Source organism: Pseudomonas sp. AM4(2022) (assembly GCF_036346515.1).
Taxonomy (GTDB): domain Bacteria; phylum Pseudomonadota; class Gammaproteobacteria; order Pseudomonadales; family Pseudomonadaceae; genus Aquipseudomonas; species Aquipseudomonas paracarnis.
Window position 1 is genome coordinate 1 of record NZ_JAOTNW010000030.1, and the last position, 54,475, is coordinate 54,475.

Consider the following 54,475-nt stretch of genomic DNA (forward strand, 5'->3'; position numbering starts at 1 on the left):
AACGCCAACTTACAAAGCCTGCACAGCGTTCCATTGAAGCCTTTTGTACAGATACCCGAATACCAGTCGAACCTTGCGTGTTATCAAGGTTCACAGGTGGTGCGCCGTGTATTTATCTCCACGGTTATGTACCTCACAGACACCCACGTAGCGTCTGAGCTGTGAAACAAAATAATCCCCTGGAACAGGCCCTGCCGCCTGTCCGGATTCAACCGCCCCGGACTATCATGCAGATAGCCCTACCCCTCACCGCAAGGAGCCGCTCGGAACGCCGATGCGCCAGATCTGGAAATCTTTTCGAGCCCTTTATTTCGCCTCCTTGATGATGCTGATCGGCTCCGGCCTGCTTAGTACTTATCTGGCTTTGCGTCTGGCAGCAGACAATGTCGACAGCCTGTGGGTCGGTGCGCTGATGGCTGCCAACTATTTTGGCTTGGTGCTGGGCGGCAAGCTCGGGCACCGTCTCATTGCCCGGGTCGGGCATATTCGCGCCTACGCCACCTGCGCGGGCATCGTCGGTGCAGCGGTGCTGGGTCACGGTTTGATTGATTGGCTGCCAGCCTGGATTGTGCTGCGGATGATCGTGGGCCTGGGAATGATGTGCCAGTACATGGTCATCGAGAGTTGGCTCAATGAGCAGGCGGACGCCAAGCAGCGCGGCGTAGTGTTCAGCGGCTACATGATTGCGTCCTACCTTGGGTTGGTGCTGGGCCAACTGATCCTGGTCATGCACCCACATCTTGGGCTTGAGCTGTTGATGCTCGTGGCGCTGTGCTTTGCGCTGTGCCTGGTCCCGGTGGCAATGACCCGGCGCATTCACCCGGCCCCACTGCACCCGGCCCCGATGGAGCCACGCTTCTTTATCAAGCGCGTGCCACAGTCGCTCAGCACCGTGTTGGGCGCTGGGTTGATCGTCGGTTCGTTCTACGGCTTGGCACCGCTCTACGCCTCTCAGCAGGGCCTGACGACTGAGCAAGTCGGTCTGTTCATGGGTAGCTGCATTTTTGCTGGATTGGTCGTGCAGTGGCCGCTGGGCTGGTTATCGGACCGCTATGACCGCGCGCTGCTGATTCGCTGCTTTGCCTTGTGCCTGGCGATAACGGCCTTGCCGTTGGCGATCATGACCCAGGTACCGCTGGAAGTGCTGTTCGTGGCAGGCTTCTTCTGTTCGCTGGTGCAGTTCTGCCTTTACCCCCTGGCGGTGGCCTTTTCCAACGACCATGTGGAAGGCGATCGTCGGGTATCACTGACGGCCATGTTGCTGGTGACCTACGGGATCGGCGCCAGCGTGGGGCCGTTGTTGGCCGGTGTGGTAATGAAGCTATTCGGCAGCCAGATGCTCTACGCGTTTTTCAGCCTGTGTGCGCTGATCCTGGTGTGGCGTATTCGACCCAAGGCGGTAACCAACCTGCATCAGGTCGACGACGCACCACTGCATCATGTGGCGATGCCCGATAGCATGTCCAGTTCGCCTTTGGTGGCTGCCCTTGACCCGCGGGTGGATGAGCAGGTGGTGCAGGAGCAGATGCAAGTCACTGTACCTGATCCAGAGCCCGTCCCTGAAACCGAGGAGTCAACGAGCGAAGAACCGCACGAGCCACCAGACCCGGACGAACATCCCCATGACTTAAGCAGGGCGCGCCCCTGAACGAAAAAACGGGCAGATCCCATCAGGATCTGCCCGTTTTTTATCTCAGCGTCTAACGCTTAAAGATCGTCGTCTTTATCGAAGCGCCGAGCTTCACGCTGCAATTGGTAGACAAAGCGTTCCACCTGTCGCTGCACCAAACCACTCATGTTGTGAAAGCGCACGCCGGCAAAGGTGGTGTTGATCTTGTCTTCGAAGTGCAGGTAGCGCAGTTCCACGGAGGTGGTCATGCTGCCAAAGGGCAGGGCAGCAATAAAGCGATCATAAACCTGGCCCAACTGCAGGCGCTCGGAGATATCGCCTTCAAAGCGCAATTTGCAGCCGGTTGCCGAGATGTCCAGCAGCTTACCGCTGATAGGTGCCTTGAGCTTCTCGCCACCCAACTGAATGTCCACCAACTGCGCAAGCTTGAGTGCGGCGCGGAAGGCATTGCGTCGTTGATGGTAAACCACTTCGTCGGGCAGGCTGCCGCTGTAGATGCGGTGGCCGCCTTTCTCGCTGATGGTCAAGGTGCCATTGCTTTCCCAGGCAACCCGCACGCCCTCATGGAAACCTTCGATACGGAAGGCTTCGCCATTCTCAAGATAGCGTTCACCGTCACGGGGAATCATTTCGTCCAGTACCAGCGTCTTGCTGTCCCGGTCGATGTCCACTAGGTAGCTCTGGAAGCGCTGGCTGCGTTCGTGGAAAGTGATGATCAGCGGGTCATGGCTTTCTTGCAGCATCCGCAACGTGCTGGCGATTTCCAGAGGCGTGGTGAGCACCTTGGGTGGCTGCGGTGCATCTTCCGCATTAAGGGCGTTGAACACGGTTCTTCCATCTCCAGGCAAAATACGACTACACGCAAGAACCGGCATTTTGCCAGTATGTAGCGCGCCTTGGATAGGTCACGCTGTAAACCGGTGTCAGGCTTGGCTGCGGGTGCTTGGCTTGACCAGGCGTGAGGTGGAGCCTTGTGCGTTATACAGGGCCGGAGGCTCTCCGCCATGCAGTATGCGCAGCTGATTGGCGGTCGTGGCTTGCTGAAGCTGGATCGACTGACCGTTGAGCAGGTTGGCTTCCTGGCACTGGGCGAGCAAATGGTTGAGTTCTTTGCTCTGTGCCAGCAGTTGATCGCCGACTGAAGAGTGGCTGGCCAGTTGTGCCAGGCCATCGTGGTCGGCAGGCAGGCCCAGGCTGATCAGAATCTCGCTGCGTTTCTTGCCGTGCTGTTCGAGCAAGACAATCAGCGACTGTTTGCGCGCCAGGATTTCTTCCAGCAAGGGCATATCCCGGCCGTATAAGGCCAGGGATTCTTCCTTCAGCAGCTCGAGCAATTGTTGCGTCGGCGCCAGATCATCAATGATCAGTTGGAGCAAATGTTCGTCGTGGTGCATGGCTGGCCTTGGGTTTTAAGCGTCCAAAAGCCCTGCGCAGGCCTTTGCCTAGCGCTCGGCTTCGAAGTTGAGCAGCTTGCTGGCTACACGGTTGCTGTCGACTTTATAGCTGCCATCGGCGATAGCCTGTTTCAACTCGGCCACGCGGGCTTTATTGACGACGGGTTGGTCGCGCAGCGAGTCAGTGACCTTCTGCAACTGTTGAGCCTCATTGCTCAGGTGTACCGATTCCCCACTCTGGCTAGCGGCGGCCTGCTCTGCTTTGGCAGGCAAGGGCTGCGGCTTGGCTTCTACGCTGTCCTTGGCACCGCCGGTGCGCGTATTGCCGGGCAAGGCCGGGGCGTTATTCAAACGACTGAAATCAATGACCATGTTGAAAAAACCTCTGGGTATTTGGACGCTTGCCATGTTTTCGGCCATACCCGGGCAAACTTTAGGCTCGATTGACAATAAACCTGTTCGGCTCAATATCCAGCACACAGTGTAGGAAAAGCTGGCATTTGATTCCAGTCATCTATAGCGCTACCTCCACCTGGCCTGGCGCCGTGACCCGCGCCTTGATCACGCGATTGGAGTTGAGGTTCTTGACGCGGATCTGTTCGCTCATGCCGCCGTTGGACAACGCCTCGCCCGGCATCCTGACGTTCAGCCCGCCACTGCTCGCGGAAATCACCACCTGGTCACCTTTGCGAATCACCTCGGCCTGTTCCAGATGAACCAGTGTAAGGACTTGGTCGGTGACCACGGGCCGCGTGAGTTTCTGCCCGACGGCCTGGTCCAGTGACGTCAGGTAGCCCTGGTTGATCAGGCTGATGTCCCTCTCGCGCAGCGCCACATCGTCGTAGCCGATGATGCCGGTGCGCTTCAATGGCCGCGCCACTACCACTACGTCGCGAAACAGCTTGACCTGCGCCGGCACAAATACCGTCCAGGGCGAGGCGCCCTCACAGCGCACCTTCACGGTCACACGGCCGATAGGCTGGGCGGGGCTTTCCAGAGTGGCTGTCAATTCCTTGTCGCACATTGGCATGCGCAAGCGTGGGTCCAACTGGTTGACTTGGATTTCATAACGCCCCGGTGTCTGGGTGGTCGCCAGATAATCTTCTACAGTGAACTCAAGAAAGCCTTGGGTGACGCCGATAAGTAGATCAGGCAGGGTAACGTTGTCGGCGCGGGCCGTGACGCCCAGGCCCGAGACAAGCAGCGCCATCGCGGCGCAGAGCAGTCTGCGGTAGCGTGAGCGGCCAGGGTGTCGGGAAACTGTCGTTTTAATATCCATACTCAGTAAATAGCAAAGCTCGTGCCGTTTAGTGTTGGGTACGCGTCGTACCCCTAGGATTTAGGAGTCTGGGCATGGCAGGTGTAATGGATTCAGTAAACCAGCGCACACAGCTGGTAGGGCAGAATCGCCTGGAGTTGTTGCTTTTCCGCCTGGATGGCAATCAGTTGTATGGCATCAACGTGTTTAAAGTGCGTGAAGTGCTGCAATGTCCCAAGTTGACGATCATGCCCAAGTCCAGTCCGGTGGTGTGTGGTGTGGCCAACATCCGGGGCGCGACCATTCCGATTCTTGACCTGGCAATGGCCACGGGGGCCGCGGGTTTGCAAGATCGCCAGAACCCTTTCGTGATCATCACCGAATACAACACCAAGACCCAGGGTTTCCTGGTGCGCTCGGTGGAGCGCATCGTCAATATGAACTGGGAAGAGATCCATCCGCCGCCCAAGGGCACGGGGCGCGATCACTACCTGACGGCGGTGACGCGTGTCGACAACCAGTTGGTAGAAATCATCGACGTGGAGAAGATCCTCGCCGAAGTGGCGCCCACCTCGGAAACTATTTCCGTCGGGGTGGTGGATGCCGAAACGGCACACAAGGCGGTTTCGCTGCGCGTATTGACCGTGGACGACTCTTCCGTGGCGCGCAAGCAGGTTACGCGTTGCCTGCAAACCGTCGGGGTGGAGGTGGTGGCCCTCAATGACGGGCGCCAAGCCCTGGATTACCTGCGCAAGCTGGCGGACGAAGGCAAGAAGCCCGAAGAAGAATTCTTGATGATGATCTCTGACATCGAGATGCCGGAAATGGATGGCTATACGCTCACGGCTGAAATACGTAACGATCCACGCATGCAAAAATTGCATATCATCCTGCATACTTCATTGTCGGGGGTATTCAATCAGGCAATGGTCAAGAAGGTCGGTGCGGATGACTTTCTGGCCAAATTCCGTCCTGATGACCTCGCATCCCGGGTAGTCGACCGGATCAAGGCAGCAGATCACGGCTAGGGGATGTCCCCCGGCGGTCACACGATTTAAGAGGCGGCATCATTGTCTACGGGTAATTTGGATTTCGAACAGTTCCGGGTCTTCCTGGAAAAAGCCTGTGGCATATTGCTCGGTGAAAACAAGCAGTACCTGGTATCCAGCCGTCTCAACAAGCTGATGGAACAGCAGGGCATCAAGTCCCTGGGTGAGTTGGTCCAGCGGATCCAGGGGCAGCCGCGCAGCGGGCTCAAGGAAATGGTGGTCGATGCCATGACCACCAACGAAACCTTATGGTTTCGCGATACCTATCCCTTTGAAGTGCTCAAGAACAAAGTGTTGCCCGAAGCCATCAAGGCCAGCCCGGGCCAGCGCCTGCGTATCTGGTCGGCAGCCTGTTCCTCAGGGCAGGAGCCGTACTCGATCTCGATGTCCATCGATGAGTTCGAGCGGACCAACATGGGCCAGTTGAAAGCCGGTGCGCAAATTGTGGCCACGGACCTGTCCGGCACCATGCTCACCAACTGCAAGACCGGTGAGTACGACAGCCTGGCCCTGGGCCGAGGTTTGTCCCAAGAACGCCTGCAACGCTACTTCGACCCCAAAGGGGCGGGGCGTTGGGCGATCAAGGCGCCGATCAAGAACCGCGTCGAATTTCGCTCGTTCAACCTGCTCGACAGCTACGCCAGCCTAGGCAAGTTCGACATGGTGTTCTGCCGCAACGTGCTGATCTATTTCTCGGCTGAAGTGAAGAAAGACATCCTGTTGCGTATCCATGGCACGCTCAAGCGTGGAGGTTATCTGTTCCTCGGTGCTTCCGAGGCATTGAACGGCCTGCCGGATCACTTCCAGATGGTGCAATGCAGCCCGGGGATCATCTACCAGGCCAAGTAGTCCGCACGCGATCAAAAATGTGGGAGCGGGCTTGCTCGCGAATGCGTTCTGTCAGCCAGAGATAAATTGGCAGACCCACCGCATTCGCGAGCAAGCCCGCTCCCACATTTGTTATGTGCCAGTCCTACTGAAAGCGGCAAGCCCCATTGCCGCTTTAATGGCACTACGCGGAAATCGCTTGCCGCTTTTCTGGCATAGCCGCTGGCAACTCCCCTCTAATCCCTTGATATACGGGCTCCCGCAAGATTGGCATGCACCTTGCTATAACCCTGCTAACGAACAGCAGGTCAGCCTAAAGGTTTCCGCCATGAGCATCAGTTTCGATAAAGCGCTCGGTATCCACGAACAAGCCCTGGGCTTCCGCGCCCAGCGTGCCGAAGTCCTGGCCAACAATATTGCCAACGCCGACACCCCGAACTACAAGGCTCGGGACCTGGACTTCTCCGCCGTGCTCGCCGCACAGCAGGACAAGACCAAGAACGGCACCTTCGCCTTGAACATGACCAACAGCCGTCATATCGAAGCGCAAGGCTTGAGCAAGGGTGACGAGTCGCTGCTGTATCGCACGCCGATGCAGCCGTCGATCGACCAGAACACCGTCGACGCCCAGCTGGAGCAATCGAACTACGCCGAAAACTCGGTGAACTTCCAGGCTAGCTTCACCCTGCTCAACAGCAAATTCAAAGGGCTGATGTCAGCCCTGCGTGGAGAGTAAGCCATGTCCCTGTCCAGTGTTTTCAATATTGCCGGCAGTGGCATGAGCGCGCAGACCACGCGTTTGAACACCGTCGCCAGTAACATCGCCAACGCCGAGACCGTCTCGTCGAGCATTGACCAAACGTACCGCGCCCGCCACCCGGTGTTCGCCACCATGTTCCAGGGTGGTCAGGCGAGCGGCAGCGATTCGTTGTTCCAGAACCAGGACGCCGCCGGCTCCGGCGTGCAGGTGTTGGGCGTGGTCGAAGACCAGAGCAACCTGGAGGCCCGTTACGAGCCCAACCATCCGGCTGCGAACGAAAAGGGTTACGTCTACTACCCCAACGTCAACGTGGTCGAGGAAATGGCTGACATGATCTCCGCCAGTCGCTCGTTCCAGACCAACGCGGAAATGATGAACACCGCCAAAACCATGATGCAGAAGGTCCTGACCCTGGGTCAGTGATAAGGGGCGCCAAATAATGGCCATCGTTGATACGTCAAACAACACGGCAGTCCAGGACCTGTTCAATTCCAAGGTCAAGGACGCTTCGAACAATGTCTCGAATGTTTCCAAAGCGGCCACTGGCAACCAGTCGCTGGGCAAGGACGCATTCCTGCAGTTGCTGGTGACCCAGCTGAAAAACCAGAACCCGCTGTCGCCCCAGGACAACGGCGCGTTCGTGGCCCAACTTGCCCAGTTCAGCAGCCTGGAAGGCATCAACACCCTGAACGACTCGGTGAACAACATCTCCAGCAACTTCAGCTCTTCGCAAGCGCTGCAGGCTTCGTCGCTGGTGGGGCGGTCGATCATTATCCAGACCGACAAAGCCATGGTTGATACCAGCAAGAGCATGAACGGTTCGGTGGCGGTGCCATCGGCGGTGGGCAACGTGTCCGTCAAGATCACCGACAAGGACGGCAACGTCGTGCGCACCGTGGATATGGGCGCGCAGAGTGCCGGCAGCCAGAGCTTTATCTGGGACGGCAAGAACGACAAGGGTGAGGTCGCCCCAGCCGGCACCTACACCTTCAATGCCTCCACCAAGAACGACAAAGGTGACGCGGTGGCCCTGGCCACCTCGCTGCCGGCCACGGTAACCAGCGTGACCTTGAGCAAGACCGGCGGCGAAATGCTGCTCAATCTTGCAGGCGGCATGGGCAGCGTCAAGCTGTCGCAAATTCAGACCATCGGTACATAGAGCCGGCTATATACGGCAGAGGGAGAGAAACATGTCTTTTAATATCGGCCTTAGCGGCCTCTATGCGGCCAACAAACAACTGGACGTGACTGGCAACAACATCGCCAACGTCGCGACCACTGGCTTCAAGTCATCCCGTGCGGAGTTCGCCGATATCTACGCGGCTTCCAAGCTGGGCACCGGCCAGAACAGTATCGGCAACGGTGTGAACCTGGCGGCTGTGTCCCAGCAGTTCACCCAGGGCGACGTCAACGGGAGTGGCGGCATCCTCGACATGGCGATCCAGGGTGGTGGCTTCTTCGTGCAGAAGGGCAGCGACGGCTCGCTGGAATACACCCGTAGCGGTGCCTTCCGTGCGGACAAAGACGGCTATATCACCAACAATACCGGCACCTCGCGCCTGCAAGGCTATGCCGCGGACGAGAATGGCAAAATCACCAAAGGCGGTCTGGTTGACCTGCAGCTGAACCTGGCGAACCTGCCACCGAAGGCGTCTACCAAGGTGGACTCTTCCAGCAACCTGAACTCCTCGTCGCCGGTGATCGATCAGTCCAAGAACCCGTTTGATCCAACCAAGTCCGAAACCTTCACCACGCAATACAGCACCACCTTGTACGACTCCCAGGGCAACGCGCACCCGATGGTGCAGTACCTGGTGAAAACCGATGCCAACCAGTGGCAGGCCTACACCTTGATCGATGGCCGCAATCCTGATGGTTCGGCTCCTACCGGTACCGGTGCTGACGTGAAGGCGCCTGTGCCGTCGACGTTGAGCTTCGATGGTGCTGGTAACCTCAAGAGCATCGTGACCGGCGGAGTTGCCGGTAACACCTTGACCATCAAGGATTGGGTACCTGGCACGGTGACCGATGGCGTATGGAAGGCTAACGATGCGACGGCGAACAAGGACGGCATCGCCATCAACATGGGCACCGTCACCCAGTACAACTCAGCCAGCTACCGTAACCCGCCAGTCACAGATGGTTACGCCACCGGCCAGATCACCGGCCTGAAGATCGATGGCAGTGGTGTGCTTTTCGCCACCTTCAGTAACCAGCAGAGCAAGGCCATCGGCCAGATTTCCCTGGCCAGCTTCAACAACGAGCAGGGCCTGCAGCCCGCCGGCGGTACAACCTGGAAAGAGACCTTCGCGTCGGGCCAGCCGGGCTTCGACGCACCGGAATCTGGCACGCTGGGGTCGATCAAGGCCACCTCCCTGGAGAACTCCAACGTGAACCTGACCAACGAACTGGTGGACCTGATCAAGGCCCAGAGCAACTACCAGGCGAACGCCAAAACCATCTCCACCCAAAGCACCATCATGCAGACCATCATTCAGATGACCTGATACCGCTACTCAAATACCTGCACACAAAAAGCCCCTCAAACGAGGGGCTTTTTTTTGTGCGCGCGTTACTAGTTTACCGCTTGTTTCCTTTCGCCTTTTTGCTGGAACGCCCAACGTCCATTGCGCCACCGACGGGTCACGGGCGCATGTCGCCCATGGACCATTGGGAGAGAGGCATGGCGATATACAAGCAGTGGGAGGGGGCGCCATCAGGTAGCCATTGGTTTGTTCGGAATAACTACAGCGCCGGTCTGTACGGACGCAAAAGTCAGTCGGATGAACCCGGGGGAGGCAAGTCCTCTGATGCTGAATCGGTGAGGCAACTGCTCAATGAGTTGAGGGATGCCGAGAAAACATCCAAGAGCCAGACCGTTCAAGACCTTCGTGACAAGTTGAACGAGAAGCGCGAAGAGCTGGGGGATGAAAAGTTCAAGGAGATCATGCAGGAGTTGATGGAGAAGGCAGACGTCTCCTGGCTGGAGATGCTGCGGCGCCTGATGAATGAATGGTTTCCGGAAACGGACGATACATCACCCACGCCTTCGCCGCCTTCTCCTGGCCCGTCGCCAGGTGGTGGCGGTGGCGGTGGTGGCAGGCCAAGCCCCGGTAATTTCGGGCCCAGCGAGCCCATGAGTAATCTGCCGATTACGGAAGGTTCCAAGCACTTCAACTACAAGCCTGATCAAAGTAACCCAGGGAAAAAACCGGACAACATCTGGAGTGGATTCAGCCAGGGCCCCGATGGCAATTGCGTCACGGTTTCAGCGATAAAGGGCGCAATGATGAAGTTTGGTCAAAAACCCACTGACGTTTTCAAGGAGGTAAAAGAGACGGCAGACGGTTATCACGTGAAGATGCGCGACGGCTTCGAACTTAATCTATCCAAGGATGAATTAAAGCAGGCGGCCAGATATGCGCAGTTCAAGGGTGACAATCCGGGCATGCTGACCGATGCCAACTTCATGTTTGCAGCGAGCGCGAAGCGGGCACAGATGGAAGGTAATGGCCTGGACGACAACCCTAGCCAATCAAAAAGAAGCTTCGCTCATGCGATGCAAAGTTTGAACAACGGCGAAATGCCCCACGAAGCATTGGATAGGCTGGGGTTGAAAGGGCTTTACAGGCAGTCTTCAAGCAGTGAGCTGGCGAGCGGCAAGCTCGGTGTCGTGGCCTACGATCGCCATTCGATGGCGGTCATAGACGGGCGCGTGGAGTTGTGGGGGCGCAGAGGTGGCGCGCCGAAGCAGGGTATTGCGTACGCGTTTCTCTAAGGCGGTCAGCAAAAAGCCCGATAAACCCTATGCAGTCGGGGTCTATCGGGCTTTTTCAAACCAGAGGGGCAATCCCCCTGGACTGGCTCAGCTTATTGGCAAGCTTCGCAATCCGGCTCGTCAATCGCGCAGGCCTTTGGCACAGGTGCCGGGCCGGCGGGTGCTGCGAGTACCGAATCATCACCATGGTTGCCGCTGGAAACAGCGTTCAGCTTACCGGTGTTGATGGTCGACTTCTCGGTGCTGGTCGCGGCCAGGGCACGGAGGTAGTAAGTGGTTTTCAGGCCACGGTACCACGCCATGCGGTAGGTCACGTCCAGCTTCTTGCCCGAGGCGCCGGCGATGTACAGGTTCAGGGACTGGGCCTGGTCGATCCACTTCTGACGACGGCTGGCGGCGTCAACGATCCACTTGGTGTCCACTTCGAAAGCGGTTGCATAGAGCTCTTTGAGTTCTTGCGGGATGCGTTCGATCTGCTGCACGGAACCGTCGTAGTACTTCAGGTCGTTGATCATGACCGAGTCCCACAGGCCGCGAGCCTTCAGGTCGCGAACCAGGTACGGGTTGATCACGGTGAATTCGCCCGACAGGTTCGATTTCACATACAGGTTCTGGTAGGTCGGTTCGATCGACTGCGACACGCCAGTGATGTTGGCGATGGTGGCGGTCGGTGCGATGGCCATGATGTTGGAGTTACGAATACCTTTCTGCACACGGGCACGTACCGGCGCCCAGTCCAGGGTTTCGTTCAGGTCAACGTCGATGTACTTCTGGCCACGGGCCTCGATCAGGATCTGTTGCGAGTCCAGCGGCAGGATGCCCTTGGACCACAGCGAACCCTGGAACGTCTCGTAGGCGCCGCGCTCGTCGGCCAGGTCGCAGGAAGCCTGGATCGCGTAGTAGCTGACCGCTTCCATGGACTTGTCGGCGAACTCGACCGCTGCATCGGAACCGTAAGGGATGTGCTGCAGGTACAAGGCGTCCTGGAAGCCCATGATCCCCAGGCCAACCGGACGGTGCTTGAAGTTGGAGTTCTGCGCCTGTGGCACCGAGTAGTAGTTAATGTCGATCACGTTATCGAGCATGCGTACGGCGGTGTTGACGGTGCGTTCCAGCTTGGCGGTGTCCAGCTTGCCGTTGACGATGTGGTTCGGCAGGTTGATCGAGCCCAGGTTGCAAACGGCGATCTCGTCCTTGTTGGTGTTCAAGGTGATCTCGGTGCACAGGTTCGAGCTGTGGACCACGCCCACGTGCTGCTGCGGGCTGCGCAGGTTGCATGGGTCCTTGAAGGTCAGCCATGGGTGGCCGGTTTCGAACAGCATGGACAGCATTTTGCGCCACAGGTCTTTGGCCTGGATGGTCTTGAACAGCTTGACCTTGCCTGGGTACTCGGTGAGGGCTTCGTAGTACTCGTAGCGCTCTTCGAAGGCCTTGCCGGTCAGGTCGTGCAGGTCTGGCACTTCGGATGGCGAGAACAGGGTCCACTTGCCGTCATCGAAGACGCGCTTCATGAACAGGTCAGGGATCCAGTTGGCGGTGTTCATGTCGTGGGTACGACGACGGTCATCACCGGTGTTCTTGCGCAGCTCGATGAACTCTTCAATGTCCATGTGCCAGGTTTCCAGGTAGGCACATACAGCGCCTTTGCGCTTGCCACCCTGGTTCACGGCAACGGCGGTGTCGTTCACCACTTTCAGGAAGGGTACGACGCCCTGGGACTTGCCGTTGGTGCCCTTGATGTACGAACCCAGTGCCCGCACCGGGGTCCAGTCGTTGCCCAGGCCACCGGCGAATTTGGACAGCATGGCGTTGTCGTGGATCGCGTGGTAGATGCCCGACAGGTCATCCGGCACGGTGGTCAGGTAGCAGCTCGACAACTGAGGACGCAGGGTGCCTGCGTTGAACAGGGTCGGGGTCGACGACATGTAGTCGAAGGACGACAGCAGGTTGTAGAACTCGATGGCACGGTCTTCTTTGTTCTTCTCTTCGATCGCCAGGCCCATGGCCACGCGCATGAAGAACACTTGCGGCAGTTCGAAGCGGATACCGTCCTTGTGGATGAAGTAACGGTCGTACAGGGTTTGCAGGCCCAGGTAGGTGAACTGCTGGTCACGCTCGTGGTTGATCGCCTTGCCGAGTTTTTCCAGGTCGAAGGTGGCCAGGATCGGGTTCAGCAATTCGAATTCGATACCTTTGGCGATATAGGCCGGCAGGGCCTTGGCGTACAGGTCGGCCATCTCGTGGTGAGTGGCGCTGTCGGCGACTTTCAGGAAGCCCAGGCCTTCGGCACGCAGGGTGTCCATCAGCAGGCGGGCGGTTACGAACGAGTAGTTCGGCTCACGCTCTACCAGGGTACGGGCGGTCATCACCAGAGCGGTGTTGACGTCGGTCAGGGCTACGCCGTCGTACAGGTTCTTCAGGGTTTCGCGCTGGATCAGGTCACCGTCGACTTCTTCCAGGCCTTCGCAGGCCTCGGTGATGATGGTGTTCAGGCGGCCCAGGTCCAGCGGTGCGAAGCTGCCGTCGGCCAGGGTGATGCGGATCGACGGGTGCGCTTGTACGGCGGCTTCTTCGGCCGGGGAGCGTACGGCACGTTCCTTGGCGCGCGAATCACGGTAGATCACGTAGTCGCGGGCTACTTTCTGCTCGCCGGCACGCATCAGGGCCAGTTCAACCTGGTCCTGGATTTCTTCGATGTGGATGGTGCCGCCCGATGGCATGCGACGCTTGAACGTCGCGGTGACCTGTTCGGTCAGGCGGGCAACGGTGTCGTGGATGCGCGACGAAGCGGCTGCGGTGCCGCCTTCAACTGCAAGAAACGCTTTGGTGATGGCGACGGTGATTTTGTCATCGGTATAAGGAACGACAGTGCCGTTACGCTTGATCACACGCAGTTGGCCAGGTGCAGTGGCGGACAGATCCAGGTTCGAATCAGCGGCCTGCGGCACGGAGCCTTGCGGGTTCTCGCGAGTTGTGTCGGTTTGCATGAGGGGGTGTCTCCACATTCTATATTTATTTGGGCACCATCACGGTGCCCACCGTTCCGTCCTGAAGCACTTACAGCAGGCCTGGGCCTGGCATAACAACTTCGGGACAGGAGGAAGGGAGCTCATCGCGCCGCTTCCATGCCGAAGTCTTTGGTTCGGGGCCGGGGAGCCCTTAGCCGTATTCCTGGTGGGTGACAGTGGCCCCATTCAAGCCCTGCAACACCCGTACCGTTTTCTGCCAATCGGGCTGGAAAACGGTTGCCATCCGCGTGCGCGGTTTGGGCTTTCAAAAAATGCTTTGGTTCAACCAAGCACGAGCAAGAAAGCGCTTGAGTTTCTTGTCTGATCTGTGTTTGGTCTTTTCGCTGAAAACCCTACATGTAGGGTTTTTTTAGCGCCGAGGTACAAGATAATGCGTTTTCGGGGGCTTAGCAACGCACTACCTGTGGATAACGCTGTGGGTAAAATGTGTATGAATCATGGAACACCCGTGTAGGCCGCATTACTACTGGATTACGCCGTTTGTCACCGAATATTCCCGGGTAGAAACCGCTGGCGGGAATTTTGAGGGCGCGAACCCTACCACAAAAAATCGCCATGACCGAATGGATTTCCCGGCTTGTGTTCAAGGGCCGGTGCATGGCTACAATCGGCCTTGATCTGGGCGATAGCGTGCTTGCTCCATATGACAACTGTAGGAGCGAGCTTGCTCGCGAACATCGTCAACGATAATGCAGCAACCCTGGATAAATGCGGTGCCCTTGCGTTCTTCGCGAGCAAGCTCGCTCCTACAATAGAGAACCGAGGTAGCGCATGGAGCAAGAAGCCTGGCAGATACTGATCGTCGAGGACGACGAGCGACTCGCCGAGTTGACCCGTGAGTACCTGGAAAGCAACGGCCTGCGTGTGTCGGTGGAAGGCGATGGTGCCAAGGCCGCGGCGCGCATCATCGCAGAGCAGCCCGACCTGGTGATCCTCGACCTGATGCTGCCCGGCGAAGACGGCCTGAGCATCTGCCGCAAGGTGCGCGAGCGTTATGACGGCGTGATCCTGATGCTCACCGCGCGCACCGACGACATGGACCAAGTGCTGGGCTTGGACATGGGCGCCGACGACTATGTGTGCAAACCCGTGCGCCCGCGTTTGTTGCTGGCGCGTATCCAGGCGCTGCTGCGTCGCAGCGAACCGGTGTTGCCCGTTGCAGTGGAAAACCAGCGCCGCCTGCAGTTTGGTCCGCTGGTGGTGGACAATGCCTTGCGCGAAGCCTGGTTGCATGAGGGCAGCATCGAACTGACCAGCGCTGAGTTCGACCTGCTGTGGCTGCTGGTTGCGAACGCCGGGCGCATCCTGTCCCGCGAAGAAATCTTCATAGCTCTGCGCGGTATCGGTTATGACGGCCAGGATCGTTCCATTGACGTGCGTATCTCGCGCATTCGGCCAAAGATCGGCGACGATCCGATCCACCCACGCCTGATCAAGACCATTCGCAGCAAAGGCTACCTGTTCGTCCCCGAAGCTGCTGCCGATATGCCGCTGTGAACTCGATCTTCTTGCGCATCTACGGCGGCATGTGCGCGGCGCTGATCCTGGTGGCGTTACTCGGCGCCCTGGCACTGCACCTGCTTAATGACGTGCGCAGCGGCCAGTACCGTGAGCGCCTGGCCCACGGCACCTTTGCGTTGATGGGCGATAACCTGCAACCCATGAGCGCCATTGAACGGCAGCGCGCCTTGGCGGTGTGGGAGCGTTTGCTCGGTATTCCGCTGGAGCTGCGCACATTCACCGAGGCGCAATTGGACCTGGGCCAGCGCAACCGCCTGCAACGCGGCCAGGTCCTGGTGGAACAGACCGGGCCTCATGCGGCGCGGGTGCTGCGGTTGGTCAGCGAGCAAGAGCAATTGGTGCTTACCGGCGAAGTGCAGCAGATCAGCGAGCAATTGGCCCGTGCGACTATTTACCTGCTGGCCGACGAACTGGTGCGTTTCCCGGTGGCCGAACAGCCTCAGCGCCTGGCCGACATCAAGCACGCCAAGGGTTTTGGTTTTGAAATGCACTTGACGGCCCTTGACCAGGCCGACATGGACGACGACCAGCGTCGTCGCGTGGCGGAGGGCGATACGGTGATGGCGCTGGGCAAGGGCGGCGATTCGATTCGCGTGTTTGCCGGCATGGTCGGCACCCCGTGGGTACTGGAGATCGGCCCGCTGTACCAGATGAACCCGTACCCGGCGCAGTGGCTGATCCTGATCACCTTGATTGGCCTGACCCTGATCGGCTTGATCGTCTATCTGCTGGTGCGACAACTTGAGCGCCGGCTCAAAGGCCTGGAGGCGGCGGCCACGCGTATCGCCAAGGGCAATCTGGAAGTGCGCGTGCCTGCCCGCGGTGCCGACTCGGTCGGGCGGCTGGCGGCAGCCTTCAATGGCATGGCCGAACACCTGCAGCAATTGCTGGCGATTCAGCGCGAGCTGGTGCGCGCGGTCTCCCACGAGCTGCGCACGCCAGTCGCGCGCCTGCGTTTTGGCCTGGAGATGATCGGTGACGCCGCCACGCCCGAGGCGCGGCGCAAATACCTGGAGGGTATGGATGGCGATATCCAGGACCTCGATGGCCTGGTGGACGAGATGCTCACTTATGCCCGCTTGGAGCAGGGTGCGCCGGAGCTGAATTTCCAGCGCGTGGACCTTAATGCATTGCTCGACCAGGTGATTGGCGAATTATCGCCATTGCGCCCGCAGGTCACCGTCACCCGGGGTATTTGCCTGTCCTCGGCACATTGGGATGACGCCTGGGTCGACGCTGAACCGCGCTACCTGCACCGCGCCCTGCAAAATCTGGTGAGTAACGCCATGCGCCACGCCAGAGGCCAGGTGCTCATCAGTTATCAGGTAGGGCAGGTGCGCTGTCGCATCGATGTGGAAGACGACGGCCCCGGTGTGCCGGAAAGCGCCTGGGAGCGGATCTTCACGCCGTTCCTGCGCTTGGATGACAGCCGTACCCGCGCCTCTGGCGGGCATGGCCTGGGCTTGTCGATCGTGCGGCGGATTATCTATTGGCACGGCGGGCGGGCGTTGATCAGCAAGAGTAACAACCTGGGCGGGGCATGCTTCAGCCTGAGCTGGCCCAGGGATCAAGATAAGCCCTGACTCCCTAACTGTAGGAGCGAGCTTGCTCGCGAAAAACGTCAACGATAACGAGTGCTTCCTGAATGAACGCAGCGCCTGCGAGTTTTTCGCGAGCAAGCTCGCTCCTACATTGCGATAGCCACCAGGCTCAACAACTGCTCGCTTTGCACCACAAACTGCCCTTCCAGCTCTTTGCCATGCTTCCATTCTTCCGAAAGATCGGTCAGCAACCGCAACCGCACCCCCCCAGCCGCTGACCATTCCAACACCTCGGCATGCTCGAAATAAAAGCGCTTGTGCACGATCGGATAGAGCGCCTTGAACAGGCTTTCCTTCACCGAAAACGTCAGCGTCACCAGCAAGGCGTGTTGCTCACGGGGCAGGGCGGCCATGCGCTGGAGCTCATCGGCCGTCAAAATTTCCCCGGCCAGGCGTTCGGCCCGTTCCACTGCGAGCAGGTTCTCCAGGTCCATGCCCAGCCCGCGCCATTGCGCCTTGTGCCCGACAATCGCCGCAGCATGCCCGGTGCTGTGGGTGATGGAGCCACTGATATGCCCTGGCCAGACCGGGGCGCGGTCTTCACCGATGGCCGGGATGCAGGGCAGATGATCGAGTCGTTGCAGCGCTTCGCGGGCGCACAGGCGACCGGCGAGAAATTCCGCCTGGCGCTTGGCGACCGAGCGTTGGATGCTCGCGGGCGGTGGCACATCGCAGCGCTGGAAATCGCCGGGGTTCAATAGAGCCGGGTCGAATCGCGTGCTCAAAAACACCGTGCCCGGCAAAGAAACCGGCAACGGCCAATGATCATCGAGTGGGGTGCAGCAAGCGGGTAGGGGCGTCATGTGCGGTATTTTGCCGAGTTGGCGGGCCAGTGGATAGTCCGGTGCAGTTCAGCTGCGGTTCAGAGCCTGTTCAGGGGGAGTTCAGGGGCGCCTGCGTAGTCTGGACCCCACAGCCTAAACGCGTATGAGGTAACCACCATGACTGCGATCAAAAAGCTGATGTTGGCCTTGACCATGCTCGGCGCCACTGCCGGCGTGCAGGCGTCCGATGGCGCCTTTGCGGCCTTTGGCAGCGAGAAAACCAAAAAATCCAGCAACCTGATCCATCGTGTCAGCTTCGAAGATGCTGGCACTCAGGCCGCGCCGTGGGGCCAGGCCCTGGGCGCTACCTCTGCGCAACCGGACTATCGCAGCGGCTACACGCACCTGACCGGCCACTACAATGGCATAAAACTGCGCCCCCAAGAGCTGCAGGGCCGCTATGATATCCCCCTGTCGGCTAGTTGAATTGCAGTGGAGAACCTTATGAAATTGCTGGTGGTGGAAGATGAGGCGCTGCTGCGTCATCACCTGTTTACCCGCCTGACCGACAGCGGGCATGTGGTCGAAGCCGTGGCCAATGCCGAAGAAGCCCTGTACCAGACCGGCCAATTCAACCATGACCTGGCGATCATCGACCTTGGCCTGCCCGGTATGGGCGGCCTGGACCTGATTCGCCAGTTGCGCACCCAGACCAAGACCTTCCCGATCCTGATCCTGACCGCCCGCGGCAACTGGCAGGACAAGGTTGAAGGCCTGGCGGCCGGGGCCGACGACTACGTGGTCAAGCCGTTCCAGTTCGAAGAGCTGGAGGCGCGCATGAACGCCTTGCTGCGTCGCTCCAGCGGGTTTACCCAATCGACTATTGTTGCCGGGCCGCTGCTGCTGGACCTCAACCGCAAGCAAGCCTCCCTGGACGAGCAACCCTTGGCGCTGACCGCCTATGAGTATCGGATCCTCGAATACTTGATGCGCCACCATCAACAGGTGGTCGCCAAGGACCGCTTGATGGAACAGCTGTACCCGGATGACGACGAGCGCGATCCAAACGTGATCGAAGTGCTGGTCGGCCGCCTGCGCCGCAAGCTGGAAGGGCCGGCCGGGTTCAAGCCGATCGACACCGTGCGTGGCCTGGGCTACCTGTTCAATGAGCGCTGCCGTTGATTCGTTCGCTACGTGTGCGCCTGATGCTGGCGGCCGCCACCCTGGCCGTGCTGTTTATGCTCGGCTTGTTGCCGGCCATGCAAGGCGCATTTAGCCTGGCGCTGCAGGATTCCATCGAACAGCGTCTGGCGTCGGATGTGACCACTCTGATTTCCGCGGCGCGGGTCGACAATAACCGCCTGCTGATGCCGGCGCAGTTGCCCGATGAGCGTTTCAACCTCACCGACAGTCGGCTGCTGGGCTATATCTACGACCGTGAAGGCCATCTGGTATGGCGCTCGCGGGCGACCCAGGAAGAAAACATCAACTACAAACCGCGCTACGACGGGCGGGGCAACGAGTTTGCGCGGATTCGCGAGGCCAATGGCCAGGAATTCTTTGTGTATGACGTCGAGGTCCGGCTGCTGGGAGGCAAGAGCGCGGCGTTCAGCATTGTCGCCCTGCAGCCGGTACGCGAATACCAGCTGACCCTCGAAGGCCTGCGTGAAAACCTCTACCTCGGGTTTGGCGCGGCCTTGCTGGTGTTGTTGACGTTGTTGTGGCTGGGCCTGACCTGGGGCCTGCAAGCCCTGCGGCGCCTGAGCCATGAGCTCGACCAGATCGAAGGCGGCACCCGCGAAAGCCTCAGCGAAGAACACCCCCGCGAACTGCTGCGCCTGACCGGCTCCCTGAACCGCTTGCTGCACAGCGAGCGCGAACAGCGTGCGCGCTACCGCGACTCCCTCGATGACTTGGCCCACAGCCTGAAAACCCCGTTGGCGGTGTTGCAGGGCGTGAGTGAAGACATGGCCCAGCGCCCGGAAGAACGTAGCCAGGCGTGGGTATTGCAATCGCAGATCGAACGCATGAGCCAGCAGATCGGTTACCAGTTGCAGCGTGCCAGCCTGCGTAAAAGCGGCCTGGTGCGCCACCAGGTACGCCTGGAACCGGTGGTGCAAAGCCTGTGCGATACATTGGAAAAGGTTTATCGCGACAAGCGGGTCACCGTGACCTTTGATCTGCCCCAGGGCTGTGAGGTGCCCATCGAAAAAGGCGCCTTGCTGGAGATGCTCGGCAACCTGCTGGAAAACGCCTACCGCCTGTGCCTCAAGCAAGTGCGTATCAGCCTGCTGGAAAATCTCGATGGTATCGAGCTGTGTATCGAAGATGACGGCCCTGGCGTACCACCGGACCAGCGCGCACGGATCCTGCAACGCGGCGAACGGCTCGACCGCCAGCACCCGGGGCAGGGGATCGGGCTGGCGGTGGTCAAGGACATCATTGAAAGCTATCACGCGCGGTTGACGCTTGGGGATTCAGCGTTGGGTGGGGCGGCGTTCAGGATTCACTTTCCTGCCTTGTGATCTGCAGTGGCCTCATCGCAGGCAAGCCAGCTCCCACAGTTGATCGGGTTTACACAATTGGATGTGTGACTGCATTCAAATGTGGGAGCTGGCTTGCCTGCGATGAGGCCCTCCCAGCCAATACACCTCTAACTCTCCTGCGCTCTGTAGGCCCCCGGCGTCAACCCCGTCCACTTCTTGAACGCCCGATGAAACGCCGACGGTTCGGAAAACCCCAACTGCTCGGCGATCTCCTGCAAAGACAAATCCGCCCGCCCCAAGTGGTAAATGGCGATATCCCGGCGTAGCTCATCCTTCAATGCCTGAAAACTCGTGCCTTCTTCGCGCAGGTGGCGGCGCAGGGTCTGTGGGCTGATGTGCAGGTGCTGGGCAACGGCTTCCAGGTCTGGCCAGGGCGTGCGGTCGCGGCTCAGCAAGCGGCGCAACTGGCTGCTCAGGCTGTCGCCTTCATCCGGCCGGGACAACAAGTCGGCAGGGGAGCGCTGCAAGAAGTGCTTGAGGGTGCGTTCGTCCTGCAACAGCGGCAGGCTCAAGTAGCGGCTGGGAAACACCAGGCTGCTGGTCGGCGCACCGAACACCTGAGGGCAGGGGAACAGCAGGTCGTATTCACCGGCATGGGCCGGCATCGGGTAACTGAAGGTGGCCTGCTGCAGCCGGATACGCTGGCCGATCAACCAACTGCCCAGGCGATGCCAGATCACCAGCAGGCATTCACTGAGGAAGTGGTCCGGATCCCATAGTTGCGAGTCGTCCAGGCTCAGGCGCGCCATGTCGCCTTCTTTGGTCAGCTGCCAGCGGGGGCCTTGCGGGAACAGGCTATAAAACAATAAGCCGCGCTCCAGCGCCTTCTCCAGCGTGCGGCAATGGATCAGCGCGTGGCACATCATGGCGAAGGTGCCACGTTTGCTCGGCCCTTCGGCAAACCCCAGGTATTCGTCATCCAGCCCCAGCCAGAGCATTTGCAATAACCGGGTAAATTGCTCCGGAGCGATGCGGGCGCGGGGCTCGGTCAGCAGTTCCGGGGTGATGCCCACCTGCTGCAACACCCCCGAGTAGTCAAAACCGGCCCGGCGCGCACCGCCGAGGGCCGCTCGGGCGTAATGGCTGGCGATGGTACGTTCACGCATGCAAGGGCCTCGTCCATGGAGTGGCGGATGGTAGCCATCACCCGGCGGGGCGACAAGGCGGATATCCGCCAAATTGTAGGACGAGACAGGATGAGTGGGCGGAAATCCGCCACCCTGCTGCACGTCCCAGAGTCGCCCGTAAACCCCAAGCCCTGATGTCTAAAGGCCTTCAGCGCGTTTAAGCGAAGTGGCACGCTGTTTGCGATAAGGATTACAGCGCAGGCTTGTTCCTACAGGCTTCGCAAACAACAAATCCCTCCAGTGCAGGAGGGTTCGCAATTCAAGTGCCGTGGGCAATGGCGGATATTTGCCACACGGGACGATTGAGGAACTTTGCAATGACGACTCGTCAGCCAATCTACAAATCCCTGTATTTCCAGGTGATCGTCGCAATCGTTATCGGTATCTTGCTCGGCCACTTCTACCCGCAGACCGGCGTGGCCCTCAAGCCACTGGGTGACGGCTTTATCAAGCTGATCAAAATGGTCATCGCCCCGATCATCTTCTGCACCGTGGTCAGCGGTATCGCTGGCATGCAAAGCATGAAATCGGTAGGCAAGACCGGCGGCTACGCGCTGCTGTACTTCGAAATCGTTTCCACCATCGCCCTGCTGATTGGCTTGGTCGTGGTTAACGTGGTGCAGCCGGGGGCCGGCATGCATATCGATGTTGCAACCCTGGATGCTTCCAAAGTGGCGGCCTACGTCACCGCCGGTAAAGACCAGAGCATCGTCGGCTTTATCCTCAACGTCATCCCTAACACCATCGTCGGCGCCTTCGCCAACGGCGACATCCTGCAAGTGCTGATGTTCTCGGTGATCTTCGGTTTCGCCCTGCACCGCCTGGGTGCCTACGGCAAGCCGGTGCTGGACTTCATCGATCGCTTCGCCCACGTGATGTTCAACATCATCAACATGATCATGAAGCTCGCGCCAATCGGTGCCCTGGGCGCCATGGCGTTCACCATCGGCGCCTACGGTGTCGGTTCCCTGGTGCAGTTGGGCCAGTTGATGATCTGCTTCTACATCACCTGCATCCTGTTCGTGGTGCTGGTGCTGGGCGCTATCTGCCGCGCTCACGGTTTCAGTGTGTTGAAGCTGATCCGCTACATCCGTGAAGAACTGCTGATCGTACTGGGCACCTCGTCTTCGGAATCCGCACTGCCGCGTATGCTGATCAAGATGGAACGCCTGGGCGCGAAGAAGTCCGTGGTCGGCCTGGTTATTCCAACCGGTTACTCCTTCAACCTCGACGGTACGTCGATCTACCTGACCATGGCGGCCGTGTTCATCGCCCAGGCGACCGACACCCACATGGACATCACTCACCAGATCACCCTGCTGCTGGTGTTGCTGCTGTCGTCCAAAGGCGCGGCTGGCGTGACCGGTTCGGGCTTCATCGTACTGGCCGCCACCTTGTCGGCCGTTGGCCACCTGCCGGTTGCCGGCCTGGCGCTGATCCTGGGTATCGACCGCTTCATGTCCGAAGCCCGTGCCCTGACCAACCTGGTGGGTAACGCAGTTGCCACCATCGTTGTGGCCAAGTGGGTCAAGGAGCTGGACACCGACAAGCTGCAAAGCGAGCTGGCGTCTGGCGGTACCGGTATCTCCGAAACCCGCGAGCTCGATGACCTGGGCGTGGCTGAAGGCCCGGCGCCTGTCGTCAAGTAAGTGGCTGCTGGCGTGAACTGACGCCAACGCTATCCGTAAACGCCCCGACTGGTTCGGGGCGTTTGCGTTTCTGGCGGGATACAACGGATATTTTTGGTTTACAGTGAACGCGACAGTACTTACCGGAGGCCTGATGGACAGTGTGGATCTGAACGTCCTGCGCAGCGTGCTGCAATGGCGTCGCGCCGGGCAGCGCGTGATGTTGTACAGCGTGGTGCAAACCTGGGGCAGTGCGCCGCGCCCGCCGGGCGCAATGTTGGCCCTGCGCGGTGATGGCGTGGTGATTGGCTCGGTGTCGGGCGGTTGCATCGAGGATGACTTGATCGCGCGCCTGCAAGACGGCCGCTTGCCTGCTGACGGCCCGCCCGTGCAGTTGGTGACCTACGGCGTCACACGCGATGAGGCGGCACGTTTTGGCCTGCCCTGCGGCGGCACCCTGCGGCTCACCGAGGAGCGCGTGGAAGAGTGGGGGTGGGTCGAAGCGCTGCTGGCGCGTTGTGAAGATCATCAGATTGTCGCTCGCGAGCTGAACCTGGCCACCGGCGAAGTGACCTTGAGCGCCGCCAGCAAGACCGACGTGGTAAGTTTCGACGGCGAACACTTGCGCGCCATCTACGGTCCGCGCTGGCGCCTGCTGTTGATCGGTGCCGGGCAGCTGTCGCGTTACGTAGCGGAAATGGCGCGCCTGCTGGATTTCGAAGTGCTGATCTGCGACCCCCGCGAAGAGTTCGTCTACGGTTGGGAAGATCAGCATGGCCGCTTTGTGCCGGGCATGCCCGACGAGGCGGTGTTGAATATTCACACCGATGAGCGCACGGCTATTGTCTGCCTGACCCACGATCCACGGCTGGATGACATGGCGTTGCTGACGGCGCTGAACTCCACGGCGTTCTATATCGGCGCCCTGGGTTCGCGGGTCAATACCCAGAAGCGCCGGGAGAACCTGGCGGCGCTGGGCTTGTCGGCGGATGCGATTGCGCGCTTGCACGGGCCGATTGGTTTGCATATCGGCAGCCATACACCGGCGGAGATTGCCCTGTCGTTGATGGCGGAAATTGTCGCGATCAAGAACGGCGTGGCACCGATGCAGAAAAAACCTCTGGCGGTAGCGGCGCAGTGACCGTTACAGCGATTGTGTTGGCAGCGGGGCAGGGCAGTCGCTTTCGCGCCGAAGCCGGGGCGGATCAAGACAAGTTACTGGCTGCTTGCGTGGGGCTGGATGGCGTTATCCGGCCGGTCATCGAGCAGGTGCTGGTTAACCTGCCCGCGACGCTTGTTGAACGCTGGGTGGTGACCTCACCGGAGCGCCTTGAGGTGATTCGTTTAGCTGACGCGCACGGTTGCAAGGTCCTGCTGTTGGAATCGGCCGGTATGGGCGACAGCATTGCCGCCGCCGTTGCGGCCAGCGCCTCGGCGGATGGCTGGCTAGTGGTGCTGGGTGATATGCCGTTTATTCGATCCGCGACGATCGAGCGTGTGCTGGCCGATCCGGAAAACATCACAGTACCTGTGCATGCCGGGCAGTATGGGCATCCGGTGGCTTTTGGTCGTGTATTCGGGCCTGCATTGATGGCGTTGACCGGGGACCGTGGCGCGAAGCCTTTGTTTGCACAAGCACAGGTGCGGGGCGTACAGGTGGATGATCCTGGGGTGCTATGGGATGTGGACGTGCCGCAACGGTTGAGTTTCAGCGTCGAGCGCTCCTACAGGCATTAGGGCAAGCCCCTCCCGCACTTGAACAGCCGTGTGTTCGAATCTTTTGCAAAAAAAAGCCCCGCCTGATTGCTCAGGCGGGGCTTTTTAGTGGCGGATGGAATCAGACGAGGGGTTTAGGCTCTTCTTCCACGGCCTTGTGCTCTACCGCCTGGGCAGCCGCTGCGGCAGCTGCTTCGGCTTCCTTGCGGCGACGACGCACTTCACGTGGGTCGTTCGGCGCACGGCCATTTTCGGTGAGGGCGCTGGCAGGTGCAGCTTCAACTACAGGGGCGGCCACTTCGGCAACCACCGGGGCTTCAACTTCAACCACGGGCGCAGGCTCCACAACCGGCGTCGGCTCAACCACTGGGGCTGGCTCGGCGACGACTTCGGCAACCGGTGCCGGTGCTTCTTCTGCCACAGGGGCAGGTGCTGGCGCTTCAACCGGTGCGGCAGGTTCGGCAGTCCACTGGAAGGCGGCCTGTTCTTCGCGAACTTCACGCACAGCCGGGGCAGCTTCTTCGACCACCGGAGCTTCTACAGCCGCTTCGACTACTGGCTGAGGCTCAGCCAATGGAGCTGGTTCAACGGCAACCACGTCGGTTTCCGGCTGTGCATCGCGAACCGGTGCGACTTCCACTTCCGCAACCACTGGGGCTTCGACAGGGGTCGTGGCTTCAACGATTGGCGCTTCAACAGCCGGCGCTTCAACCGCTGGGGTCTCGGCCACTGGCGCTTCTACTGCAACGGTGTCTTCGACAGCGGCGGTAGCGCGTTCGGCTTGCTCGTGAGCCTGAGCTTCAGCAGGTGCGCTGATGACCGAGCTGGCAACGGCAGCGGTAACGGCCAAACCGGCAGCCAGTTCGGCGCCTGTTGGTTCGTTGTGGGCAGCTTCTGCGTTTTCGCCGGTTTCTTCCGAACCTTCGATTACGTTGCCGTTGGCATCACGCTGACGCTCACGACGGTTGCTGCGACGACGCTGACCACGGGAGCGGCGGCGTGGACGATCGCCTTCGGCGTTGTCCTGGCCGTCTTCCTGCAGTTGCTCTTCGCCGGTCAGTACTTCTTCTTCGCTGGCGGCAGCGGCTTGCTCGGCGCGTGGTTGACGCTCTTCACGTGGCGGGCGCGGTTGGCGCTCTTCGCGTGGTGCGCGCTCTTCACGCGGCTGGCGGGCCGGGCGTTCTTCGGTGGCAACGGCTGCGGCAGCGGCAGCGGCAGGTGCCGCGTCCAGAGGTTCGCGCAGTTCACGCACGCGTTCTTCACGCTCGCCACGCGGCTTACGATCTTCACGTGGAGCGCGTGGGGTACGTGGGGCGCGTTCTTCACGCGGTGCACGTTCTTCACGAGCTACGGTCGGGGTGTCTTCACGGGCTTCGCGAGGCGCACGCTCTTCACGTGGTGCCCGTTCTTCACGCGGAGCACGTTCTTCGCGAGGCTTGCGCTCTTCGTCACGGCGGCCGTTGCGGTTACGGCTCTGCTGGCGACCGTTGCGACGTTCTTCGTTGCGCGCCGGGCGCTCGGCGGCAGGTTTTTCAACCACAACCGGGGCAGCAGGCTCTTCCTTGGTGGCGAACAGGCTGACCAGCGACTTCACCAGGCCCTTGAACAGGCTTGGCTCAGGCAGGGCGGCTGGCGCGGCAACCGGGGCGGCGGCTTCGGTCGGTACCGGTGCGTTGGCGCGGGCCGGCGCAGTCTTGACGGCCGCTTCCTGGCGAACCAGGGTGCGGGTCGCAGCGGCTGGCTGGACTTCTTCGACTTCGGCAGCAGCTGCGGCGATTTCATAGCTGGACTGGCCGCTGTGGGCTTCCGGGCTGTCATCACGCAGGCGCTGAACTTCGAAGTGCGGCGTTTCGAGGTGATCGTTCGGCAGGATGACGATACGGGCACGGGTGCGCAGTTCGATTTTGGTAATCGAGTTGCGTTTTTCGTTGAGCAGGAAGGCGGCAACCGGAATCGGCACTTGTGCGCGTACTTCGGCGGTGCGGTCTTTCAGGGCTTCTTCTTCGATCAGGCGCAGGATCGCCAGGGACAGCGATTCAACGTCACGGATGATGCCGGTGCCGTTGCAACGCGGGCAGACGATGCCGCTGCTCTCGCCCAGGGATGGACGCAGGCGCTGACGGGACATTTCCAGCAGGCCGAAGCGCGAGATGCGGCCGACTTGCACGCGAGCGCGGTCAGCTTCCAGGCATTCGCGGACTTTCTCTTCCACGGCGCGCTGGTTCTTGGCAGGGGTCATGTCGATGAAGTCGATCACGATCAGGCCGCCGATGTCACGCAGGCGTAGCTGGCGGGCGATTTCTTCAGCCGCTTCCAGGTTGGTCTGCAGGGCAGTTTCTTCGATGTCGCTGCCTTTGGTCGCACGTGCCGAGTTGATGTCGATGGACACCAGGGCTTCGGTCGGGTCGATCACGATGGAGCCGCCGGAAGGCAGTTCGACTACGCGCTGGAAGGCGGTCTCGATCTGGCTTTCGATCTGGAAACGGTTGAACAGTGGCACGCTGTCTTCGTACAGCTTGATCTTGCTGGCGTACTGCGGCATCACCTGGCGGATGAAGGTCAGGGCTTCGTCCTGGGCTTCAACGCTGTCGATCAGCACTTCGCCGATGTCCTGGCGCAGGTAGTCGCGGATGGCGCGGATGATCACGTTGCTTTCCTGGTAGATCAGGAACGGCGCGGAACGATCCAGGGACGCTTCTTTGATAGCGGTCCACAGTTGCAGCAGGTAGTCGAGGTCCCACTGCATTTCTTCGCTGCTGCGGCCAAGGCCTGCAGTGCGCACGATCAGGCCCATGTCGGCCGGTGCAATCAGGCCGTTCAGCGCTTCACGCAGTTCGTTGCGTTCTTCGCCTTCGATGCGACGGGAAATACCGCCGGCACGTGGGTTGTTCGGCATCAGTACGAGGTAACGACCGGCGAGGCTGATGAAGGTGGTCAGGGCCGCGCCCTTGTTGCCACGTTCTTCTTTTTCGACCTGGACGATGACTTCCTGGCCTTCGCTCAGGACGTCCTTGATGTTCACGCGGCCTTCAGGGGCTTTCTTGAAGTATTCGCGGGAGATTTCTTTGAGGGGCAGGAAGCCGTGGCGCTCGGAGCCGAAATCGACAAAGGCAGCCTCAAGGCTTGGTTCGATGCGAGTGATACGGCCTTTATAGATGTTGGCCTTTTTCTGCTCGCGTGCACCAGATTCGATGTCCAGGTCGTAGAGGCGTTGGCCATCTACCAGTGCAACACGCAACTCTTCGGGTTGAGTTGCGTTAATCAGCATTCTTTTCATGTTGTACCGTCGGTTTCCGGGCTGCCGGAAACGGCGTTCGGCACACACGACTTCTCACGGTCGGTGTCAGGTGCGTCAAGAGTGGTTGGCCACTCCAGTGTCCAGCAAAATCGGCCAATTGGGCCGGTATCGCGACGGACGCGTCCTGCTCGTTAGCGGTGGTGACAAAGGCACCACTTCAACAAAAGCTAAGGTCAGGAGGAGGAATCAACCGGCGACTGTGGACGAGATGAAGCGTCTAAAACAAGCCTAGTGCTACACAGTCCGACGGTTGTGCATCTCCACCCTACACGTATCCCTGATAATTCGGGTGCTGCCGCGCGCAGAATCCGCAGCGGGTTGGCATTTACCGTGTTCTCCAATGGGGAGTCCACGCTCATGGCTAAACAAGACTAGGTGTGGGCGGTTGCGCTCTCACTCAGCTCTTAACAGGCGTTGTTTCCGAAGCATTCGCCATGGTCTGGCTCAAAACTGACTGCACTTTGTGAACTGGCCGTAAATATCGGCGCAAAAGGCGAGTATTCACTCTGCTTTCTGCACTCGCTTCAGGCCTCATGTCACCTGCGCTTGTTACAATCTTGAGCCTTCCTGGGTGGCGAAAGCCCCGTAGGACGGCCTCGCGTCCTGATGAATTGCGATGGTCAGGGCCGGCAGTTTGCCGCATGTCCTCTGTCCAGGCCGCTTTTGGCGGCGTTCGCGACTATAGCAGTAATGATTAAGTGCTTCAATTCCATAAAAAATTGTTATCATCGCCGCCATGACGACTACCACCCCCCCGACCCCCAGCGTCCAGCTGCTTGAGGTCTCGCCGGAATATGCCGGCCAACGCATCGACAATTTTCTCCTGGCCAGGCTCAAAGGCGTGCCCAAGACCTTGATTTACCGCATTTTGCGTAAAGGCGAAGTGCGCGTGAACAAAGGGCGCATCAAGCCTGAGTACAAGCTGCAGGCGGGCGATATCGTCCGTGTGCCGCCTGTGCGCGTGCCTGAGCGCGACGAACCGGTACCGCTGGCCCAGGGGTTGTTGCAGCGCCTGGAGGCGTCGATCGTGTTCGAAGACAACAAGCTGATCGTGATCAACAAGCCTTGTGGCATTGCGGTTCATGGTGGCAGTGGCTTGAACTTCGGCGTGATCGAAGCCTTTCGTCAGTTGCGCCCGGATTGCAAGGAGTTGGAACTGGTGCACCGCCTGGATCGTGACACCTCCGGCCTGTTAATGATCGCCAAGAAGCGCAGCATGTTGCGCCACTTGCACACCGCCCTGCGTGGTGATGGCGTGGACAAGCGCTACATGGCGCTGGTGCGCGGCAACTGGGCCAGCTCGATCAAGAGCGTGCGTGCGCCGTTGCAAAAGAGCAACCTGCGCTCCGGCGAGCGCATGGTCGAAGTGGACGAGGAGGGCAAAGAGGCCCTGACTCTGTTCAAGGTGCTGCGGCGCTTCGGGGACTTCGCCACGATGGTGGAGGCCAAGCCGGTCACCGGCCGTACCCACCAGATTCGTGTACACACCCTGCATGCGGGCCACTGCATCGCGGGTGACACCAAGTACGGCGACGAGGATTTCTCCAAGGAAATTCGCGACCTGGGCGGCAAGCGCCTGTTCCTGCACGCCTACATGCTCACCGTGCCGCTACCCGATGGCGGCGAGCTGAAATTGCAGGCGCCGGTCGATGAAATGTGGGCCAAGACCGTGGAGCGTTTGAGTGTCGCACCTTGACTACAAGCTGCTGATCTTCGATTGGGACGGGACGCTGGCCAATTCCATTGGTCGCATCGTCGAGTCCATGCACATGGCGTCGACCCGCTCGGGCTTTGAGTTGTGCACGGACCTGGCGGTCAAGGGCATTATCGGCCTGGGTTTGCCTGAAGCCATTCGCACCCTGTACCCCGACATCAGCGACGCTGAGCTGGTGGCGTTTCGGGAGCACTACGCCGACCACTACATTGCGCTGGAAGCTACCCCTTCGCCGCTGTTTGAAGGCGTGGTGCAATCGCTGGAAGCGTTTCGTGCCGAGGGTTATCACCTGGCGGTCGCTACCGGCAAGGCTCGTCGCGGCCTGGACCGTGTGCTCAAGGCTCACGGCTGGGAAGATTACTTTGATATCACCCGCGCTGCGGATGAAACCGCCAGCAAGCCTCATCCCTTGATGCTGGAGCAGATCCTTGCGCACTGTGGCGTTACGCCACGCGAGGCATTGATGGTTGGCGATGCGTCTTTCGACCTGATGATGGCGCGCAATGCGGGCATGGACAGCGTCGCCGTCAGCTACGGCGCCCAGTCTGCCGAGGCGTTGCAGCAATACGAGCCGAGGATGAAGATTGATCATTTTTCCGAACTGCAGGCCTGGCTCAGCCGGGCCCTATAAGTCTTTGCTGGGGTTAATGGCATGAGTGACGAGTGGAAGGCGCCTGAAAAGGCTGAGAGCAGTGATGATAAAAGCTGGAAGCTGCTGGAGAAGACCCTCCTGGCCAGCGTCCAGGAGCAGCGGCGTTCGCGGCGCTGGGGGATTTTCTTCAAGCTGCTGACCTTTGTATACCTGCTTGGGGTGCTGGCGCTGTTCAGTCCGCTGATGGACATGGAAAAGAGCGCTACCCGTGGTAGCCATTACACCGCCTTGATCGAGGTGCGCGGCGTAATTGCCGACAAGGAGCCTGCCAGTGCCGACAATATCGTCACCAGCCTGCGCGCGGCGTTTGAGGACCCCAAGGTCAAAGGCGTGGTCCTGCGCATCAACAGCCCAGGCGGTAGCCCGGTGCAGTCGGGTTATGTGTATGACGAGATTCGTCGTCTGCGCGCCTTGCATCCGGATACCAAGCTCTATGCTGTGATCTCCGACCTGGGTGCCTCGGGCGCCTATTACATTGCCAGCGCCGCAGACCAGATCTATGCCGACAAGGCCAGTCTGGTGGGCTCTATTGGTGTCACAGCGGCCGGTTACGGTTTTGTGGGTGCCATGGAGAAGCTGGGGGTGGAGCGTCGCACCTACACCTCGGGTGAGCATAAGTCGTTCCTCGATCCTTTCCAGCCGCAGAAGGCGGATGAAACCGCGTTCTGGCAGGGCGTGCTCGACACTACCCATCGTCAGTTCATTGCCAGCGTCAAGCAGGGCCGTGGTGACCGGTTGAAGGATAAGGAGCATCCGGAGCTGTTCTCCGGGTTGGTGTGGTCGGGCGAGCAGGCGTTGCCGCTGGGCTTGATTGACGGCTTGGGCAGTGCCAGCTCGGTGGCGCGGGATGTGATTGGCGAGAAGGAGTTGGTGGATTTTACGGTCGAGGAGTCGCCGTTTGATCGCTTCTCCAAGAAGCTCGGTGCCAGTGTTGCGGAGAAATTGGCGCTGTACATGGGCTTCCAGGGGCCGTCCCTGCGCTGAAATCTGAAGGCTGACATAGCTCAAAATGTGGGAGCGGGCTTGCTCGCGAAGGCAGTGGATCAGTCGCACTTGTATTGGCTGACACTCCGCTTTCGCGAGCAAGCCCGCTCCCACATTTGGTTTTGCAGTGTTCTTAAGGGGTTTTCACGCCTTCGGTCAGCAGCATGTCCACCAGTCGAATCAGTGGCAGCCCAACCAGGCTGGTCGCATCCGGTCCCTCGGTGCTCCGGAACAAGCTCACGCCGAGCCCTTCTGCTTTGAAGCTGCCCGCACAGTCATAAGGCTGCTCGATCCGCAGATAGCGCTCTATACGCTCTGCATCCAGTTCGCGCATGTGTACGGTAAACGGCACGCAGTCCACCTGGCAGCGCCCCGTCTCGCTGTTGAGCAGTGCCAGGCCGGTAAGAAAACTCACACGCTTGCCGCTGGCTGCCAGTAATTGCTCGCGGGCGTTTTCGAACGTATGGGGTTTGCCGATAATCCTGCCTTCCAGCGCAGCGACCTGATCGGAACCAATAATCAAATGACCAGGATGGCTGGCGGCGAGGGCGCGGGCCTTTTGTTCGGCCAGGCGCTTGACCAGTTCGATAGCGGATTCATCCGGGCGGTGGCTTTCGTCGATATCCGGCGAGCTGCAGGTGAACGGCAGGTGCAGGCGGCTCAGTAATTCCCGGCGATAAACCGAGCTGGACGCGAGTAATAAAGGCAGCATATACGTCTCCTCAAGGCAGTCGCCGATTCTAGCGATGTGACCGGCTGACGCACAGGGCTGAATTTCCTTTGACATGGCCGGGTGCATCCCTATAATGCTGCGCCTATGTTGAATGACCCGATTCCACCTCACGTTGACCCGCGCAAATTGGCTGATCGTGGCACCACCCTTCAAGGTGAAGTGCTGCTGGCCGATTTGGAGAGACTCTGCGACCCGCTTTCCGACACTGTCGGTACGGTGCAGGCGAAATTCGTTTTTGAACGAGATGAACGTAAATCTGTGGTAATCCACAGCGTTATCGACACCGAAGTCAAAATGGTTTGCCAGCGTTGTCTTGAGCTGGTCACCCTGCCGATCCACAGCGAATGCAGTTATGCTGTGGTGAAAGAGGGTGCGAATACCCAGTCGTTGCCGAAAGGTTATGACGTGCTGGAACTGGGCGAAGATCCATTGGATCTGCATGCACTGATCGAGGAGGAGCTTTTGCTCGCCTTGCCCATTGTGCCTGCTCATCATCCGGAAGAATGCCAGCAGCCGGAGGGTCTCGATGACGAGGCCGAGCCGAGCGAGGACGAGGTAACGCGGTCCAACCCGTTCAGTGTATTGGCGCAGTTAAAGCGTGACCCAAACGTTTAGGAGTTAATCAATTATGGCTGTTCAGCAGAACAAAAAATCCCGCTCCGCCCGTGACATGCGCCGTTCGCACGACGCTCTCGAGGCTAGCACCCTGTCCGTGGAAAAGACCACTGGTGAAGTTCACCTGCGTCACCACGTATCGCCAGAAGGCGTATACCGTGGCCGTAAAGTGATCGACAAGGGCGCTGACGAGTAATCACTTGTCTGCTCAAGTCATCGCGATTGACGCAATGGGCGGGGACTTCGGTCCCCGCAGCATTGTTCAGGCCTGCATTGCCAGCCTGTCTGCCACGCCCTCGCTGCACCTGACCCTCGTCGGTCAACCCTCCCTACTTGAAGAACTGATTGCCAGCCATCCGGCGGTGGATCGCGCGCGCCTGACGATTACGCCAGCCAGCGAAACCATTAGCATGGATGAAAAGCCGGCGGTTGCCCTGCGTGGCAAGCCCGACTCTTCAATGCGGGTGGCCCTTGAGTTGTTGCGTGATGGCAAGGTGCAAGCCTGTGTCAGTGCCGGTAATACCGGCGCGTTGATGGCCTTGTCGCGGCACGTGCTCAAAACCCTGCCGGGTATTGATCGGCCGGCGATGGTGGCGGCGATCCCGACGCAGAAGGGCTATTGCCAGTTGCTGGACCTGGGCGCCAATGTCGATTGCAGCGCCGAGCACCTGTTGCAGTTCGCCGTAATGGGGTCGGTGGCCGCCGAAGCGCTGGGCGTGGCCCGACCCCGGGTTGCCCTGTTGAATATCGGCACCGAGGACATCAAGGGTAACCAGCAGGTCAAGCTTGCCGCTACCTTGCTACAAAGCGCGCGGGGCTTGAACTACATTGGCTTTGTCGAGGGTGACGGTTTGTACCGTGGCGAAGCTGATGTGGTGGTGTGTGATGGATTTGTCGGCAATATTCTGCTCAAGTCCAGCGAGGGCCTGGCGACCATGATCGCCACGCGTATCGAAGCTTTGTTCAAGCGCAACCTGGCGTCACGTATGGTGGGTGCCTTGGCGCTGCCCCTGATGCGACGCTTGCAGGCCGACCTGGCGCCAGCACGGCACAACGGTGCAAGCTTTCTTGGCTTGCAGGGCATTGTGGTAAAAAGCCATGGCTCGGCCGGTGTGCTGGGCTTTCAAAGTGCAATTGCACGGGCCTTGATCGAGATTCAAGAGAACCTGCCGCAACGCTTGCATGGCCGTCTTGAGGACCTGTTGCCTTAGGCGAATTGGCCCGGGAGTGCTTAAATGTGACCGGCCAGTTCAATTGACCATCCAATCTGTCAGTTTCGTTCGCTCCCACCGTAGGCGCGAGCATTTTTGACGACCAGATCATTAGGGGCTTGTTACATGTCTACATCCCTCGCATTCGTCTTTCCAGGGCAGGGTTCGCAGTCCCTCGGCATGTTGGCTGAGCTGGGCGCGCAATTTCCGCTGATCCTGGACACCTTCAAGGAAGCTTCTGACGCCCTGGGTTACGACCTGTGGGCACTGACCCAGCAAGGGCCGGAAGCGATGCTCAACCAAACCGATAAGACCCAGCCGGCCATCCTGACCGCCTCGATCGCCCTGTGGCGCTTGTGGCTGGCAGAAGGCGGCGCGCGCCCTGCATTCGTCGCGGGTCACAGCCTGGGCGAATACAGCGCCCTGGTGGCCGCGGGCAGCCTGACCTTGGCTGAAGCGGTCAAGCTGGTCGAGCGTCGTGGTCAACTGATGCAAGAAGCCGTTCCGGCCGGGCAGGGCGGCATGGCCGCTATCCTGGGCCTGGACGACGCGGTGGTGATCGAGGCCTGCGCCGAAGCGGCGCAAGGCGAAGTGGTCAGCGCGGTGAACTTCAACTCCCCAGGCCAGGTGGTGATCGCCGGCGCCAAGGCAGCTGTCGAGCGTGCCATCGAGGGTTGCAAGGCCCGTGGCGCCAAGCGTGCCCTGCCATTGCCGGTGAGCGTACCGTCCCACTGTGAGCTGATGCGCCCGGCGGCAGAGCGTTTTGCCGAGTCTATCGCTGCCATCAACTGGCAGGCGCCGCAGATCCCGCTGGTGCAGAACGTCAGCGCGGCCGTGGCCGCCGACCTCGACACCCTCAAGCGCGACCTGCTGGAGCAACTGTACAAGCCAGTGCGCTGGGTTGAATCGGTCCAGACCCTGGCCGCCAACGGTGCCACCGAACTGGTCGAGTGCGGCCCGGGCAAAGTCCTGGCCGGCTTGAACAAGCGCTGCGCCGACGGTGTGTCGACCGCCAACCTCAATACCCCAGAAGCCTTCGCTGCCGCTCGCGCGGCACTGGCCTGAATCCCGTACTTAGGAGAAGCCTGCATGAGTCTGCAAGGTAAAGTTGCACTGGTTACCGGCGCAAGCCGTGGCATTGGCCAGGCGATCGCCCTGGAGCTGGGCCGTCAGGGCGCCGTTGTGATCGGCACCGCCACCTCTGCCTCGGGCGCCGAGCGTATCGCCGCGACCTTGAAGGAAAACGGCGTGCAAGGCACCGGTCTTGAGCTGAATGTGACCAGCGATGAGTCCGTGGCTGCCGTACTGGCCCAGATCACTGCTCAGTTCGGTGCGCCGGCTATCCTGGTGAACAACGCCGGGATCACCCGTGACAACCTGATGATGCGCATGAAAGACGACGAGTGGTACGACGTGGTCGATACCAACCTGAACAGTCTGTTTCGCCTGTCCAAGGGCGTTTTGCGCGGCATGACCAAAGCGCGTTGGGGCCGAATTATCAATATTGGCTCCGTAGTGGGTGCCATGGGCAACGCAGGCCAAGTAAACTATGCCTCTGCCAAGGCCGGTCTGGAAGGTTTCAGCCGCGCACTGGCGCGTGAAGTCGGCTCGCGGTCGATTACGGTCAACTCGGTGGCCCCTGGGTTCATCGACACCGATATGACCCGCGAACTGCCGGAAGCACAGCGCGAAGCCTTGCTGACGCAGATTCCGCTGGGCCGTCTGGGCCAGGCCCAAGAGATCGCGAATGTGGTCACTTTCCTGGCATCCGACGGTGCGGCATACGTGACTGGGGCTACAATCCCGGTTAACGGCGGGATGTACATGAGTTAAATTGTGACGGATCGCTTCAAAAAAATGTCATACGAGCTGTCTAAAATCCGTTATAAAGCTGCAACTTAATTTATAGGCAGGTGGTCGACCGGGTACAGGGTGAAGCTTTCAGTTGAAAAGCTGAAAAGGCTTTCTATACACTTACCCACTGGCCAGCTGCCTGAATTTGTCCATTAGGAGTTAAACAAGGTATGAGCACCATCGAAGAGCGCGTCAAGAAAATCGTCGCCGAGCAACTGGGCGTTAAGGAAGAAGAAGTGGTCAACACTGCTTCCTTCGTAGAAGACCTGGGTGCCGATTCCCTTGACACCGTTGAGCTGGTGATGGCTCTGGAAGAGGAATTCGAGACCGAAATCCCGGACGAAGAAGCTGAAAAAATCACTACTGTTCAAGCTGCCATCGACTACGTTACTAGCCACCAGGCGTAATAGTTTGTAGTCGTCGCTTGCTGTCAGGGAAAAACCGCACTGCTGTAAAGGCGTGCGGTTTTTTCTTTAGCGGCGATGAAAAGTGTCGTCATTAGAAAAAGGAGAGTGCTGTGTCGCGTAGACGCGTCGTAGTCACCGGTATGGGTATGTTGTCGCCACTGGGTACGGATGTGCCGAGCAGTTGGCAGGGCATTCTGGCTGGCCGCAGTGGTATTGGTCTGATCGAACACACGGACCTTTCTGCCTATTCCACCCGTTTTGGCGGCTCGGTAAAGGGCTTCAATGTCGAGGAATATCTCTCGATCAAAGAGTCCCGCAAGCTCGACCTGTTCATTCAGTACGGCCTGGCTGCCGGTTTTCAGGCAGTGCGTAACGCCGGCCTGGAAGTCACCGACGCCAACCGTGACCGCATCGGCGTGGCCATGGGTTCAGGTATTGGCGGTCTGACCAATATCGAAGAAACCAGCCGCACGCTGCATGAGACTGGCCCACGTCGAATTTCACCGTTCTTCGTACCGGGCTCGATCATCAATATGATTTCCGGCTTCCTGTCCATTCATCTGGGTGCACAGGGACCTAACTACGCAATCGCCACGGCGTGTACCACAGGTACCCACTGCATCGGCATGGCGGCGCGCAACATCGCCTACGACGAAGCCGACGTGATGATCGCTGGCGGCGCCGAAATGGCCGCGTGCGGCCTGGGCATGGGCGGCTTCGGCGCGTCCCGTGCACTGTCGACCCGCAATGACGAGCCGACCCGTGCCAGCCGTCCGTGGGACAAGGGCCGTGACGGCTTCGTGCTGTCCGACGGTGCCGGTGCGCTGGTACTCGAAGAGCTGGAGCACGCCAAGGCGCGTGGCGCCACCATCTATGCAGAGCTGATTGGGTTTGGCATGAGCGGCGATGCTTACCACATGACCTCGCCGCCGTCCGACGGTGCGGGTGCTGCGCGTTGCATCACCAATGCCCTGCGCGATGCGAAGGTCAACCCCAACCAGGTGCAGTACATCAACGCCCATGGCACTTCGACCCCGACCGGCGACCTGGCGGAAGCCGAGGCTATCAAGTCGGTGTTCGGCGAGCATGCCTACAAGCTGGCGGTCAGCTCCACCAAGTCCATGACCGGCCATCTTCTGGGTGCGGCGGGCGCGGTCGAGGCGATCTTCAGCGTGATGGCAATCAGGGATCAGGTCGCTCCGCCGACCATCAACCTTGATGAGCCTGACGAAGGCTGCGACCTGAACTTCGTGCCCCACGAAGCGCAACCCATGCCGATCGACGTGGCGATTTCCAACTCGTTCGGTTTCGGTGGCACCAACGGTTCCCTTGTGTTCCGCCGGTTCGCCGAGTGATGCACAGCTGGGTCGACGGTCAGCCAGCGGACAACGTGCCCCTGAAAGATCGCGGCCTGGCCTATGGCGATGGGGTGTTCGAGACCATCGCCGTCAAGGCCGGGCAGCCGTTGCTGCTCGACCGTCACCTGCAACGCCTGGAAGAGGGTTGCCGGCGTTTGGCATTGGTGGCGGATCACGGGTTGATTCGCCACGAAGTGCTGAGCTTCGCCGCCGCCCTTGGCGACGGTATTCTCAAATTGATCCTCACCCGTGGCGACAGCTTGCGCGGTTATGGCATCAACCCTGGCGCTCCGGTGCGCCGTATTTTGCAGGGCAGTGCGCGCGCTGCTTATCCCCTTGCCTATGAAGTCGACGGCGTCCGCCTGTTTGCGTGTGTCACGCGCTTGGCGCAGCAGCCGCTGCTGGCCGGTATCAAGCACCTCAATCGCCTGGAGCAGGTGATCGCGCGTGCCGAATGGCAAGATACCGAACATGCCGAAGGCCTGATGCTGGACATGTCTGGCCGGGTGATCGAAGGCATATTCAGCAACCTTTTCCTGGTACGCAACGGCTTGTTACTAACCGCTGATCTGAGCCGTTGTGGCGTTGCCGGCGTAATGCGCGCCGAAGTGCTGGCTCAGGCACAAGCGCTGGGCGTCCCGGTGGCCGTGGCCGACATCAGTGTTGAGCAGTTGCAACAGGCCGATGAGGTCTTCGTCTGCAACAGCGTATATGGCATTTGGCCGGTGCGTGGTTGCGCTGCGATGAGCTGGCCGGTTGGGCCACTCACCCGTAAACTGCAGGGCATTGTTCGCGCGCTATTGGATATTTGAGTTGATACGAAAACTGGTGTTACTGCTGCAGATCAGCCTGGTCTCGGCGGCTTTGCTCGTGGGCTTTTCTGCCTGGAAACTCGACTCTGCCCTCAAGCAGCCCCTGAAGCTGCCTCAGGAGCAGTTGCTCGACGTACCTGCTGGCGCTACGCCGACGGGCACCTTCAATCGTCTGGAAGCCGACGGCGTGCTCGACGATGCCTTTTGGTTGCGCCTGTACTGGCGCTTCAACCTCGAAGGCCAGCCACTGCACAGCGGCGAGTACCGCATGAGCCCGGGCCTTACCGCCGAGGGTTTGATCGGCCTGTGGCAGCGTGGCGAAGTGGTGCAGTACAGCCTGACCTTGGTGGAGGGCTGGAATTTCCGTCAGGTGCGCACCGCCCTGGCCAAGCATGAAAAGATCGTGCAGACCCTCGCGGGCCTGACTGACAGCGAAGTGATGGATAAGCTCGGCCACCCAGGTGTGTTTCCTGAGGGGCGGTTTTTCCCGGACACCTACCGTTTTGTCCGCGGCATGACCGATGTCGAATTCCTGAAAAAAGCCTACAACCGCCTGGACGATGTACTCGCCCAGGAGTGGAGCAAGCGTGCCGCCGACGCGCCCTACACCGACCCTTACCAAGCACTGATCATGGCGTCGCTGGTGGAAAAGGAGACCGGGGTGCCCCAGGAGCGCGGGCAGATTGCCGGTGTGTTCGTGCGTCGCCTGAAGATCGGTATGTTGCTGCAGACCGACCCCACCGTGATCTATGGCCTGGGTGAGCGCTACAACGGTAAATTGACCCGTGCCCACCTTAAGGAAGCCAACCCCTACAACACCTACATGGTCGCCGGCCTGCCGCCCACGCCCATCGCGATGGTCGGCCGCGAGGCGATCCATGCTGCGCTGAACCCGGTACCGGGCAGCAGCCTGTATTTCGTCGCCCGTGGCGATGGCAGCCATATATTCTCGGATAACCTGGATGCGCATAATGCCGCCGTGCGTGAGTTCCAGCTCAAGCGCCGTGCCGATTACCGTTCCAGCCCGGCGCCTGTGGTGAAACCGCTGGAAGATTCGGCACCTTCCAGCGACGCGCCTACCCCCGACGCACCGATCGAGCCCGCGCCGGACACTACCGCGCCGCAAAGCCCGCAATGACTCTGACTAAGGACTGCCTGTGACTGGCTTGTTTATTACCCTGGAAGGCCCGGAAGGCGCCGGCAAAAGCACTAACCGTGACTACCTGGCCGAGCGCCTGCGTGCGCAGGGCATCGAGGTGGTGCTGACCCGTGAGCCGGGCGGTACGCCATTGGCCGAGCGCATCCGTGAAGTGCTGCTGGCCCCGGGTGACGAGCCGATGAACCCGGATACCGAACTGCTCCTGGTGTTTGCTGCCCGTGCCCAGCACCTGGCCGAAGTGATTCGCCCGGCCCTGGCGCGGGGGGGCGTGGTGATCTGCGACCGGTTTACCGATTCCACCTACGCCTACCAGGGTGGGGGGCGGGGTTTGTCCCTTGAGCGCATCGCCACCCTGGAAACCTTCGTGCAAGGCGATCTGCGCCCCGACCTGACCCTATTGTTCGACCTGCCGGTGGAAGTGGGCATGGCCCGCGCCAGTGCGCGAGGTCGTCTGGATCGCTTCGAGTTGGAAGGCCAGGGCTTTTTTGATGCGGTGCGCAGTGCCTTCCTGCAGCGCGCCAAGGCTGAGCCCGCACGTTATTACCTGTTGGACGCCGCCCAGCCGCTGAGCCAGGTGCAACAGTCCATCGACGCGCTGCTGCCCACCCTGTTGGAGCGCACCCGTGGCTGAGTCCTACCCATGGCAGGACGGCCTCTGGCAGCAACTGGCAGGGCGCGCCCAGCATGCCCACGCCTATCTGCTGCATGGGCCGGTGGGCATCGGTAAACGCCACCTCGCCGAACGCCTGATGGGCAGCCTGTTGTGCCAACGCCCAGTCAACCTGGAGGCGTGTGGCGAGTGCAAGTCCTGCCTGTTGCTCAAGGCCGGCAGTCACCCGGACAACTATGTGCTGGAACCCGAGGAAGCAGACAAAGCCATCAAGGTCGACCAGGTGCGCGACCTGGTCAGCTTTGTGGTGCAGACCGCGCAGATGGGCGGGCGCAAAGTGGTGCTGATCGAGCCGGTCGAGGCGATGAACATCAACGCGGCCAACGCCTTGCTCAAAAGCCTTGAAGAGCCGTCCGGCGATACCGTGCTGTTGCTGGTGAGCCACCAGTCCAGCCGTCTGTTGCCGACCATTCGCAGCCGTTGCGTGCAGCAGGCTTGCCCGTTGCCCAGCGAGGCCATGAGCCTGCAATGGCTGGCGCAGGCGTTGCCGGAATGCAGCGCAGAAGAACGAGGCGAGTTGCTGACCCTGGCGGCCGGTTCACCCTTGGCGGCGGTGAAGCTGCAGGCTCAGGGGGTGCGCGAACAGCGTGCACTGGTCGTGGATGGCGTGAAGAAGCTGCTCAAGCAGGAGCTGTCCGCCACGCAACTGGCCGAAAGCGCCTGGAAGGACATTCCGCTGTTGCTGCTGTTCGACTGGTTCTGCGACTGGTCCAGCCTGATCCTGCGCTACCAGCTTACCCAGGATGAGAACGGCCTGGGCCTGGCGGATATGCGCAAGGTCGTGCAATACCTGGCGCAAAAAAGTGCCCAGGACAAGGTGCTGAACATCCAGGACTGGATCCTCGCCCAGCGCCAGAAAGTCCTCGGCAAGGCCAACCTCAACCGCGTGCTGTTGCTCGAGGCATTGCTGGTGCAGTGGGTCGGCCTGCTCGGGCGCCGTTAAATTCCGTGGCCGACGGGTGTATCGTTGGCCCTACCTCTTTTGTGACTTAAGCCCTGATTCCTATGCTCGTAGATTCCCATTGCCACCTTGATCGCCTCGACCTTGCCCAGCACGGCGGCTCCCTCGACGCCGCTCTTGAAGCTGCCCGCCAGCGTGGGGTAGGACACTTCCTGTGCATTGGCGTCAGCGCCGACAACGCCGCCGACGTCAAAGCCCTGGCTGATCGCTATGCCGACGTAGACTGCTCGGTGGGCATCCACCCGCTGGACCTCAAGCCTGGCGAAGCGCCGGCTCTGGACTGGCTACTGGGCGAACTCAACCACCCGCGGGTGGTGGCCATTGGCGAAACCGGCCTGGACTATCACTACGAGCCTGAAGCTGCCGAGTTGCAGCAGGCCTCGTTCCGCCTGCACCTGCAAGCCGCCCAGCAGACGGGCAAGCCGGTGATCGTCCACACCCGAGGCGCCCGTGCCGATACCCTGGCCTTGCTACGTGAAGCCGCATTGCCGCAGGCTGGCGTGTTGCATTGCTTTACCGAAGACTGGGACATGGCCAAGGCGGCCCTGGACCTGGGGTTCTATATTTCCCTGTCGGGTATCGTCACCTTCCGCAATGCCGACGCGCTGCGCGATGTGGCCCGCCAGGTGCCTGCCGACCGCCTGCTGGTGGAAACCGACTCGCCGTACCTGGCGCCCATCCCCCATCGCGGCAAACCGAACTTGCCCGAATATGTACGGGACGTGGCTGATTACCTGGCGATGCTGCGCGGCGAGTCGTGCGAACGCTTTGCCGAGCAGACTACCGAGAACTTCAAGCGCCTGTTCCCGCTGGCCCACGTAGCCGGTTAGAGCGGCTGAATCGCAGGCAAAAAAAACCCGGGTTCTGGGGGGGGAATCCGGGCTAAGACCATTAGGAGTAAAACAAGGGCACGCAGTCCGTCGGTACCCAGGTCGACGCGTCACTTGGGGGAGATGTCGCGCCGACAGTTGAAGTATTGACCACTATCCCATTCAGTCCAGTCGTGATTGATCGTTTTTTAAACAGATTTGGAATACGCGGCCTTCGCTTGAGTTCTCATTGCGCTGATGGGCAAGTTCAGGTGTTGCGTGTTATTTCTGACTGATAGCAGCGAAATCGTTGGCGCATTGAAAGTTATGTGCCTGGCGGGTTCACATAGACATTGCCCAACGACCGTTCAGTCGGGATAATCCCTCGCACCGGGTAAATCGTATCGCCACGTATCCATGGCCCTGCGCAACCCTCCCTATTTCCGACCTCTGCAGACTCTTCCTCATGCACAAAGAACCCCGTAAGGTCCGTGAGTTTCGCCGCCGTGAGCAGGAAATTCTCGACACCGCGCTCAAGTTGTTTCTTGAACAAGGCGAAGACAGCGTCACCGTCGAGATGATTGCGGATGCCGTGGGTATCGGCAAAGGCACGATCTACAAACACTTCAAGTCCAAGGCCGAAATCTACCTGCGCCTGATGCTCGACTACGAGCGCGATTTGAACGAGTTGCTGCACTCGGCGGATGTCGACAAAGACAAGGAAGCCCTGTCCCGCGCTTACTTCGAGTTCCGCATGCGTGACCCGCAGCGCTACCGCCTGTTCGACCGCCTGGAAGAGAAGGTGGTCAAAGGTCACCAGGTGCCGGAGATGGTCGAGGAGTTGCACAAGATCCGTGCCTCGAACTTCGAGCGCCTGACCCTGTTGATCAAGGGCCGTATCAGCGAAGGCAAGCTTGAAGACGTGCCGCCGTATTTCCACTACTGCGCCGCCTGGGCCTTGGTGCATGGCGCTGTGGCGCTGTACCACTCGCCGTTCTGGAGCAATGTGCTGGAAGACCAGGAAGGTTTCTTCCAATTCCTGATGGACATCGGCGTGCGCATGGGCAACAAGCGTAAGCACAGCCCGGAACTGCCGGGCGCCGAGAAGAGCGGCGAAACCCCTGCCACGTAAGTCATTCGCTACAGTGACGGCGCAATGATTTACTGCCAGGCGCAGTAACCCAGGAATATACTCAGGCAAGGACCTTGCTAAAAGCTGAGTTATGAGTCAGCTTTTAGTGCGCCCGAATTATCCTCTGCCGGAGTGATCCATGATCGTTGATCGTCAAGGCAGGCGTTTTCGCAATTTGCGGATCAGCCTGACTTCAGCCTGCAATTATGCCTGTACCTATTGCGTGCCTGACGGCAAGCGGCTGGTGGCTGCCCAGGATGAACTGTCGGCCCAAGCCATGGCCCGAGGCGTGGCTTACCTGATCGAAGCGGCAGGTATCGAGCGCTTGCGCATTACCGGCGGTGAGCCGTTGGTCAGCCCCAAGTTGGAAGCCTTCATGGGGGCGGTAGGGCAGATGGGCCTGAGCGACATCAGCCTGACCACCAACGGCCAACTGCTGGCGCGCAAACTGCCGTTGCTGGTGGCTGCCGGTATTCGGCGTATCAATGTCTCCCTCGACACGCTGGATGCCGATGCTTTCCGCAGCATCGCCCGTGGCGGCGACCTGGCCACCGTGCTTGATGGCATGGACCAGGCCAGTGCTGCCGGAATCAAGATCAAGGTCAACATGGTGCCGTTGCGCGGCCAGAACCTGGACCAGGTGATGCCGCTGCTCGATTACTGCCTGGCGCGTGGCTACGAGCTGCGCTTTATCGAACTGATGCGCATGGGGCACCTGGCCAAAGACTCCAACGCGTTCCTGCAACAGTTTGTCAGCTTGCAACAACTGCTCAGTCTGATCGGCGAGCAACACGAATACCTGCAAGCCAACGCACCCGTCGATGCGACGGCGGTACGCTACGAAGTGCCGGGCAAGGGCTTCTTCGGTGTGATCGCCAACGAGAGCGTACCGTTCTGCCGCACCTGTTCGCGGTTGCGGTTGTCCTCCACCGGTTGGCTGCATGGCTGCCTGTCGTCCAGCAATCGCCATTATGTCGGTGACTTGCTCGGTCAACCGCGCCATCAAGCGTTGCCAGCGTTGCAGGGCTTGTTGATGAAGGCCTTGGCCGACAAGCAGGAAGTGGCGTTCTCCGGCGGTGCCACGATCATGAAGATCATTGGTGGCTAAGCAGATATTGCGGGTTCACACATTTGATTTGTGGCGCAGCTGACTGGCGCGGATTCTGCATCCCACGCCCCATTCGCCGGTTTCCTGTCACCGGCCTCTGGAGGATTAGGATGCGTAGTCTGGTTTTGCTGCTGGCGTCATTGGCCCTGGGCGGTTGCATGACCGTCAGTGATATGGCCGAAGGCACCCGCTATCAGATGAGCGATGCCGGGCTGCTCGATCACAGCGATACGCGGCGTACTGCCTCGGTGCGCATACAGCCGGACTCCTTTGTGTTTATCGCCCAGGGCGCCTTCGTGCCGCCGGGCAGCGCCTACCCGCGGCCTAATGTGGTGGCCGAGGAAGCCTTCAATGGCTTCGTTGAATATTTCCCCATGGTGCGTCGCGCCCGCCAGCCGGAAGGTCTGGAACAGGCCATGGCCGAAGCCCGCGACGCCGGTGCCCACTACCTGCTGTATTGCCGCTTTGCGGCAGCCGATGACCGTATCGGCAACGCTGACGAGTGGACCGACCAACAAGCCCTGGACCGCCTTGGCCTGGACAGCGGGGTGATCCAAGTCATGTTGATCGAGACCAGCACCCAGTATTTGATTGATACTGCACGTATTCGCAGTCGTGGCGGTTTACTGACGTTCCACGACACATCGCCACAAGATTTGATCGCCCGCCCCCTGGCTCAATATGCCCGCGGTTTGCTAGGTATGAGTGATCAGTAAGACAGAGGAGCCCGCCATGACCGATTCCGCCAAGGCCAATGATTTATTGGCCCAACTGCCCAAGGGCAAGGGGCCGGCACCGGTGCATCTGTGGAACCCGGATTTCTGCGGCAACATCGACATGCGCATCGCCCGCGATGGCACTTGGTTCTACCAGGGCACACCTATCGGGCGAAAGCCGATGGTCAAGTTGTTCTCCAACATCATCCGCCGCGATGGCGATGATTATTTCCTGGTGACGCCCGTGGAGAAGGTCGGCATCCGCGTCGATGATGCGCCGTTTGTCGCAGTGACCCTGGATGTGCAAGGGCAGGGCGAAAGCCAGGTATTGCGCTTTACCACCAACGTCGACGAACAGGTCGAGGCAGGCCTCGAACACCCGTTGCGGGTGGTGACCGACCCCATCACCCAGGAACCCGCCCCCTATGTGCGCGTTCGCACCAACCTCGAAGCCCTCGTGCATCGCAACGTTTTTTACCAGTTGGTGGAGCTGGCGGTGAGCCGTCCGATCAACGGTCAGAACTGGCTTGGCGTCTGGAGCAGCGGGGAGTTTTTCCCCATCGGCCTGGAGCCCTGAGGCGGTTTTTGGCTTCAGCCTGAAATAATCCTCTTGCGGTAAACGCGCGCTTTCGGTTATCAATTTGTACATGATTAGACATGTTCGATTTGATAAGAAAAAACGCGTCGTCGACGAACTCATCCGCCGTATCGAGGGCGGGGTCATGGCCGACGGCTTCCTGTTGCCCGGCGAGCACCAACTGGCCGAGGAGTTTGCGGTCAGCCGGGGCACGCTGCGCGAGGCGCTGGCCGAGCTCAAGCGTCGCAACTACATCGCCACCCAGAGCGGCGTCGGTTCGATTGTCACCTTTGACGGCATGGTGTTGGACCAACGCAGCGGTTGGGCCCAGGCCTTGGCCGATACGGGCGCTCAAGTAAGCACCGACGTCCTGCGTTTCGAAGCCGTGACGCGCCCGGATCTGTTCAGCCGTTTCGGCACCGACCAGTTCATTACCCTCGACCGCCTCCGACGCACGGCTGACGGTACAGCGGTGTCGCTGGAGCGCTCGTTGATGCCGGCCGTTGGCGATCTGGAAAACCTGCCCCACATTGGCCTGATCGACAACTCCCTGACCATCACCCTGGCCGCCTACGGCTACGTCGGGGCCGACGGCGACCAGTGGATCGGTGCCGAACCCCTGAGTGATGAAGACGCCGAATTACTCGGGCGCCCCAGCGGCACGGTATTTCTCAAGGCGTCGCGCACCACCTATGATCGTCGCGAGCGTTTCATGGAGCATGTCGAAAGCCTGCTCGACCCGCTGCACTTTCGCCTGCACCTGCAGTTTGGAGCGCCAAAATGACCCGCGAAAATCGCGCACTCGGCGCGTTCTATGGCTTGGCCCTGGGCGATGCCTTGGGCATGCCCACCCAATCCTTGAGCCGCGAGCAGGTACAACAGCGCTTCGGTGCCATCACCGCCTTGGAAGACGCCGACGCCGACCAGCCCATTGCGCCCAACATGCCTGCCGGTTCCATCACCGATGACACCGAACAAGCCATCCTGGTTGCCGAGTTACTGGTGCAAGGCCAGGGCCAGATCGAGCCCGCCGTACTTGCCCTGCGCCTGATCGACTGGGAAGCGGGGATGCGCGCCAAGGGTTCCCAGGACTTGCTCGGGCCGTCCACCAAACGCGCGATCGACATGATCCTCGCCGGCCATACCCCGGAAGAATCCGGGCGCTACGGCACTACCAATGGCGCGGCCATGCGCATCACCCCGGTGGGCATCGCCGCCGATGTCAGCGACCCGGGGCGGTTTGTCCAGGCGGTGATCCAGGCGTGCCAGGTTACCCATAACACCAGCCTGGGTATTTCCAGCGCTGCGGCCGTGGCGGCTGTGGTCTCGGCTGGCGTCAATGGCGTGGACCTGGGTGAAGCCCTGAATATCGGCACCCAGATTGCCCGACAGGCCGAAAGCCATGGTCACTGGGTCGCGGGTGGTCGCATTTCCACCCGCATCAGTTGGGCTCGCACCCTGAGCGTCGGCAGCGGCGACAAAGCGTTGTTTGCCGACCTGCTTTACGAGTTGATCGGTACTTCGGTGGCTTCTCAGGAATCGGTGGTGGTCTCGTTTGCCTTGGCCCAGCAAGTGGCGTCCGGCGACATGAATGCCTTCGAAGCCCTGTGCCTGGCGGCCAGCCTGGGCGGAGACACCGACACCATCGCCGCGATCCTCGGCGCCATGCTGGGGGCGTGCCTGGGCATGCAGTGCTGGCCTGAGGCGTTGGTTGAACAGGTCAAGCGGGTCAATGGATTGGATGTGCAAACCTTGGTCCAAGGGTTATTGGCCTTGCGATAAACACAAATCTGATGTGGGCGCTGGTTTGCCTGCGATAGCGGTTTTCCAGTGGCTGATGGGCTGGTTGCCCACCGCAATCGCAGGCAAGCCAGCTCCCACATTAAAAAGCGTTGGGTCAGGAAGACCGGATAAAGATTCGACTCGCTGCCACAACCACAACAACAATACAGGCACCAGGAGCACCCTTTCATGAGCAGCCCTTCTTCCGGCCAAAGCGTCGGGCAACTGGAAACACGCGGCATCGAGCCGGTCCCGGAAGGCGAGTGCAACGGTCATCCGCTGCAACTGTTCTGGGTGTGGTTCGCGGCCAATATCAGCATCCTCGGTTTGCCCCTTGGTGCAACGCTGGTGGCGTTTCGTGGCCTCGCCATCTGGCAGGCGATCATCGTCGCGATTCTTGGCGCCGCTGGCTCCTTTGCCGTAGTGGGCATTATCTCCATCGCCGGTCGCCGTGGTCGCGCGCCCAGCCTGACCTTGTCCCGCGCCATCTTCGGTGTGCGCGGAAATATCGGCCCGACATTGGTGTCGCTGATGTCGCGCCTGGGTTGGGAAACCGTTAACACCACCACTGCAGCCTTCGTGTTGTTGTCGTTGAGCTCCATCCTGTTCGGCTCGGCAGTGGAGGCGAAAAGCGCGCCGCTGCTCACCCTGATCTTCATCGCCATCTTCGTGCTGCTGACCCTGGCCGTATCGGGCCTGGGCCACGCCACGTTGCTGGTGATTCAGAAGTGGGCCACCTACGTATTCGGCGGCTTGAACATTCTGGTGGGCGGCTTTCTGTGCGCCACCATCGACTGGAGCGCGGTGTTCAACGCCACCCCGGCGCCGTTGAGCGCGATGATCATTGGCGTAGGCACCATGGCTGCCGGTACCGGTATCGGTTGGGCCAACGCCGGTGCAGACATGTCGCGTTACCAGCACCGCAGCGTCAAGGCCGTGCGCCTGGTGGCCTCCGCCGCGTTTGGTGCAGGTATCCCGCTGGTGCTACTGATCACCCTCGGTGGTCTGTTGTCGGTGGGTAACAATGACCTGGCATCGGCCACCGACCCCATCATCGCGATCCGCGACATGCTGCCGACCTGGATGGCCGTGCCGTACCTGATTACCGCGTTCGGCGGGCTGTTGTTGTCGAACAACCTGTCGGTGTATTCGGCCGGTCTCACCACCTTGACCCTGGGCTTGAAGGTCAAGCGCGTGCATGCGGTGATTGTCGATATCGTGGCGATTTTTGCCGGCTCCATCTACTTCATGCTGATCGCCGATAGCTTCTATGGCCCGTTCATTACCTTCATTTCGCTGCTGGCGGTGCCGATCACGGCGTGGGTCGGGATCTTCGTGGTCGACTTGATTCACCGTCATTACTACAGCCCCACCGACCTGCTGGACGTCAGCCCCAGCAGTGCCTACTGGTATCGCGGTGGCGTGGAGTGGCGTGCATTTGGCGCCTGGGCGGTGGCCATTGTGCTGGGCTTCAGTTTCACCACCATCGGCACCACCGCCGAAAACATCTGGTTTGCCGGGCCGCTGTCCGATTCCTGGCTGGGCCATAACGGCCTGGGCTGGATCGTGACCTTCCTGGTGGCTGGCGGAACCTATGCAGTATTGGGCGGCGCGGCTGACCGTCGTCCGGCTTTAGTCGAGAGCGCCAATGTCTAGATTGCTGCACACCGGCCAGGTCATAGTCGACCTGGTCATGAGCCTCGACACCCTGCCGGCAAGCGGCGGTGACGTGCTGGCCAACTCCGCCAGTTTCCAAGTCGGTGGCGGTTTCAACGTAATGGCTGCGGCGCGGCGCAATGGGTTGCCGGTGGTTTACCTGGGGCGCCATGGCGAGGGGCGCTTTGGCGAGCTGGCGCGCGCCGCGATGCAGGCCGAAGGTATTGAAATGGCCTTGGCGGCCAGCGCTGGCAAAGATACCGGGTTGTGTGTGTCGCTGACTGAAGCGAGCACCGAACGCACCTTCATCTCCCATCTCGGTGCCGAGGGTGAACTGAGCGCCGACGACTTGGCTCAGATCGTCCCGCGTGTCGATGACTACGTATACGTCAGTGGCTACAGCTTACTGCTTGAAGGTAAGGCGCAGCCGTTGCTCGACTGGCTGCTGGCGCTGCCGCGAGAGATCGTGGTGGTGTTCGACCCAGGCCCGTTGGTCAAGGCGCCGGACTCGGTGTTGATGCGCGCGTTATTGCCGCGTATCGACATCTGGACCAGCAACGGCCCTGAAGCCCTCGCGTTTACCGGGGCGACGGATATGAGTCAGGCGCTGCCCATGCTGAATCAGCACTTGCAGGCACTGCTGGTTGTGCGTGATGGACCCAATGGTTGCTGGGTAGGGCGTGGGGCAGACAGTGAGCATGTACCAGGCTTCAAGGTTCAGGCCGTGGACAGCAATGGCGCGGGGGACGCACATGCTGGCGTATTTATTGCCGGGTTGGCGAAGGGCTTGAAACCCGTTGAGGCGGCGCGTCGAGCGAACGCAGCGGCGGCATTGGCGGTAACCCGCTGGGGGCCGGCCACTTCCCCTGGCGTCACCGAAGTCGACGCATTGCTGGCTGAATAAATACGCACAACCCTGTGGGAGCGGGCTTGCTCGCGAATGCGGGGTATCAGTTGAAGCATGTGCTGACTGACACACCGCATTCGCGAGCAAGCCCGCTCCCACAATGGGGTCTGCGCTTAGCCTGCTTTTTTCAGCGCTTGGATCAACTCATCTTTGCGCATCGTCGAGCGCCCACGAATATCCTTGGCCCGCGCCTCTTTCATCAAACTTTCCTTGGTCTGCGTACTCAGCGAAGCACGGCTGCTGCGTGGGTGGCCTTCACGGCTGGCAGCGGCACGCTTGGCGGATTCCTGCCGGTCCTGGGTTTTCTTGGCCGGTGCTTTGCGCCTGCCTGATCCGCCGGCTTTTTCACCACCGCCGGACTGTTTGTTGACGGTCGCCCAGGCACGAGCTTCGGCTTCATCCTTGGGCAACCCTTTATGCTCATAACTGTCTTCGATATGAGCGGCCTTGCGTTTCTGTTCATCGGTGTATTTGGCTTTGCTTCCACGAGGCATCGCTAAAACTCCTTCTGGCCCCAGTCGCGGGGCCAGACCAGAAATGGATTACTAAGTGCTCTGAGCGTCTAGCTTGCGCGCCTCATCCACACCAGAAGCGGTGAGCTTGATCGGCAGGTTCAACGCGTATTCGCCGGCGTCGTCGGTGGTCACATGCCCATCCTTGATCAGCCCGCGGTCCTGCAGGAACGCCAAGACACTGGCGACCTCTTTTTCACCGCGGTAATTGTCCAGCACCTCCTTGCCCAAGCCTTGCGGATGGGCGTGCAGCAGGCGGGTGAGGACTTCTTTTTCAAGGTTTCTATCGACGTTCATGCGTACCTCTTCACTGGGAAATGATCGGGTGTTGGTCGTACCAGGGATGTATCAAGGCGCTGGTTGTTTCTGCGCGCCCGGGATGTTCGAGTCGTCGCCCTTGTTGACCTTCGGCTCATTGTTGCTCGTGCCTGGGCCCATCTTGCCGTTGCCCACGGCCGCCGGTGCCTGGCGCTGGGTGTCGTTGCCTTTGGTGCGTGGGTCAGCGCTGTTGTCGATGATCGCGCCACCGTTGGTGTCCATGCCGGTGCCCATGGATTTTTGCGATTCGGTAGTGGCGTCCGGCGTTGGATCGGTGGGGCCAGTGGTCGAGCTCGCCGCGAAGGCGCTCAAGGACGCGGCAGACAACAGGCCGGTGAGGGCGAGGGCAGCAAATTTGGAATTTTTCATCAGGGTGTCTCCATATGATTAATGTCCTTACCCTGTATTGGTCTGCCCGCGATTGCTGATCGTGCCGGGATGGCGACGAACGGTATCAGCTCACATGTATCACTTTATGTGCCGATACTCGGCGCGCTATCAAGCGCGCCACCGTGATCGCCCAGTTGAGTGCGGCGATCACCAGTACGCTCAGCATCATTGTCGCAAGGCCGAAGTCGACGATGATCTTGCCTGCGAGCCAGGGAAACCCGAAGACGCCGATAAAGTACGCCAGGCTGAACAGCAACAACGCCTGGGAAGTGGTGCCGCTGGGCGCTTCGTTGGCCACCAGGCCGTTAATCACCGAATACGTCAGGCCATACCCGATCCCTAGCGTGGCGGCCGCGAGCACATAACTGAGGTTACCGCTGACACCAAACGCGAACAGCGCGATCGCGCCGAACATCACCCCGGATAACACGCAGGCAGCCTGGTACGCATCGCGCTTGACCACGAAACCGGCGATCAGCAGGCGGCTGGTAATAGCCGCTGTCAGGAAACCCGCGAAGAACAGCGAATAGTCCAGCTTATGCGCCACGGCATAGCTGGTCTGGAACGAAGACAGCCCCCCGAATACGCAGCCGCCCAGTCCGACCATCAGGATGGCGAACGCTGCCTTGGAAGACAGTACGCGGCGGCTTGCGCGCCAGGAAATCCTGGCGGTTGGCACATTCGCGTGCTGTCGCAACCGAGAGCCCATGCGCCAGAACATCACCACCCCGGCGAGGCTGGCGAGCCCGGCGATATAAAACGCGATGGTCAGGGGCAGGTCCAGCGCAGTGGTGGCGCGTCCCAGCAAAGGGCCGGAACCTATGCCGCTCAACATACTGCCCGAGAGCAATGCGAAATATTTGGCCCGCTGGCGCGGTTCCACCAGCAGCGTCACGATGATCGGGCCCAGGGTATAGAACACGCCCCAGCCCAAACCAAGAGACAATCCAAACAGCATCAAGCCTTGGCCAAACCCTGGCGTCAGGGCAAACCCCAGGCAGGCCACCACCAACAATAAACCGGTGCTCGAAATCGCTCGCGCCGCGCCTAGCGCATCGGCCAGATGCCCGGAAAGGACCACCGCTACAAAGGTGCTGAGCATCGCTGTGGCAATGACACTGCCCGCGTCGTGTTCATTACCGCCACGGGCATGGATCAGCAGTGACAACAAGAAGGTCGAGCCGTAAGACAGCGACAACAGGAAACTGGCGAGGCAGAACAGCGCGAATGTCTTCGTGCCCACGGGTGGCGTAGCGTGCATGAGCAGGTCTCTGATCGTTGGATTTATGCTCATTGTTTACCATGGGCGCCCATCGGCTAAGTTCTGTGGTTGCTGATGCTTGCATCACCCCGCGCCGGAGTGAAACGCGCTTATTGGCATCAATTGCACTGCAAACGGCAATCAAACCGTCTTAGTATGTGGCCTTTGAATTTGCCCAAGGCTCGCCCATGACCATCGAGATTCGCCCCGCCGTGCCCAGCGATGCTGCGCAGATCCTGACCTTTATCACTGAACTTGCCGAGTACGAGAAAGCCCGGCATGAAGTGATCGCCAGCGTGGTGGATATCGAACGCAGCCTGTTCAGCGAAGGCGCCACGGCCCATGGCCTGATCTGCTTGCGCGACGGCTTGCCGATTGGCTTTGCGGTGTTCTTTTTCAGTTACTCGACGTGGCTGGGCAGTAACTGCCTGTACCTCGAAGACCTGTACATCAACCCGGAACAACGCGGCGGCGGGGCCGGCAAGAAGTTGCTGCGCCACTTGGCCAAGATCGCCTTTGACAATGGTTGCGGGCGCTTTGAATGGAGCGTGCTGGACTGGAACGAGCCCGCGATTGCCTTCTACAAGTCCATCGGCGCCCAGCCTCAGGAAGAATGGGTGCGTTATCGCATGGAAGGCGATGCCCTGCGCGACTTCGCCCAAGGCTGAAGCCTCATTCCTGTAAACACCCAAGATCCATTTTTTCAACTTTTTCTCATTATGTGGGACGATAATTTATATATTGAGATATTTCAGGCGATGGGTTTATAGTCGCCAGCATCAGCACTCACTACAAAAAATAAAAAGGTGAAGCGATGCAGGCGCAACCGTTGTCCCTACCCGCCGTGCCCGAGCCCACTTACGGTGAGCGGCTGAAGAACAAGGTGGTGATCATCACCGGCGCCGCCCAAGGCATTGGCGAAGCCATCGTTGCCTGTTTCCAGGCCCAGCAGGCGCGGTTGATCATTGCCGATATCCAGGGCGACAAAGTCGAGAAAATCGCCGCTCATTGGCGCGAACACGGTGCGCAGGTTTACGCCCAACCGGTTGATATCACTTCCAAGGATCAGTGGCAGGCATTGGTCAACCTGGCCATCGAGCGCTTTGGCCGCGTGGATGTGCTGGTCAACTGTGCCGGAGTCAACGTGTTCCGTGACCCCCTGGAGATGAGCGACGAGGATTGGCGCCGCTGTTTCGCCATCGACCTCGACGGCGCATGGTACGGCTGCCGTTCGGTGCTGCCGCACATGATCGAGCAGGGCATCGGCAACATCATCAATATCGCGTCCACCCATTCCAGTCACATCATTCCCGGTTGCTTTCCTTACCCTGTCGCCAAGCACGGCCTGCTCGGCCTCACCCGTGCCCTGGGCGTCGAGTACGCGCCCAAGGGCATCCGCGTGAATGCCATCGCCCCCGGCTATATCGAAACCCAGCTCAACGTCGATTACTGGAACGGTTTCCCAGATCCCCACGCCGAACGCCAGCGCGCGTTCGACCTGCACCCGCCCAAACGCATTGGCCAGCCCATCGAAGTGGCCATGACAGCACTGTTCCTGGCGACCGACGAGGCGCCCTTTATCAACGCCACTTGCCTGATGATCGATGGCGGGCGGTCTGTGATGTACCACGACTAAAGCGTTTTTCAATAACAAGAAGGAGGTGGTCCATGTTCAAGCAAACACTCGGTGCTGTGGCGCTGGCGATGGCGTTCTGCGGCTCGGTACCGGCTGAAGAAGTGAAGATCGGTTTCCTGGTCAAGCAGGCCGAGGAACCCTGGTTTCAAACGGAGTGGGCATTCGCGGAAAAAGCCGGCAAGGAGCATGGTTTTACCGTGATCAAGATCGCCGTGCCCGATGGCGAAAAAACCTTGTCGGCCATCGACAGCCTGGCCGCCAACGGCGCCAAAGGCTTCGTGATCTGCCCGCCGGACGTGTCCCTGGGCCCTGCGATTGTCGCCAAGGCCAAGGTCAACGGTTTGAAAGTGATGGCCGTGGATGACCGCTTTGTCGATGCCAAGGGCAACTTCATGGAAGACGTGCCGTACCTGGGCATGGCCGCGTTTGAAGTCGGCCAGAAGCAGGGCGCCGCCATGGCCGCCGAAGCGAAAAAACGCGGTTGGGACTGGAAGGATACCTATGCGGTGATCAACACCTTCAACGAACTCGACACCGGTAAAAAACGCACCGACGGCTCGATCAAATCCCTGGAGGAGGCCGGTATTCCCAAGGACCACATCCTCACCGCTGCG

General features: G+C 60.1%; 55 protein-coding genes. 42 read left to right on the top strand and 13 right to left on the bottom strand.

Features of this window, described 5'->3' with window-relative positions; translation table 11 throughout:
- Positions 1-274: 274 nt before the first annotated feature.
- Positions 275-1,648: an MFS transporter gene (locus tag ODQ19_RS25795; RefSeq protein ID WP_116668419.1), complete on the top strand. Its 1,374-nt coding sequence runs from the start codon at positions 275-277 to the stop codon at positions 1,646-1,648.
- 59 nt (positions 1,649-1,707) lie between these two features.
- Here the strand turns inward: ODQ19_RS25795 and ODQ19_RS25800 are convergent, their stop codons facing one another.
- From ODQ19_RS25800 to flgA, 4 genes are all read right to left on the bottom strand, one after another.
- Positions 1,708-2,457: a flagellar brake protein gene (locus ODQ19_RS25800; RefSeq protein WP_330211592.1), complete on the bottom strand. Its 750-nt coding sequence runs from the start codon at positions 2,455-2,457 to the stop codon at positions 1,708-1,710.
- A gap of 96 nt (positions 2,458-2,553) precedes the next feature.
- Positions 2,554-3,024 carry a flagella synthesis protein FlgN gene (locus ODQ19_RS25805; protein ID WP_014719584.1) on the bottom strand — a complete coding sequence of 157 codons (471 nt, stop codon included), beginning with the start codon at positions 3,022-3,024 and terminating at the stop codon, positions 2,554-2,556.
- 48 nt (positions 3,025-3,072) lie between these two features.
- Positions 3,073-3,396 carry a flagellar biosynthesis anti-sigma factor FlgM gene (gene flgM / locus ODQ19_RS25810; RefSeq protein ID WP_003193581.1) on the bottom strand — a complete coding sequence of 108 codons (324 nt, stop codon included), beginning with the start codon at positions 3,394-3,396 and terminating at the stop codon, positions 3,073-3,075.
- A gap of 142 nt (positions 3,397-3,538) precedes the next feature.
- Positions 3,539-4,303, bottom strand: a complete 765-nt coding sequence (gene flgA, locus ODQ19_RS25815; protein ID WP_014719582.1) for a flagellar basal body P-ring formation chaperone FlgA — start codon at positions 4,301-4,303, stop codon at positions 3,539-3,541.
- A 74-nt stretch (positions 4,304-4,377) separates the two neighbouring features.
- Here flgA and ODQ19_RS25820 point away from each other — a divergent pair, with 74 nt between their 5' ends.
- The 7 genes from ODQ19_RS25820 (at position 4,378) to ODQ19_RS25850 (ending at position 10,697) form a co-directional block, all read left to right on the top strand.
- Complete coding sequence (locus tag ODQ19_RS25820) at positions 4,378-5,310, top strand: chemotaxis protein CheV (protein WP_003193578.1); 933 nt, start codon at positions 4,378-4,380, stop codon at positions 5,308-5,310.
- A gap of 42 nt (positions 5,311-5,352) precedes the next feature.
- On the top strand, positions 5,353-6,180 hold the full coding sequence (cheR, locus tag ODQ19_RS25825) for a protein-glutamate O-methyltransferase CheR (protein ID WP_014719581.1): 828 nt from the start codon (positions 5,353-5,355) through the stop codon (positions 6,178-6,180).
- Between the two features lie 307 nt (positions 6,181-6,487).
- Entirely contained in the window at positions 6,488-6,895 is a 408-nt protein-coding gene (flgB, locus tag ODQ19_RS25830; RefSeq protein WP_003193573.1) for a flagellar basal body rod protein FlgB, read from the top strand.
- A 3-nt stretch (positions 6,896-6,898) separates the two neighbouring features.
- Positions 6,899-7,342, top strand: a complete 444-nt coding sequence (gene flgC / locus ODQ19_RS25835) for a flagellar basal body rod protein FlgC (protein WP_044267590.1) — start codon at positions 6,899-6,901, stop codon at positions 7,340-7,342.
- Between the two features lie 16 nt (positions 7,343-7,358).
- Positions 7,359-8,078, top strand: coding sequence for a flagellar hook assembly protein FlgD (gene flgD / locus ODQ19_RS25840; RefSeq protein WP_122732291.1), 720 nt, complete (start codon positions 7,359-7,361; stop codon positions 8,076-8,078).
- Between the two features lie 31 nt (positions 8,079-8,109).
- Positions 8,110-9,426 (top strand): flagellar hook protein FlgE, encoded by a 1,317-nt coding sequence (gene flgE / locus ODQ19_RS25845; RefSeq protein WP_032879842.1) that lies wholly within the window; start codon positions 8,110-8,112, stop codon positions 9,424-9,426.
- 176 nt (positions 9,427-9,602) lie between these two features.
- Complete coding sequence (locus ODQ19_RS25850; RefSeq protein ID WP_330211593.1) at positions 9,603-10,697, top strand: hypothetical protein; 1,095 nt, start codon at positions 9,603-9,605, stop codon at positions 10,695-10,697.
- 92 nt (positions 10,698-10,789) lie between these two features.
- On the opposite strand, the gene ODQ19_RS25855 is transcribed toward ODQ19_RS25850, so the two are convergent.
- Positions 10,790-13,684: a ribonucleoside-diphosphate reductase subunit alpha gene (locus ODQ19_RS25855; RefSeq protein ID WP_032879843.1), complete on the bottom strand. Its 2,895-nt coding sequence runs from the start codon at positions 13,682-13,684 to the stop codon at positions 10,790-10,792.
- A gap of 813 nt (positions 13,685-14,497) precedes the next feature.
- Between ODQ19_RS25855 and ODQ19_RS25860 the strand changes: the two genes are divergently transcribed.
- Positions 14,498-15,223 (top strand): response regulator, encoded by a 726-nt coding sequence (locus tag ODQ19_RS25860; RefSeq protein WP_330211594.1) that lies wholly within the window; start codon positions 14,498-14,500, stop codon positions 15,221-15,223.
- Complete coding sequence (locus tag ODQ19_RS25865; RefSeq protein WP_116668415.1) at positions 15,220-16,830, top strand: ATP-binding protein; 1,611 nt, start codon at positions 15,220-15,222, stop codon at positions 16,828-16,830. The genes ODQ19_RS25860 and ODQ19_RS25865 overlap by 4 nt, the downstream gene beginning before the upstream one ends.
- A gap of 104 nt (positions 16,831-16,934) precedes the next feature.
- Here the strand turns inward: ODQ19_RS25865 and ODQ19_RS25870 are convergent, their stop codons facing one another.
- Positions 16,935-17,651, bottom strand: a complete 717-nt coding sequence (locus tag ODQ19_RS25870; protein WP_330211595.1) for a 4'-phosphopantetheinyl transferase family protein — start codon at positions 17,649-17,651, stop codon at positions 16,935-16,937.
- Between the two features lie 138 nt (positions 17,652-17,789).
- Between ODQ19_RS25870 and ODQ19_RS25875 the strand changes: the two genes are divergently transcribed.
- From ODQ19_RS25875 to ODQ19_RS25885, 3 genes are read left to right on the top strand one after another with little or no spacing between them, the layout of a single operon-like run.
- On the top strand, positions 17,790-18,098 hold the full coding sequence (locus tag ODQ19_RS25875; protein WP_116668413.1) for a hypothetical protein: 309 nt from the start codon (positions 17,790-17,792) through the stop codon (positions 18,096-18,098).
- An 18-nt stretch (positions 18,099-18,116) separates the two neighbouring features.
- Positions 18,117-18,794 carry a response regulator gene (locus ODQ19_RS25880; RefSeq protein ID WP_003193559.1) on the top strand — a complete coding sequence of 226 codons (678 nt, stop codon included), beginning with the start codon at positions 18,117-18,119 and terminating at the stop codon, positions 18,792-18,794.
- Positions 18,791-20,137, top strand: coding sequence for an ATP-binding protein (locus ODQ19_RS25885; RefSeq protein ID WP_330211596.1), 1,347 nt, complete (start codon positions 18,791-18,793; stop codon positions 20,135-20,137). Before ODQ19_RS25880 ends, ODQ19_RS25885 begins: the two co-directional genes overlap by 4 nt.
- Positions 20,138-20,265: 128 nt before the next feature.
- Here the strand turns inward: ODQ19_RS25885 and ODQ19_RS25890 are convergent, their stop codons facing one another.
- Positions 20,266-21,264, bottom strand: coding sequence for an AraC family transcriptional regulator (locus ODQ19_RS25890; protein WP_014719572.1), 999 nt, complete (start codon positions 21,262-21,264; stop codon positions 20,266-20,268).
- Between the two features lie 338 nt (positions 21,265-21,602).
- Between ODQ19_RS25890 and ODQ19_RS25895 the strand changes: the two genes are divergently transcribed.
- The 3 genes from ODQ19_RS25895 to ODQ19_RS25905 all read left to right on the top strand — a co-directional run bounded on the left by ODQ19_RS25895 (position 21,603) and on the right by ODQ19_RS25905 (position 24,650).
- The gene (locus ODQ19_RS25895) at positions 21,603-22,934 is read left to right on the top strand and encodes a dicarboxylate/amino acid:cation symporter (protein ID WP_003189258.1); all 1,332 of its coding nucleotides are present in this window, start codon (positions 21,603-21,605) and stop codon (positions 22,932-22,934) included.
- A 133-nt stretch (positions 22,935-23,067) separates the two neighbouring features.
- Positions 23,068-24,054, top strand: coding sequence for an XdhC family protein (locus ODQ19_RS25900; protein WP_330211597.1), 987 nt, complete (start codon positions 23,068-23,070; stop codon positions 24,052-24,054).
- Positions 24,051-24,650 carry a nucleotidyltransferase family protein gene (locus ODQ19_RS25905; protein ID WP_330211598.1) on the top strand — a complete coding sequence of 200 codons (600 nt, stop codon included), beginning with the start codon at positions 24,051-24,053 and terminating at the stop codon, positions 24,648-24,650. Before ODQ19_RS25900 ends, ODQ19_RS25905 begins: the two co-directional genes overlap by 4 nt.
- Positions 24,651-24,750: 100 nt before the next feature.
- Here ODQ19_RS25905 and rne read toward each other — a convergent pair whose 3' ends face one another.
- The gene (gene rne, locus ODQ19_RS25910) at positions 24,751-27,897 is read right to left on the bottom strand and encodes a ribonuclease E (protein ID WP_330211599.1); all 3,147 of its coding nucleotides are present in this window, start codon (positions 27,895-27,897) and stop codon (positions 24,751-24,753) included.
- A gap of 766 nt (positions 27,898-28,663) precedes the next feature.
- Here rne and rluC point away from each other — a divergent pair.
- From rluC to ODQ19_RS25925, 3 genes are read left to right on the top strand one after another with little or no spacing between them, the layout of a single operon-like run.
- Complete coding sequence (rluC, locus tag ODQ19_RS25915) at positions 28,664-29,623, top strand: 23S rRNA pseudouridine(955/2504/2580) synthase RluC (RefSeq protein WP_014719568.1); 960 nt, start codon at positions 28,664-28,666, stop codon at positions 29,621-29,623.
- Positions 29,610-30,272, top strand: coding sequence for an HAD-IA family hydrolase (locus ODQ19_RS25920; RefSeq protein ID WP_330211600.1), 663 nt, complete (start codon positions 29,610-29,612; stop codon positions 30,270-30,272). Before rluC ends, ODQ19_RS25920 begins: the two co-directional genes overlap by 14 nt.
- A gap of 21 nt (positions 30,273-30,293) precedes the next feature.
- A complete protein-coding gene (locus ODQ19_RS25925) occupies positions 30,294-31,277 on the top strand; it encodes a S49 family peptidase (protein ID WP_330211601.1) in 984 nt (327 codons plus the stop codon).
- 133 nt (positions 31,278-31,410) lie between these two features.
- Here ODQ19_RS25925 and ODQ19_RS25930 read toward each other — a convergent pair whose 3' ends face one another.
- Positions 31,411-31,989: a Maf family protein gene (locus ODQ19_RS25930; protein ID WP_116668170.1), complete on the bottom strand. Its 579-nt coding sequence runs from the start codon at positions 31,987-31,989 to the stop codon at positions 31,411-31,413.
- A 105-nt stretch (positions 31,990-32,094) separates the two neighbouring features.
- Here ODQ19_RS25930 and ODQ19_RS25935 point away from each other — a divergent pair, with 105 nt between their 5' ends.
- The 20 genes from ODQ19_RS25935 to ODQ19_RS26030 all read left to right on the top strand — a co-directional run bounded on the left by ODQ19_RS25935 (position 32,095) and on the right by ODQ19_RS26030 (position 49,741).
- Positions 32,095-32,625 (top strand): YceD family protein, encoded by a 531-nt coding sequence (locus ODQ19_RS25935; protein WP_003175611.1) that lies wholly within the window; start codon positions 32,095-32,097, stop codon positions 32,623-32,625.
- Between the two features lie 13 nt (positions 32,626-32,638).
- Positions 32,639-32,821, top strand: coding sequence for a 50S ribosomal protein L32 (gene rpmF / locus ODQ19_RS25940; protein ID WP_003179396.1), 183 nt, complete (start codon positions 32,639-32,641; stop codon positions 32,819-32,821).
- Positions 32,822-32,825: 4 nt separating this feature from the next.
- Complete coding sequence (plsX, locus tag ODQ19_RS25945) at positions 32,826-33,836, top strand: phosphate acyltransferase PlsX (protein ID WP_084479911.1); 1,011 nt, start codon at positions 32,826-32,828, stop codon at positions 33,834-33,836.
- A 126-nt stretch (positions 33,837-33,962) separates the two neighbouring features.
- A complete protein-coding gene (gene fabD, locus ODQ19_RS25950; protein ID WP_330211602.1) occupies positions 33,963-34,901 on the top strand; it encodes an ACP S-malonyltransferase in 939 nt (312 codons plus the stop codon).
- 24 nt (positions 34,902-34,925) lie between these two features.
- Positions 34,926-35,669: a 3-oxoacyl-ACP reductase FabG gene (gene fabG, locus ODQ19_RS25955; protein WP_003189275.1), complete on the top strand. Its 744-nt coding sequence runs from the start codon at positions 34,926-34,928 to the stop codon at positions 35,667-35,669.
- Positions 35,670-35,860: 191 nt separating this feature from the next.
- Positions 35,861-36,097 (top strand): acyl carrier protein, encoded by a 237-nt coding sequence (gene acpP / locus ODQ19_RS25960; protein ID WP_003175607.1) that lies wholly within the window; start codon positions 35,861-35,863, stop codon positions 36,095-36,097.
- A 110-nt stretch (positions 36,098-36,207) separates the two neighbouring features.
- Positions 36,208-37,452 carry a beta-ketoacyl-ACP synthase II gene (gene fabF / locus ODQ19_RS25965; protein ID WP_034128438.1) on the top strand — a complete coding sequence of 415 codons (1,245 nt, stop codon included), beginning with the start codon at positions 36,208-36,210 and terminating at the stop codon, positions 37,450-37,452.
- Positions 37,452-38,267: an aminodeoxychorismate lyase gene (gene pabC, locus ODQ19_RS25970; protein ID WP_116668173.1), complete on the top strand. Its 816-nt coding sequence runs from the start codon at positions 37,452-37,454 to the stop codon at positions 38,265-38,267. Before fabF ends, pabC begins: the two co-directional genes overlap by 1 nt.
- Position 38,268: 1 nt before the next feature.
- Positions 38,269-39,405 carry an endolytic transglycosylase MltG gene (mltG, locus tag ODQ19_RS25975; RefSeq protein ID WP_003189280.1) on the top strand — a complete coding sequence of 379 codons (1,137 nt, stop codon included), beginning with the start codon at positions 38,269-38,271 and terminating at the stop codon, positions 39,403-39,405.
- Positions 39,406-39,424: 19 nt separating this feature from the next.
- Positions 39,425-40,057: a dTMP kinase gene (gene tmk / locus ODQ19_RS25980; RefSeq protein ID WP_330211603.1), complete on the top strand. Its 633-nt coding sequence runs from the start codon at positions 39,425-39,427 to the stop codon at positions 40,055-40,057.
- Positions 40,050-41,039 (top strand): DNA polymerase III subunit delta', encoded by a 990-nt coding sequence (locus ODQ19_RS25985; RefSeq protein WP_034128434.1) that lies wholly within the window; start codon positions 40,050-40,052, stop codon positions 41,037-41,039. The genes tmk and ODQ19_RS25985 overlap by 8 nt, the downstream gene beginning before the upstream one ends.
- 62 nt (positions 41,040-41,101) lie before the next feature.
- Positions 41,102-41,887 (top strand): TatD family hydrolase, encoded by a 786-nt coding sequence (locus ODQ19_RS25990; protein ID WP_116668175.1) that lies wholly within the window; start codon positions 41,102-41,104, stop codon positions 41,885-41,887.
- 445 nt (positions 41,888-42,332) lie between these two features.
- Positions 42,333-42,998 carry a TetR/AcrR family transcriptional regulator gene (locus ODQ19_RS25995; protein WP_003189287.1) on the top strand — a complete coding sequence of 222 codons (666 nt, stop codon included), beginning with the start codon at positions 42,333-42,335 and terminating at the stop codon, positions 42,996-42,998.
- 139 nt (positions 42,999-43,137) lie between these two features.
- Positions 43,138-44,106 (top strand): GTP 3',8-cyclase MoaA, encoded by a 969-nt coding sequence (locus ODQ19_RS26000; RefSeq protein ID WP_330211604.1) that lies wholly within the window; start codon positions 43,138-43,140, stop codon positions 44,104-44,106.
- Positions 44,107-44,216: 110 nt separating this feature from the next.
- On the top strand, positions 44,217-44,822 hold the full coding sequence (locus ODQ19_RS26005) for a DUF4823 domain-containing protein (protein WP_116668177.1): 606 nt from the start codon (positions 44,217-44,219) through the stop codon (positions 44,820-44,822).
- Between the two features lie 16 nt (positions 44,823-44,838).
- Complete coding sequence (locus ODQ19_RS26010; RefSeq protein ID WP_330211605.1) at positions 44,839-45,399, top strand: DUF1285 domain-containing protein; 561 nt, start codon at positions 44,839-44,841, stop codon at positions 45,397-45,399.
- Positions 45,400-45,469: 70 nt separating this feature from the next.
- The gene (locus ODQ19_RS26015) at positions 45,470-46,183 is read left to right on the top strand and encodes a GntR family transcriptional regulator (RefSeq protein WP_116668179.1); all 714 of its coding nucleotides are present in this window, start codon (positions 45,470-45,472) and stop codon (positions 46,181-46,183) included.
- A complete protein-coding gene (locus ODQ19_RS26020) occupies positions 46,180-47,181 on the top strand; it encodes an ADP-ribosylglycohydrolase family protein (RefSeq protein WP_330211606.1) in 1,002 nt (333 codons plus the stop codon). Before ODQ19_RS26015 ends, ODQ19_RS26020 begins: the two co-directional genes overlap by 4 nt.
- Positions 47,182-47,370: 189 nt before the next feature.
- Positions 47,371-48,837 (top strand): purine-cytosine permease family protein, encoded by a 1,467-nt coding sequence (locus ODQ19_RS26025; protein ID WP_116668181.1) that lies wholly within the window; start codon positions 47,371-47,373, stop codon positions 48,835-48,837.
- Positions 48,830-49,741 carry a PfkB family carbohydrate kinase gene (locus ODQ19_RS26030; protein WP_330211607.1) on the top strand — a complete coding sequence of 304 codons (912 nt, stop codon included), beginning with the start codon at positions 48,830-48,832 and terminating at the stop codon, positions 49,739-49,741. Before ODQ19_RS26025 ends, ODQ19_RS26030 begins: the two co-directional genes overlap by 8 nt.
- A gap of 116 nt (positions 49,742-49,857) precedes the next feature.
- Here the strand turns inward: ODQ19_RS26030 and ODQ19_RS26035 are convergent, their stop codons facing one another.
- The 4 genes from ODQ19_RS26035 to ODQ19_RS26050 form a co-directional block, all read right to left on the bottom strand.
- Positions 49,858-50,238 (bottom strand): termination factor Rho, encoded by a 381-nt coding sequence (locus tag ODQ19_RS26035; RefSeq protein ID WP_330211608.1) that lies wholly within the window; start codon positions 50,236-50,238, stop codon positions 49,858-49,860.
- A 51-nt stretch (positions 50,239-50,289) separates the two neighbouring features.
- On the bottom strand, positions 50,290-50,553 hold the full coding sequence (locus tag ODQ19_RS26040; protein WP_330211609.1) for a hypothetical protein: 264 nt from the start codon (positions 50,551-50,553) through the stop codon (positions 50,290-50,292).
- Between the two features lie 51 nt (positions 50,554-50,604).
- On the bottom strand, positions 50,605-50,943 hold the full coding sequence (locus tag ODQ19_RS26045; RefSeq protein WP_330211610.1) for a hypothetical protein: 339 nt from the start codon (positions 50,941-50,943) through the stop codon (positions 50,605-50,607).
- An 85-nt stretch (positions 50,944-51,028) separates the two neighbouring features.
- Complete coding sequence (locus ODQ19_RS26050; RefSeq protein WP_330211611.1) at positions 51,029-52,225, bottom strand: MFS transporter; 1,197 nt, start codon at positions 52,223-52,225, stop codon at positions 51,029-51,031.
- Positions 52,226-52,413: 188 nt separating this feature from the next.
- On the opposite strand from ODQ19_RS26050, the gene ODQ19_RS26055 reads away from it, so the two are divergent.
- The 3 genes from ODQ19_RS26055 to ODQ19_RS26065 all read left to right on the top strand — a co-directional run.
- Positions 52,414-52,893 (top strand): GNAT family N-acetyltransferase, encoded by a 480-nt coding sequence (locus ODQ19_RS26055; RefSeq protein WP_116668186.1) that lies wholly within the window; start codon positions 52,414-52,416, stop codon positions 52,891-52,893.
- 146 nt (positions 52,894-53,039) lie between these two features.
- Entirely contained in the window at positions 53,040-53,861 is an 822-nt protein-coding gene (locus ODQ19_RS26060) for an SDR family oxidoreductase (RefSeq protein WP_330211612.1), read from the top strand.
- Between the two features lie 32 nt (positions 53,862-53,893).
- Positions 53,894-54,475: substrate-binding domain-containing protein (locus ODQ19_RS26065; protein WP_330211613.1), on the top strand; the 582-nt coding region annotated here is incomplete at its 3' end.

Coding starts and splice junctions, on each gene's coding strand:
- ODQ19_RS25990 (WP_116668175.1), top strand. CDS start 41,102: ATGCTCGTAGATTCCCATTGCCACCTTGATCGCCTCGACCTTGCCCAG.
- ODQ19_RS26010 (WP_330211605.1), top strand. CDS start 44,839: ATGACCGATTCCGCCAAGGCCAATGATTTATTGGCCCAACTGCCCAAG.
- flgE (WP_032879842.1), top strand. CDS start 8,110: ATGTCTTTTAATATCGGCCTTAGCGGCCTCTATGCGGCCAACAAACAA.
- fabD (WP_330211602.1), top strand. CDS start 33,963: ATGTCTACATCCCTCGCATTCGTCTTTCCAGGGCAGGGTTCGCAGTCC.
- ODQ19_RS25880 (WP_003193559.1), top strand. CDS start 18,117: ATGAAATTGCTGGTGGTGGAAGATGAGGCGCTGCTGCGTCATCACCTG.
- ODQ19_RS26040 (WP_330211609.1), bottom strand. CDS start 50,553: ATGAACGTCGATAGAAACCTTGAAAAAGAAGTCCTCACCCGCCTGCTG.
- ODQ19_RS25860 (WP_330211594.1), top strand. CDS start 14,498: ATGGAGCAAGAAGCCTGGCAGATACTGATCGTCGAGGACGACGAGCGA.
- flgA (WP_014719582.1), bottom strand. CDS start 4,303: ATGGATATTAAAACGACAGTTTCCCGACACCCTGGCCGCTCACGCTAC.
- ODQ19_RS26015 (WP_116668179.1), top strand. CDS start 45,470: ATGATTAGACATGTTCGATTTGATAAGAAAAAACGCGTCGTCGACGAA.
- ODQ19_RS25895 (WP_003189258.1), top strand. CDS start 21,603: ATGACGACTCGTCAGCCAATCTACAAATCCCTGTATTTCCAGGTGATC.
- ODQ19_RS26050 (WP_330211611.1), bottom strand. CDS start 52,225: ATGCACGCTACGCCACCCGTGGGCACGAAGACATTCGCGCTGTTCTGC.
- ODQ19_RS26035 (WP_330211608.1), bottom strand. CDS start 50,238: ATGCCTCGTGGAAGCAAAGCCAAATACACCGATGAACAGAAACGCAAG.
- ODQ19_RS25870 (WP_330211595.1), bottom strand. CDS start 17,651: ATGACGCCCCTACCCGCTTGCTGCACCCCACTCGATGATCATTGGCCG.
- ODQ19_RS25805 (WP_014719584.1), bottom strand. CDS start 3,024: ATGCACCACGACGAACATTTGCTCCAACTGATCATTGATGATCTGGCG.
- fabG (WP_003189275.1), top strand. CDS start 34,926: ATGAGTCTGCAAGGTAAAGTTGCACTGGTTACCGGCGCAAGCCGTGGC.
- ODQ19_RS25930 (WP_116668170.1), bottom strand. CDS start 31,989: ATGCTGCCTTTATTACTCGCGTCCAGCTCGGTTTATCGCCGGGAATTA.
- ODQ19_RS25850 (WP_330211593.1), top strand. CDS start 9,603: ATGGCGATATACAAGCAGTGGGAGGGGGCGCCATCAGGTAGCCATTGG.
- ODQ19_RS25935 (WP_003175611.1), top strand. CDS start 32,095: ATGTTGAATGACCCGATTCCACCTCACGTTGACCCGCGCAAATTGGCT.
- ODQ19_RS26030 (WP_330211607.1), top strand. CDS start 48,830: ATGTCTAGATTGCTGCACACCGGCCAGGTCATAGTCGACCTGGTCATG.
- ODQ19_RS25875 (WP_116668413.1), top strand. CDS start 17,790: ATGACTGCGATCAAAAAGCTGATGTTGGCCTTGACCATGCTCGGCGCC.
- pabC (WP_116668173.1), top strand. CDS start 37,452: ATGCACAGCTGGGTCGACGGTCAGCCAGCGGACAACGTGCCCCTGAAA.
- ODQ19_RS26055 (WP_116668186.1), top strand. CDS start 52,414: ATGACCATCGAGATTCGCCCCGCCGTGCCCAGCGATGCTGCGCAGATC.
- flgC (WP_044267590.1), top strand. CDS start 6,899: ATGTCCCTGTCCAGTGTTTTCAATATTGCCGGCAGTGGCATGAGCGCG.
- ODQ19_RS25900 (WP_330211597.1), top strand. CDS start 23,068: ATGGACAGTGTGGATCTGAACGTCCTGCGCAGCGTGCTGCAATGGCGT.
- rne (WP_330211599.1), bottom strand. CDS start 27,897: ATGCTGATTAACGCAACTCAACCCGAAGAGTTGCGTGTTGCACTGGTA.
- acpP (WP_003175607.1), top strand. CDS start 35,861: ATGAGCACCATCGAAGAGCGCGTCAAGAAAATCGTCGCCGAGCAACTG.
- ODQ19_RS26020 (WP_330211606.1), top strand. CDS start 46,180: ATGACCCGCGAAAATCGCGCACTCGGCGCGTTCTATGGCTTGGCCCTG.
- ODQ19_RS25820 (WP_003193578.1), top strand. CDS start 4,378: ATGGCAGGTGTAATGGATTCAGTAAACCAGCGCACACAGCTGGTAGGG.
- ODQ19_RS25890 (WP_014719572.1), bottom strand. CDS start 21,264: ATGCGTGAACGTACCATCGCCAGCCATTACGCCCGAGCGGCCCTCGGC.
- ODQ19_RS25995 (WP_003189287.1), top strand. CDS start 42,333: ATGCACAAAGAACCCCGTAAGGTCCGTGAGTTTCGCCGCCGTGAGCAG.
- ODQ19_RS26045 (WP_330211610.1), bottom strand. CDS start 50,943: ATGAAAAATTCCAAATTTGCTGCCCTCGCCCTCACCGGCCTGTTGTCT.
- ODQ19_RS26005 (WP_116668177.1), top strand. CDS start 44,217: ATGCGTAGTCTGGTTTTGCTGCTGGCGTCATTGGCCCTGGGCGGTTGC.
- ODQ19_RS25855 (WP_032879843.1), bottom strand. CDS start 13,684: ATGCAAACCGACACAACTCGCGAGAACCCGCAAGGCTCCGTGCCGCAG.
- flgM (WP_003193581.1), bottom strand. CDS start 3,396: ATGGTCATTGATTTCAGTCGTTTGAATAACGCCCCGGCCTTGCCCGGC.
- flgD (WP_122732291.1), top strand. CDS start 7,359: ATGGCCATCGTTGATACGTCAAACAACACGGCAGTCCAGGACCTGTTC.
- flgB (WP_003193573.1), top strand. CDS start 6,488: ATGAGCATCAGTTTCGATAAAGCGCTCGGTATCCACGAACAAGCCCTG.
- ODQ19_RS26060 (WP_330211612.1), top strand. CDS start 53,040: ATGCAGGCGCAACCGTTGTCCCTACCCGCCGTGCCCGAGCCCACTTAC.
- ODQ19_RS25795 (WP_116668419.1), top strand. CDS start 275: ATGCGCCAGATCTGGAAATCTTTTCGAGCCCTTTATTTCGCCTCCTTG.
- ODQ19_RS26000 (WP_330211604.1), top strand. CDS start 43,138: ATGATCGTTGATCGTCAAGGCAGGCGTTTTCGCAATTTGCGGATCAGC.
- ODQ19_RS25925 (WP_330211601.1), top strand. CDS start 30,294: ATGAGTGACGAGTGGAAGGCGCCTGAAAAGGCTGAGAGCAGTGATGAT.
- rpmF (WP_003179396.1), top strand. CDS start 32,639: ATGGCTGTTCAGCAGAACAAAAAATCCCGCTCCGCCCGTGACATGCGC.
- ODQ19_RS26025 (WP_116668181.1), top strand. CDS start 47,371: ATGAGCAGCCCTTCTTCCGGCCAAAGCGTCGGGCAACTGGAAACACGC.
- rluC (WP_014719568.1), top strand. CDS start 28,664: ATGACGACTACCACCCCCCCGACCCCCAGCGTCCAGCTGCTTGAGGTC.